Below are 57,432 nucleotides of genomic sequence, written 5' to 3' on the forward strand. Positions count from 1 at the left end.
ATGATTAAGGGCCACGGCGGCATGATGGACAGGGTTGATTCGATTTGTTTTGCCGCACCCATCTTCTTTCACATCGTGCGCTATTATTGGTCTTAAATCCATGTAAAAGCGGCCTGTAAACACTGAAAAAGGTTTACAGGCCGCTTATTGATGTCTGCTACCCCCTCCTACTCGGCTTTTTCTATTTTTTGCATCGAGGCAAGTTATCTATCCCACTGTAAATTATGGCCTAAATCCGTTTTCTCGGACTTTAATCCTTAAGTTACGCTTCCGTGCAACACAGTGTTGTAAATACACTCATATTTTCTGCATCTGAATTAAATGCATATTCCGATAAATATCTAATTTATTTATCTTATTTTTCTATAATTCACAATAGTCAATTGGCATGTACATTATGCGCAAAAGTCTTTTCCAATTTCCAGCCAGTCAATTTAGAATGTACATTCATTCACAATAAATGAAAGAGGAATACATCATGAATTACAATGAATCAGTGCAACAATTGTTGAAAACCGACGGTGCTTTGGCCGCGGCTGTTGTCGATTATTCCAGTGGTATGTTGTTGGCTGGTGGTGGCTCATCCAATATTGATTTGGAAATCGCGGCCGCAGGTAATACCGAGGTAGTACGTGCGAAAATGAAAACCATGGGTTTGTTGGGTTTGAACGACAGCATAGATGACATCTTGATTACTTTGGGTGAGCAATACCATTTGTTGCGTCCTGTCAGTCGCCAAGACGGTTTGTTCTTGTATTTTGTCTTGGACAAATCCAAATCTAACTTGGCTTTGGCACGTCGCAGCTTGGTGGATGTGGACAAACAAATTCGCTGATGGCCAATCAAAATCCATGTGTATTTTTGCAGTATTCATGGCTTTTACTTTGATAAAGCGAATGCAATCGTTTGAATAAGCAACAATAAAACGGCCTGTAATGATTTACAGGCCGCTTTTTTAAATGCTTGCGTTTAGCAACACATCAGCAATTACAATTTGCCAGAGTTTTCTGCCAAGTAAGAAGCCACGCCTTCTGGGCTGGCATTCATGCCTTTGTCGCCTTTGTTCCAGCCAGCTGGACACACTTCACCGTGTTCTTCGGTGAATTGCAAAGCGTCAACCATGCGCAACATTTCGTCTACGTTACGACCCAATGGCAAGTTGTTCACCACTTGGTGTTGTACCACACCGTCTTTGTCGATCAAGAAAGAACCACGGAAGGCAACGCCGCCTTCGCTTTCAACGTCGAATGCACGGATGATTTCGCCTTTAACGTCGGCAACCATGGTGTAACCCACTTGACCGATACCACCGTCGTTAACGGCAGTGTTGCGCCATGCATTGTGAGTGAATTGGCTGTCGATAGACACAGAGAACACTTCAACATTGCGTTGTTTGAATTCTTCCAAACGGTGATCGAAAGCGATCAATTCAGATGGACATACGAAAGTGAAGTCCAATGGGTAGAAGAAGACAACAGCGTATTTGCCTGCAGAAGCGGTTTTGAAGTTGAAATCATCAACAATCGAACCATTGCCTAAAACTGCGCTGAATTTTTTATCGGTGTCGTGAAAAAATGGGGCTGGTTTAGCTACCAATACTGCCATGTTAAATCTCCTAAACTAAAAATAGGTTATAGACCTGAACTGCCAACTGTTTACTGTAATGAATTTACCCCCATGCGGCAAATTGAATTTCCTCATGAGCAAATTACAATAAACTATGCGCACGCTTTATTGCAGTGCCAACACTTTTTGCACGGCTGCATTGGCAGCCACGCGTGCATGCAAGGCCTGTAAGTTTTTACAGGCCGATAAATCCACTTCTTTGTAGCCGGCCCAATTGAGCGCCACCAGCAAATACACGTCGGCGATGGTCAATTCATCGGCCAAATACTCACGGCCATGCAAATGTGCATCCACAGCCGCAAACAAGCTTTGCAATTGCTTTTTCGCCGCGGCCACCACCTCGGCTTGTGCAGCTTCGCTTTCGGCAAAACGCTGTGGGCCAAACAAAATCGAAAATTTGCTGTGGATGTCAGCATTGATCATGCCCAACCACTGATGGGCTTTGGCTTGTTGTTTAGCGTCGCCCTTACCAAACAAATGCGCTTGTGGGTATTTTTCGGCGATGTATTGCAAAATCGCGGTGTTTTGCGACAAGGCAAAATCGCCGTCTTCCAATAAGGGCACCGAACCTTGGGGATTTTTGGCCAAGAATTCCGGCGTTTTGGTACCAGCAAAATCCAATTTGACCAATTCAAACTCCGCCCCTGCCCACTCCAAGGCCACGTTGCCTACGATAGAACAGGCGCCTGGTAACATATAGAATTTCATTGAATGTCCTCTTAGGGTTATGCCACTTGATGTTGTAACAAGATTTTGCCGACAATTTCGGCGGTGTCTTTCGACACATTCGCTTGCGCTTGTATGCGTTCCAATTGTGCCAGCATCAACTGCTGACGGGCATCATCGATACGACTCAACACATTAAACGCCTGCACCAAACGGGCAGCCACTTGCGGATTGTAAGCATCCAAGGCGATGATTTTGTCTGCCACAAACTCATAACCACGACCGCTGACATGGTGGAATTGGCCGATATTGCGCGTAAACGTACCAATCAATGCCCGCACCTTATTCGGGTTTTCCATGCTAAAGCGCGGATGGGCTAAAGCGGCCTGTACGCGTTCAAACGTGTCACTGCGGGTGCTGCTGGCCACCAACATAAAGTATTTGTCCATCACCAACGCATCTTCATCGAATTTACGCGCAAATTGTTGCAGTAATTCGTCGCGTATTGGATTTTCGGCACAATTGATGGCTTGCAAAATACCCCATTCATGCGTCATATTAAACGCCAATTTGTCGTATTGTTGTTTGAAGTAAGTCAGGCTCTCAGGTTGGGCGCGCGGCAAATACGAGCGCACGGTATTGGTGAGGCCACGGAATTTTGCCAACAAGGGATGGTAGTCGGCAATATTGTCCAAACCACTGTTCAATTCGCGCTCTTGCGAAGTGTGGCGCAAGCCACTCAAATCGTTGACACAGGCTTTGGCGATGCTGCTCACCACCCACTCACGCGCTTGCCACAATAAGGTTGGATCGAGTTGGGCAAAGTCTTGGTCCCAAATCTCTTGTTCGCTTGGCACCGTCAACATCAGGGCCAACAAGGCCGCGTCGATGTCTTGCTGCATCAATTGTTGCAACGCTTGGGTCAAATGGCTGATCTCAGGCATGGCCGCACCATCGCGCAACGCACGCACCGCTTGCTTCATCACGCGACGGTACAAGATTTGTCCGGCTTCCCAGCGCGCAAATGCGTCTTTTTCATGCAGCATCAACACGCTCAGCTCGGCTTCGCTGTATGGGTAATCCAAATACACCGGCGCGCTGAAACCATGCAATAAAGACAATATTGGCGCATCGGCCACACCGTTGAAGACCCACTCTTGTTCGGCTTCACGCAATACCAACACCGTTTCTTGTGCACTGACACCGTCTAACTCAAAGTGTTGCGCCTCGCCTTGTGAATTCAACACACTCATTTTCAACGGTATCATCAACGGCAATTTGGCGGCCGTGGTATCCGGCGTGGCAGGCAAGTGTTGAGCGGCCTGTAAACGCAGAGTTTGACTGGCGGCATCGTAAGTACTGTGCAAACGCACTTGCGGTGTACCGGCTTGGCTATACCACAAGGCAAACTGGGTTAAATCATAACCATTGGCATCGGCCATGGCCAAACGAAAATCATCGCACGTCACCGCTTGCCCATCATGGCGCTGGAAATACAGCTTCATGCCTTTTTGGAAACCTTCTTCTCCCAATAAGGTATGCAACATGCGTACAATTTCGGCGCCTTTTTCGTACACGGTTAAGGTGTAGAAATTGTTCATCTCGGTATAAGACGCAGGGCGAATGGGATGGGCGGTAGGGCCTGCATCTTCAGGGAATTGGTTGGCACGCAACACCATCACGTTTTCAATGCGACGCACATCACGGTTGGCCATGTCGCCAGAGAACTCTTGGTCGCGGAATACGGTTAAGCCTTCTTTGAGCGACAGTTGGAACCAATCGCGACAGGTCACACGATTGCCGGTCCAGTTATGGAAATACTCGTGTCCGATGACACCTTCGATGTGTTCAAAGTCTTTGTCGGTAGCGGTTTTGGAGTCGGCGAACACGTATTTGGTATTGAAGATGTTCAAGCCTTTGTTTTCCATAGCCCCCATATTGAAGTCGCCAACGGCCACCACCATAAAGATGTCCAAGTCGTATTCCAAACCAAAACGCTCTTCATCCCAACGCATGGCGCGTTTTAAGGAAGCAATGGCATACGGTACTTTGTGTTTGTCTTGCTCGGAAGTGTAGAAATGGATGACCACTTTGCGGCCAGATTGGGTGATGAATTCGTCTTTGCTACAGGCCAAATCCCCTGCCACCAAGGCAAACAAATAGCTGGGCTTGCGAAATGGGTCTATCCATTTTACATAGTGGCGCTTCTTATCCACATCGCCTGCCGCCACTTGATTGCCATTGGATAACAATACTGGATAACGTTTTTTATCGGCCACAATGGTGGTCGAGAATTTGGTCATCACATCGGGACGGTCGAGATAATAGGTGATTTTGCGGAAGCCTTCTGGCTCGCATTGGGTGTACAAATTGCCATTGGAAGCATACAGACCCATCAAACTTTTGTTTCTGTTTGGATGCACATGGGTGGTGATTTCCAATACAAAACTCTCGGTGGGTACGCTATGGATGGTGAGGGTTTCGGTGGCATTGTCCACAACATACGCAGTGTCGGTCAGAACTTCACCATCCAATACCACTTCGATTAATTCTGCTGAACCGGTCAATTCCAATGGCGTGTGGCTGGTTTGCTTGGGCAATACCACCATGCGCGACTTCACTTGTGTGTATTCATCTTGAATATCAAAGTGCAAATCCAATTGGGTAATACTGAATTCAGGACGCTTATAGTCTTTTAAATAATGAACGGTTTGCATGCATTAGGCTCCTGTTATTCTTATGTCTTCATGGCAATGCGGGCTATTGTACTGCCATACTCTGGCTTTGTCTTAAGCCACATCATGCACCCTAGTCTTCTTGCAAAGTTTTACAAGTCCACCTAGCTGTTGGTGTCTGGCAGACAAATATGGGTACAATGCTTTTTTCTCAACCAGGGCTGCTTATGAAAATCACCTCTTGGAATGTGAATTCCCTCAATGTGCGTTTGCCCCATGTCTTACAATGGCTGGAGTCTCATCCTGTTGATGTGCTGGCCTTGCAAGAATTGAAATTGGATCAAGAAAAATTTCCCATCAACGATATTGAAGCTGCCGGTTATCAAGCAGTGTGGTTCGGACAGAAAACCTACAATGGTGTGGCTTTAATCTACAAGGGCGAAATCGCCGATATCATTCGCGGCATCCCCAATTATGCTGATGAACAAAGGCGCATGATTGCGGCCACCATCAATGGTGTGCGCGTCATCAATGTGTATTGCGTGAACGGTGAAAGCCTAGACAGCCCCAAATTCCTCTACAAACAAGAATGGTTTGACGCTTTACAGACTTTTGTTGCCAGCCAAATTCAGCAATATGAAAAAGTGGTGTTACTCGGGGACTTCAACATCGCTCCCGCCGATATAGACGTGTACGATGCCGAGAAATGGCGCAATCAAATTTTGTGCTCTGCAGATGAGCGACAATGGTTTGAACAATTATTGGCATTGGGTCTGACTGACAGCTTCCGTTACAAACGGCCTGTAGACGTGCAATACACATGGTGGGATTACCGCATGAACATGTTCAAACGCAAATTGGGTTTGCGTATAGACCATGTCTTAATCAGCGATGCACTTAAAGATGGCATCATTGAGGTGTCAGTAGATGAAAACGCCCGATCTTGGGAAAGACCGAGCGATCATGCGCCTATTACTTTAGAAGTAGCGTGACTCGTGTTAGGCAGCAATGCCTAACACAATCTGACAAAATATCTTACAAAATGTCGACGATATTTTTGGCTGCGCGCTTCGCATCCAAAAAGATCAAACCCAGTTTTGCACCTTCTTTTGCAATAACGGTTAAGACGGCATCGTGACCGGCATAACTCATCAAGATGTAACCATTGCTGCCTTTTACCATCACTTGATCAAGATCACCACGATTCAATTCACGTGCGGTACGTTCACCCAAAGCCAACATCGCTGCGGCCATGGCACCTACACGGTCTTCGTCAACGTCTTGTGGTAATAAAGCTGCCATGGTCAAACCATCTGCAGAGATAATTGCAGAGGCTTCGATGTCTGCTGATGAGCCATTTAAATCACTCAGAATTGACTTGAGCATTTGTTCACGCATTTAAATTCTCCAACTTCTAAAATAAAAATTAAAAACCGTAACGTTGATATAAGATCTCGACCATTTTGACAAATGCATCTGATTGTAACTGAGGAGTACCCGCAATCACCAATACAAATTTATATTCACCAAAGTATAGTGGATAAAATGCCAAATGACTTTGTCCAGTAGGATCACAAATACCCCACGCACTTTGGTTAATGTTCAAGTTATTACGAATCAACAAGGCATGTTGTTCAGATAAGCGAATTACCTCACCAGCCAATGCTGAAATCTCTTCAGCCGATTCATGGTGAAAACCCGCTTCAGCAATGTACAAGCCAGTATCGTTGGCCAACAAAGCACGGCCTGTATCTGACATTTGTTGTAATAAGCTGGGTAAAGAGCTTTCCATATTGGCAGTAACGGCCGACTCAGGCTCTTTAACACCTTGGATAAATTCAAGTTTTTGCAAACGGTACAGAATATTAACAGCAGACTCTAAGGTATCGGTTTGCGCCCACGACTGGACTTTTTCTGGTGTGGCCGCAACTGGGCTCTTCTCACCCAATACATTACACAAAAAAGTACGACTCGGGTTCTCTGAGTTACCAGAAACCGCGAAATAAGCCCCAGCCGGTGTCAGCTTTGGATACAGTTCTGATTGTAAGGAAAATTGTGCTTGCATACGATTAAGCCTCTAAGCCAGGGTCAATCGAAAATAGCAATGCCATCACCAAATTTTTGACATCGTTCTCTTCACGAGCATCAACTTCAAAAACAGGGGCATTGATATTGTTATTATTCAAATATTCACGGTAAACATCCAAATTTGGCTTGCTCTGCAAATCCATTTTGCTCACACCAATCACCATCGGTGCAACCGCAATCAAATCGGCAAATGCTTCCATGAAAAATTGCAAATCCTTCAGAGGATTAGAACGGGTATTATCCAACATTAAAATCAAGCCGATACTGCCTTGGCTCAAGATTTCCCACATAAAGTCAAAACGTTCCTGCCCTGGTGTGCCATACAAGTGTACTTTAGTAGACTCATCCAAACGAATCACACCATAATCCATTGCAACAGTGGTATTTGCTTTACGTGCCAGTGTCATGTCAGATGCACGTGCATCGGTCTGAATGGGCGGTTCATCACTGATTGCAGCAATGGCAGTCGTTTTACCAACACCAACCGGCCCTGTAAAAATTATTTTACTTTCAATCATCGAATCCTACCTTAGTTATTTACCTGTTAATTTTTTCAACAGCCGTTGCAACATAGAACTAGATTGTTTTGGACGAACAGGAACTGATGGTACCGCTTCAGCACTGTGAGTTCCGGATGCTGCAGCATGGTCTTGCACGCTGGTATTATGGTGACCAGCATATTGATTTCCTTGTCCAACAGTAGCCATTCCAGAATGCACTGGTTGCACTTTTAATAAATTGGTTACGTGCGATGCTGCAATGAAATTCAGCAAATCTGCAATGTCTACACGAATCATTTTATAAATCATCGGTAAATTGACAGGGGATTTGGTTAAAAAAGCAGACAATCTCATGGCATCAGGAATGTATGCCAATCGTGTAATATTAGGCCAACTGCTTAAAGCAATGGGTTGATTTACATCAATCTCATTGATAAGACGACCTTTTGCCGTCCAAACTGCAAACTGCCACAGGCAAGAATCCATCTGAGCCTTAGCATGTTGCTGCCACTCGGGATGTTCACCAATTTTTTTGATGGTAATGACCACATCAGCGTCTTGGCAAATTTCTTCCAGTCGTTCTGGTGCAACCGCTAATAACACCCTATCAACACTAGGGAAATACATCAACACTGGCTTGTTATCAACGATTAAAGCCACATTCTCTGTTTCTGTCGCAATTTGTCGAGTCGCACCCAACAAACCCGTAGTGGCATCGAATATCTTGATTTGGTCTGCAGGAAATGTCACATCGCGAGGCACCGCACTCACTTCTGGTTCGTCAGCCAAGGTGTTTTTGTAGTTTTTAGCCTGTTGCTTAAAAGACAAGCGTTCACGATTTTGAGGTTGAGCAGCTGCATCGGCGACTTTAAACGTCACCACACCTGATAAAGCGGCCCGCAACACCGGAAACAATGTTTCAACCTTGACCGGTTTAGGCAAGAACGCCACATCAAATTTGGGTTCTAAGATAGACGAATAAACCCGAGGAATATTTGGATACTCAGATTGGGCTTTTTCCCACAGTGCTTCCCCTTCAACACCATCGGTATCCACCACCAATACATCAGCTTGCTGTGCATCATCAACCAATTGAAATTGTGTTGCTGTATGCATCTTAAACGCCATACTGAAAATGGCAGACTTTCTTGCATCAACCCCTAATAACATGACTTTTACTAAGGGCATATTAGACAATGAATTCATCTTTAGGCCACCATCCCGATATTATTATTCTTTAATTTTTGTGTTAGCTGAGACATCGCCAGAATAACTTCCTCTGGCAAGTTACCAGCATCCGTACGCAATCGTTTTGAAAACTCCTCCAAGCGTTCCCAATCCTCTGCCCGTTCATATAACTCAAACAAATTAATGTACAACTGTGGTTCACTTTTGTGCGATTTAATGCCTTGCTCCAAGGTCTGCATCGCTTCATCCAATTGGCCATACATTAAGTAAGCATCAGCTTCTTGCAAAATACTGTTAACATCACGACCCAAGCTTTTACCCAAACCAATGCCTTCGTCATCACTGACCAAAGGGAAAAAATGGTTTTGCAGATTCTTAGTTGCAGCTCGGTATCCAAATTCTTTACCAATGTCCTTCACTTCTTGCTCATTGGTAACCATTGCCAAGCGATTAAACAATTCGTGATGACCCAAGCTATAACCCCAGCCCAACATTTTGTCTTTAATATTTTGCCCGTTTTTACCTAAAACACTGTACAACTCCCACAAATGTTTGGCGAATGCATCAATATTTTTATTTTGATAATCCAAGCCCAATGCATCAATTAATGCTGAAGCTGGGTTTTTCAATTTTGGTAAAACACGATTCAATTTATGACTGAATGTCGCATAATCGGCAAAACCACGCATCAATTTCATAGCATTGTCTGTTGGTAGCATGACTGACAATACCTGCAATTCTTCTTGAGTGATGTTTTGCACTATACCATGACCTGTAACCAATCTATCTGATTGATTAAGGCTAACAGTACGATGTGTTGTTTCTATAGCATGCAAATTAGATAAATGACCACTTTCCAGCGCAGTGGCTTGAGATACTAAATCTTTTTCAGAAGAACTGTTTTTTTGCTTAGACTCATCGTGCAATACTTGGGTATTGATGGTTTCCACATCCCAGTTCAATAATTCTTCCGCCAAAACTCGAATATCCAAGTTATTGGCATCCAATTCCAAGCCTGATTTCACCAAATGTTCAATCTGGGTGCGATCAAACATGGCTTTATTGTCCAAGACAAAATCCACCAATTTTTCATATTGCTCGGTTTGCAGATAAATTTCGGCCAAGTCAAAATACAAAGCGGAATCAGAACTTGAATGGGACTGCAAATAGTTCAACAATGCCTCTGCTGCTTTATCCAAATAGCCAAATTCACGATAAACCTTATACTCAGTCAATGGATCCACTTCCTGCACAGAAACTTTGACTGGTTGATTCAAGCCCATAGAAGACAATTCAGCTTCAGCTTCTTTAACTTCCGCATTGACTTCTTCAACTTTACTGGCAGTATTTTGCTCAGCTGCAAATGCGGCTACGGCAGTTTTTTTGTTAGGAGCGCCATCCTTATTCTTTTTCGCGCTGCTTGCTTTTTGCTGTACTGGTTTGCTGGCATTCTTTTTACCAGCAGCATCGCTTTGGCCCTTTTGTTTAACCTTCAGCAATACCACTATAAAAACCAACAAAACAACAGCCAAAACGATTTGCATTGTTTCCAAGGGATTCACCTTAACCAAATAAATATAATTATTCTCAAAAACTACCGTAACCACAGTTCAGCAAATGTCATGCCCATTTACTTATAATAACTATTATAAGCCTCGTATGCATAATAATTATTTGCAGATTTTTCAACACCATTCAAAATGGCACCTTTAACTACCACATTACTGTTGGCAAAACGCACAATACAGTTTTCAATATCATGTTCAGTGGTTAAACCATAACGTGCAACAATCAATGTGGTACCTGCCTGCTGCCCCAAAATAGCCGCATCGGTTACGGCCATAATAGGAGGTGCATCCAATATCACATAGTCATAGCGGCCTGAAACTTCAGCCAATAAACTTTCCAAATTGGCTTTCATCAGCAACTCTGCAGGATTTGCCGGCACATCACCTCGGGATACAAAATCCAAACCCTCAATTTCGGTAGTGCGTATGGCCTCATTAAATGAAACGACACCAGATAAAACATCACTCAATCCAGAGCCTATCGGTTGGTGTAACATTTCATGCACATAACCCTTACGCATATCACTGTCGACCAACAACACTTTTTTAGCCGATTGTGCCATGACCACTGCCAAGTTGGTACTGACAAAACTTTTACCCACCCCAGAGGTTGCGCCTGAAACCATCAAGATATTGTTCTTAGCTTCCATTAAAGTGAAGTACACACTGGTACGTAAAGCACGAATGGCCTCAACTGCGGGATCAGTAGGCAGATTTTGTGCCAATAAAAAATCTGTACGGGCATTTTTCTTTTTACTGGTTTTCACAAATAAGCCATCTTTATTTTTCTGTACCAACGACAGCGGAATGCTGGCCAACACATCCACACCCAAATAATCAAATGTTTCAGTGTTGCTAATTCCACGGTTGAATAAAGATTTAACCATAAAATACAAAGACGCCAACGCCGCAAAACCAGCAGTCAAAAGCAACAAGATTAAAGGCTTTTTGGGCTTAATTGGCTCTTCTAAAGTCACTGCAGCATCCACAATACGAACTCGCCCCGCATTACTGGCCTTCATAATCGAAAACTCTTGTTGCTTATTCAATAACTGCATATAAACTTGTTGTTCAATTTCCACATCACGGGTCAAACGAATCACGTCTTGTTGTATTTGTGGCATTGCAGCCACTCGTTTTACCAAATCACCCTTGGCTTGCTGTAATACTTTTTTCTTCTCAATCAAGGCTTGGTAATTAGGATGGTCTTTGGTAAACAACTCAGAAACTTCAGCTTCTTTAGTATCCAAACTGGTTAACTCAGATTCAATTTTGGTCAAATTCTCCATCACTGACTTGGCTTCTAAAGACAAATCCAATGTGGCATTTTTATGACGAAATTCGTTAAGTTTGTCTTCGGCCTCTTTCAAAGAATCTTTGGTCACAGGCAATTGTTTTTCAATAAATTCTAAGCTTCGTCCCGCAGACAACACCCCAAACTCTTTATCTTGATGCTCATAGTTCTTAATAATGCTGTTTAAAATGGCCTGTATTTTATTTTTATCCACTCCAACATAATTAAATGCCAAAATACCCGTATCCTTACCCACATCGCCTATGGATAAATTGGATTTGATTTGTTCAATGGCAGCCAATTTAGACTGTTTGGTTAAATTAAACTCTTGTCCACTCTCAGCTTGAATTTTCGTAATATTCAGCAAAACTCCATTAGCTGAGACCAATTTACCCAGCTCCCCATTTACCTGTATTTCCTGCCTGCTTCCTGCTTCAGGTATGGTTAAGGTATATTTTTTGTTGCCAAGATAAACCAAAGACAGTGTCTTATTTTCCAGTACAGATGGCACACTGAATACATTCAAGCTTAATGCATCTTCAGCTTTGATAGACTTACGATCAAACCAATCCCAAATAGGAATGGACTGATAAGCAATTACTTCATCGGTATTCAACTCCTCTACTGCTCGTCCTAATACCATACGAGACCTTGCCAAGTTAATTTCAGCGTCGGATTTTGTAGAAGCACCGCCCAATAAAGATTGTACATCACCCAAAATTTGATTTTGCTTATCTGCCTCAACTTGCACCAAAGCATTGGCTTCATACACAGGAGATGCAATGATTAAATATGCGATGGCCAATAACAGACCCACACCACCACTGGCAATAATTTTGTACTTATTAAAACTTAAAACATCCCACACTTGACGCAAATCGATTTCATCGTCTTTGGGAACTTGATTTTTATGTGTGTTTTCTGAAGTTGCCATTCAAAACAATCTTTCAACTAATGTAATTTTTCTGCCCACTTATTGGCAGCAGCTTCAATCTGTTGGTATACCAATGCAAACATCTCATCGCTTTTGTGATAAGGATCGGCAATCTCTTTATTCGGTAGCCACTGTCCAAACAACATGATTTTCCCCCTGACGGTGGGGCAAATTCTTTCCACAGCTCGAATATGGCTGGACTCCATCACCAGAATCAAATCAGCCTCGTGACACATAGCAGCATCTAACTGCCTCGCCAAATGACTTTCCATTTCGATGCCATGCTGACGAGCGATGCTTTTGGCTTGTTCATCTGCTGGTTTATTCACTAATGCCTGCACACCAGCAGATCTGACCTCACAATGCGGAGACAAATGTTTCAACAAGGCCTCTCCTGTTGGAGAACGACAAATGTTTCCGACACACACCACAAGAATTTTATTAAACATAACCACAATAATCTTAATTAAAACTGACCAGCAGTATTGGTAATAGACAACAAATTGGAAACCGATGGGAAGATGTTAGACATCACACGATTCCATCTCGCCACCGGTGCAGCAGTCACGTAAACCACATCATTGGGCTGCAATTGAAATTGCGTTCCCAATACATGTGCGCTGGCATCTGATAAATCCAATTGGTATATTTTACCCACTTTATTATTGGACATGCCTGCCTCAGCACGTATCACAAATACTCCTTTAGCGTTGGCAATATTATTGTTGATACCTGATGCCTCACCCAAAGCCTCAGTTAAATTCATACCGCCAGGATCCATGCGCAAAGTGGTTTGTTTGGTCACTTCACCCAAAATATGCACTTTCATCTGTTCGTTGGTTGGGATGTACACCACATCACCATCTTTCAAGATGAAGTTTTGTTGTAAATCACCATTTTGCATTAAATCATACAATGAGACAGACAAGTCCTGTCCATTGCGTGTCACCTTAATGCGCTGAATGTCGGCATTTTCATTGTAACCTCCTACCGAATTCACTGCATCCAGTAAGGTCAAAGGAACGTTGGTAATCGGCAATTGTGCCGACGCTTTCACCGCACCCGATATGTAGGCACGCTGGGAACGGTATTGCACCACAGAGACATCCAATTGTGGTTTATTGATGAATTTAGACAAACGTGCTGTTATGGTGCTACGGATTTCATTGGCCGTTTTACCCGCCACCTGCACATTACCAATATATGGATAGTAAATCGTACCATCCGCGTTTACCATCACCCCACCTCGCGGCGATTCTTTGGTCGCAGTAACTGAAGCACCCGCAGAATTCACCATCAATTCAGGATGATCCCATACCACTACACTTAATACGTCACCGGCCTGTACACGGTATTGATACTGACGCATGGACTGCATTAAACGCTGATTATCAGCTGAAACTGCATTCGGTTTTTGCATGCGCTGTATGAGCAAAGGCGTAATGGGATAAACATCCACCAACTCATCAATCGACACATTGGCATCGGCTTGTTGCACCACATGCTTGTCATTGACTTTTAACACCGATCCAGGAATGGTACATGCAGCCAAAATTTGCGCTGAAGCAATACCAATTACAATATTCTTGAATTTCACTGTAAGTGTATCCACTTTTAAAATTAGAGAGCTTGAGTGTGTTACGTTTCCAGCCAAAACCACCAACTGGAAATAATGCGTAGAAGTATAGCCGAAAGTTTGTGAATACTGATACTAAGTTTCAGCATTCCACTAAGTAAATGTCTCGCCTGTCGACTTTTTAGTTATTTTGATATAAATGCAAATCATTTATTGTCTTTTCATGCTTATGAACAAGATTATTACGGCTTAAGGCCTAACATTCTACCCAAAATTCATAAACGATAAACTGTTTCACATCAACATTAATCAAATAAGACGTTTCACTCTAACACTGTTACCACCAAATAAAAAGGCGTCCTGTAAAGGAGCGCCTTTTTATTAACAGTGCAATTACAAGGTCAAACCACCCGTCACCTCAATGGCAGCACCATTGATGTAGCTGGCTTCATCAGAAGCCAAGAACGCGTACACATTGGCAATCTCGCGCGGATCAGCCAAACGGCGCATCGGTACTTTTTCTTCCATGCCTTGCAATACTTTTTCAGGCATCGCTTTCAAGATAGGAGTAGCGACAAAGCCTGGGCACACGGCATTGGCGCGTATGCCTTTTTTACCCAATTCTTTGGCCCAAGTTTTCACCATACCGATTACACCAAATTTGGTCGCAGCATAGTTGGTTTGGCCAAAATTACCATACACACCCACCACTGAACTGGCGTTCAAAATCACACCGCCACCTTGCGCTACCATGGTATCGACCAATGCACGTGCCATGTTGTAAGTGCCTTTTAAGTTGATGTCTATGACTTTATCGAATTGGTCTTCAGTCATTTTAATCAACTGGGCATCCATCACGATACCGGCATTGTTGACCAACACATCAATGCGGCCTTTTGCCGCCAATAATGCTTCACGCATAGCCGAGATTTGATCTGGTTTGGTCACATCCACGACATAGCCCAAAGCCTGTCCGCCGACTGCTTCCACTTCTTTAATGGCAGCATCAATGCCTGCTTGGTTTAAGTCGCAAATAGCAACAAATGCACCTTCTTGTGCGAATTTAACGGCAGTTGCCAAACCAATACCACTTGCTGCACCTGTGATGACTGCGACTTTATTTTGTAAACGCATACTTCTGTTCCCTTCTACGGAATTCAATCAGTTATTGCTTTTATAGCCCCATCACCTTAGCTTAAATTATTGCAGCGCACAACTCATCCGCACATAATTTTGGACAGATATTCATTTGTAATATCAGCTCCTTAAAGTAACTGTTTTTAAAGTCTAAAATTAAGCACATATGAATCAAATACATAGAAAAGTCTGTTTTCAATAACATCTGCCTACTTGAGCAAACGCATTGCATTCAAGGTTACCAACAAACTGCTCACCGCCATCCCCAATGCCGCAATCCATGGATTGGCATATCCGAGCACCGCTATCGGTATCGCTACCGCATTGTAAATCGCTGCCCACCACAAATTTTCTTGGATGATGCGGCGGGTTTTCTTGCCTTGTACCAAGGCTGTCGCGACCAAGCCCATGTCAGGTTTAATCATCACCATATCGCTGCCAGCTTGAGCCACATCAGTGCCACCCTCAACCGCAATCGACACATCGGCCTGTACCAATACTGGTGCGTCATTAATGCCATCGCCCACCATCAACACAATCTTGCCTTGCTGTTGTAAATTGTGCACATAAGCCAATTTGGTTTCCGGCGTGGCTGCGGCGATAAAATGCGGAATGGACAAAGCCTCAGCCACTTTGGCCACAGCCCCCTCAGCATCGCCACTCAACACATGTACGCGTACTCGCAAGTCTTGCAATTGGCGCATCAACGCCGCAGCATCGCTTTTTAAGGTGTCTTCCAAACAAAAATACGCCACCATGTGCTGTTCATTGGCCAAGGCAATCCAGCTGCCAGATGCGGCCTGTAAACAATCCTGCGCAACATGTCCAAACACATCTGCCACCCATATAGGCCGCCCTATCGCCCATTGCACGCCATCAATCTGCGCCTGTAAGCCAAAACCGACCGTATTGTGCACATTTTCCACCAGCTTACTCGCATCCACCCCATATGCCTCAACCACAGCTTGCGCCAATGGATGCTCAGAAAACTGCTCTAACACTGCCGCATTAGTTTGCGCTTGCGTCAAATCATAGCCCGCACACACTTGCACATCGGCAATCTGAAACAGTCCTGTGGTTAAAGTACCAGTCTTGTCAAACACCACATCACTGACCTTGGCCAAAGTCTCTAAACTGTGGCCTCGGCTGATGAGCAAGCCATGTTTTGCCAAAAAGCCCGTGGCCGCGGCCAACGCCGTCGGCGTGGCCAAAGACAAGGCACAAGGACAGGTAATCACCAACAAAGATACCACCGTCCATACCGCCACTTTGGCGCCACTGTGAACATACCAATACGCAAACGTTGCCACAGCCAAACACAACAACACCGCCACAAATACCGATGCATAGCGGTCTGCCAATAAGGCCATACGGGGTTTTTGTGCCAATGCTCCATCCAATAAACGCACGATGCCAGACAAACGAGTGTATTGCCCCACACCGGTGGTTTGCACACACAAAGGGCTGCTCACATTCACGGTGCCGGCCTGTACGCTTTGTCCAACCTCTTTCAAGACTGGCAGCGATTCACCAGTTAACAAGGCTTGATTGACCTCACTGCTGCCTTCGAGCACCAGCCCATCGACAGGAAACACCTCACCCGCCCGCACCAATACCACATCGCCCGCATGCAAATGCGCTACCAAACCCTCTTGGCTTTGCTGCTCAGGATAATGTGGCAACAGATGGCAAAATGCCGGTATCAATTTATTGAGACGTTCAGTGGCATCGGCGGCTTTGCGTCTGGCGATTTGCTCCAAATAGCGCCCGCCCAATAATAAAAACACAAACATGGAAATCGAATCGAAATACACCCCTTCCGCGGTGCGGCTGAATAAGGCATACATGCTGGCGCCAAACGCCAACACCACCGCCAAACTGATGGGCGTATCCATGCCCACACGGCGATTGCGCCAATCGCGCCATGCCCCTTGATAAAACGGAATCGCCGAATACACCACCACCGGCAGCGTCAACACCATGCTTGCCCAATGCAATAGCCATAAAAAAACCGGCTCAATGTCACCATACAAATACGTCGGCACGGCATACATCATTACCTGCATCATCGACAAACCCGCTATCCACAGGCGCACCAATGCCTGCTTGCGCTGCTTGGTTTGCAACAGATGTTGCTGTTCTGTATCGTAAGGTTGCGCTTGATAACCGATTTTTTGTATGGCCAACAAGATGTCAGACAAAGCCACTTGTTCGGCCTGCCAGCTCACATGCAAACGGTGATTGCTGTAATTGATGCTGACACTGCTCACCCCCGCCAAACGCACTAAGGTCTGCTCTATCAGCCACACGCAAGCGGCGCAGGTAATGCCATCCAGTAACAGCGTTGCTTGTTTGCTGTCACCTTGCGCATACACAAAGCCTTGTTGCACTTCGGGCAAATCATACAAGCGCAATTGCGCCAAAATATCCGCCTCGGGCAAGGCCGCTTTATCGGCATCGGCAGTTCGCTGCTCGTAATAATAGTCTAGGCCAGCATCAATAATGCTTTGCGCCACGGCTTGGCAACCGGCGCAACAGGTAGCGTGTTCTATTTGACGGTACACAATAGGAAAGGCGGCGCCTTCAAGCACAGGCAAGCCGCAATGGAAGCAATTTGGGTTCATGCGCGCATTTTAGCGCAAGCGCACCGTGCCAATATTGATGCAAATGAAGAAATAAATGCAATAAAAAAGCCTGAAAAATTCAGGCTTGGTATTAACGTCGTTTTTTCTTGAGCAAGGCCAGCAGGGCCGTACCTATCACCACCAATAAACGGTTTTGCCAGGTATTCGGTGTAATCAGTGCCTTCCAAGTTTCAGGCTGCACTTGCCCCAGATACTGTCCCAAAGCCATGCGGCCAAACGATTTTTGTGGCGAATGTTCACGCTGCAAATGGCGTGCATATTGGTTATTGAGCAATTTCAAACGTATGATTTGCGCTTCCAATTCCAACAACTCTTTTTCCTCATCTGCCGTCATCATGCAACTCCTCAATGTCAATATCACTGTAACGCTTCTCGCCGCGGATGTAAGCCATATCGTCCTGTAAACCTTTGAGTGTGCTTTGCAAACAAGATTGCTGGCCTTTGAGTGTGTTCAACACCATCAGCACCAACACTGCAATCACCACCACACTCAAAACCACCAAACCAAAAAATACCCAGATTTTGGCCGCGGGGCTTAACGCCGCATTCAGACCGAATAACAAACACAGAAAGCCCAACAAAAATAAGATTAAAGCAGCGATGGCAGCAATCAATACCTTCAATAAGGCATTCTTCAAACCCAAGATGTCCACTCGAGCCATTTGTAGGCGGATCAACATGAGTTCTAGCACATTGCCAAACATTTCTTTTAACAGTGAAATTTGACTTTTTTCGTTTCCACTCATCACGCCTCCTTCCACATGCAAACTGCCTCAGATGCAGGACACACTGAGGCAGTTCATCCCAAAACGCTGTTTATTTGCGGCTTAGCAACACACCCAATAACACCCCAGCAGCAGCGGCAATGCCCAAGGCTTGATAAGGCTTTTCATGCACCAACGCATCGGTATGACGCGCAGCCTCTTTGGCTTTGTCTGTTACCGTCGCTTCCAAAGAAGCGTATTGTTGTTTGGCTTTGTCCAATTGAATTTTCAGTTTGGCTTTCAACTCTTTGGCTTCGGTCGAGCCGTCGTCAACCGCTGATTGGTAAAGGGTTTCGGCTTCTTTTAAGACACCACGCACATCGTCTAACAATTCGTTTTTACGCGCTTCAAATTCTTGAGTCATTACCTGCTCCTCTTACATAGTGGTTAATCGCATGTTTTTTGTGACTGAACCGAATTAACTAAGTTCCAAGCACATGTAGCATACACTAAAAAAGCGGCCTGTAACTTACAGGCCGCTTCAAATATGATGCAAATCACATTATTTATTTCACCAAACCTTTGGCTTTCAACACTTCCAACATGGTCGAACCCAATTCAGCTGGGCTGCGAGTATACGCCATGCCTGCACGTTCAAATGCGGCAAATTTTTCATCAGCAGTGCCTTTACCGCCAGAAATAATCGCACCAGCATGACCCATGCGTTTGCCTTTAGGCGCAGTCACACCAGCAATATAACCAACAACTGGTTTGGTCACATTAGACTGGATGAATTCTGCTGCTTCTTCCTCAGCCGTACCACCGATTTCACCAATCATGATGATGGCGTCGGTATCTGGATCGTCTTGGAACAATTGCAAAGCATCAATTTGGTTCATGCCTGGAATCGGATCGCCACCGATACCGATACACGTTGATTGGCCCAAGCCCAATTTGGTGGTTTGTGCCACAGCTTCGTAAGTCAAAGTACCAGAGCGAGAGATGATACCAATGCGGCCTGGAGTGTGAATGTGACCTGGCATAATGCCGATTTTACATTCACCTGGGGTAATCACGCCTGGGCAGTTAGGGCCGACCATGCGAGTACCGTTGCCATTGGTTTCCAAATAGCGTTTGGCTTTCAACATATCAATCGTCGGCACGCCTTCAGTAATCACGACAATCAAGCCCACGCCTGAATCAACCGCTTCAACAATAGAATCCAAAACGAATGGTGCTGGTACGTAAATCACAGAAGCATCCGCACCTGTTTCTTTAACCGCGTCTTTCATGGTGTTGAAAACTGGCAAGTCCAAGTGTTTTTGACCGCCTTTACCTGGAGTGACACCACCGACTACTTTGGTGCCATAAGCCAAGGCTTGTTCAGAGTGAAAAGTACCGTTTTTACCGGTGAAACCTTGTACCAATACTTTGGTATCTTTATTAATCAATACGCTCATTCATTCACTCCTTATGCTTTAACGGCATCAACAATTTTTTGAGCCGCATCAGCCAAACCTTCGGCTGGGATCAATTGCAAACCAGAATCACGCAAGATTTGCGCACCCAATTCCGCATTATTGCCTTCCAAACGCACCACCACAGGCACGGTCACATGCACTTCTTTCACTGCAGCGATAATCGCTTCAGCAATCATGTCGCAACGCACGATACCACCAAAGATGTTGACCAATACGCCTTGCACTGAAGGGTCGGCCAAAATCAATTTGAACGCTTCTACCACGCGCTCTTTGGTCGCGCCACCACCAACGTCCAAGAAGTTAGCTGGTTGACCACCGTACAATTTGATGATGTCCATGGTCGCCATCGCCAAACCAGCACCATTGACCATACAACCAATGTTGCCTTCCAAGGCCACATAGTTCAAATCGAATTCAGACGCTTTCAATTCACGTTCATTTTCTTGTGATTTATCGCGCTGGGCTGCGATTTCAGGCAAACGGTACAAAGCGTTTGAGTCTATGCCGATTTTGGCATCCACACAGGCCAATTCACCGTTTTCACGCACTGACAATGGGTTGATTTCAAACAAAGCGAAATCGTTTTCAACAAAGGCTTTGTAAGCACCGGTCATCAATTTCACGAATTGATTGATTTGTTTGTCTTCCAAACCCAAAGCAAACGCCACTTCACGCGCTTGGAAAGGCAACAAGCCTACCAATGGATCCACAGTCACTTTGATGATTTTTTCAGGCGTTTCTTCAGCCACTTTCTCAATTTCCACGCCACCTTCGGTAGAGGCCATGAAAGTGATGCGACGGCTAGAGCGGTCTACCACAGCACCCAAATACAACTCACGCGCCACTGGGTACATGTCTTCGCATATCAACACGCTGTTAACAGGCTGACCATTGGCATCGGTTTGATAAGTAACCAAATTGGTACCAATCAAGCTAGCGGCAACTTCCTTGGCTTCTTCGCGGGTTTTCACCACTTTCACGCCACCAGCCTTACCACGACCGCCAGCATGCACTTGGGCTTTAACCACCGCAAACTTACCACCTAATTCGTCAAACGCAGCCGCAGCTTCGTCACCGTTGGTGGCCAAGATACCACCTTGCACAGGCAAGCCATAGCTTGCTAACAAGGCTTTTGCTTGATATTCATGTAAATTCATCAGAGTTTCCTCTAGGTAAGTTAAACGGATTGCTTACGCAATCATTATGTTGATACACATCATTTCGCCATTCAGACGCGTGCTTATGGTTTCGCCTGAAATGGCAACACCCAATACGCCCAACCATATAGCCCTGCTCCCACCAACACAAGCAATAAAAAAATTATTCCCTTTTTGCGTGCGTTAGGACAAAAGCCATACACAGCCAAGCTGAATGTCATCATCATGGTAGTGACAACGGCAAACAGTTGGCGTCCTGAAAATCGATTTAAGGTGTAACTTTCTGTTAACACCACATTCAACTGCCATAAAGCCGCCAAACATAAGCAAATCACACCCAGCGGCAAAGCAATCAAACCCAGCACTTCAGTATTCATTTATATGTACATTATTTAGATATAAATAAAAAGCGCAGCCTCAGCTGCGCTTTTTAGTTAACCGTGCAATGCACGCTTATCGGTTGCCAATGCCGCTTCATGCAGCACTTCAGACAAGGTCGGGTGCGCATGCACGATGCGACCGATGTCTTCGGCAGAGGCTTTGAACTCCATCGCCATCACCGCTTCTGCAATCAATTCAGAAGCATTAGGTCCGATGATGTGCACGCCCAAGACGCGATCTGTTTCGGCATCTTTCAAGATTTTAACTGTACCTTGCGCTTGACCCAAGCCCAAAGCGCGACCATTGGCAGCAAAACCAGAAGTACCTTTGACATATTTCACGCCATCGGCTTTCAATTGCTCTTCAGTTTTACCTACCCAAGAGATTTCTGGGTGGGTGTAGACCACGAATGGAATGGTATTGAAATCCAAATGTGGTTTTTGACCAGCAATGCGCTCAGCCACAGCCACACCTTCATCACTGGCTTTGTGAGCCAACATCGGACCACGCACCACGTCACCAATGGCCCAAACATTAGGCAAATTGGTACGGCAATCCGCATCCACTGTGATGAAACCACGTTCGTCTTTGGCCAAGCCAACGGCTTCAGCATTCAAACCTTGGGTATTTGGCACGCGACCAATGGCAACGATCAATTTGTCGTAAGTATCAGACTTGGCTTCGCCACCCACTTCGTAATCAACGGTCACAGACTCACCATTGTTGCTTACTTTGTTGATTTTAACGCCCAACAAGATGTTCATACCTTGTTCTTTGGTCAATACTTTGAACGCTTCTTTGGCAATTTGTTGGTCAGTATTGGCCAAGAATGTTGGCATCGCTTCCAATACAGTCACTTCTGCACCCAAACGATTCCATACTGAGCCCATTTCCAAACCGATGACACCAGAACCAATCAAACCCAATTTGGCAGGTACTTTGGTTAAGTTCAACGCGCCTTCATTGTCCAAAATGGTTTGGTTATCCACATCGGCACCAGGCAATGGACGAGGTACAGAACCGGTTGCAATGATGACGTGTTTGGCCTCAACCACAGATTTTTCACCTTGGTTGTCCACTTCCACTTGCCATACATCGCCGTTTTGGCCTTTTAAAGAACCCAAACCGTGAATCGATTCTACTTTGTTCTTTTTGAACAAGAAGCCAATGCCGCCAGTCAATTTGGTCACGATGCCATCTTTGCGCTCAATCATTTTGTTAGCGTCAAAGCTGTTTACAGTGACATCAATACCGTGTTCTGCAAATTCAGAATGGGCTTGATGGAAGTTTTCAGAAGATTGCAACAAGGCTTTAGAAGGGATACAACCCACATTCAAGCAAGTACCACCCAAAGCAGGTGCATCACCCGCTTTGTTGCGACCGGCATCAATACATGCGGTTTTAAAACCCAATTGAGCAGCACGAATGGCCGCAATATAGCCGCCAGGGCCTGCACCAATGACTACTACATCAAACTGATTAGACATAAAAATCCTTTAATTACAGGCCGCTTATTGGGCGACCTGTGTAATGATGGTATTAACGACAGCGGAAAGGACTGCCTTCAATGGGTTTACCAGATCGTGTTTCAACAATCACCTGTCTGGCACTGCGGTTGGCCTTACACAAAGTATCGACTGCCAAGTCCACCCCCTCTTTATTGGTGGTGATGTTGGTTTTACTGCTCAAGACTTGACCTGAGCTGTTCACCGCTTTAGCAGAATAATGTACTGGTCCGCCACCTGATTTACAGGCCGCTAATAAGAAACCCACTGCTATCAATGAAATGACCTGTTTCATAATCGTTCCTTTCACAGGCAGTCCTGCAACAACTTGCGTTGTTGCAGTTCCTGATTAGATGTCCAACAACAAACGAGCTGGATCTTCCAATGCGTCTTTAATGGCAACCAAAGTCAATACCGCTTCACGACCATCAATCAAACGGTGGTCATAAGACAATGCCAAGTACATCATAGGCAATACCACCACTTGACCATCTTCAACCATAGCGCGCTCTTTGGTAGCATGCATGCCCAAAATTGCCGCTTGTGGTGGGTTGATGATCGGAGTTGACATCATAGAACCGAAAGTTCCACCATTGGTAATGCTGAAAGTACCACCAGTTAAGTCTTCTAAAGCGATTTTACCGTCTTTGGCTTTCACTGCAAACTCTGCAATTTGTTTTTCAATGTCAGCCAATGACATTTGGTCGGCATTGCGCAAGATAGGCACAACCAAACCACGTGGGCTACCAATGGCCACACCGATGTCAAAGTAACCATGGTAAACCACGTCTTTGCCATCAATCGATGCATTCACCACTGGGAATTTTTTCAATGCAGCAACCGCAGCTTTAACAACGAAAGACATAAAGCCCAATTTCACATCATGTTCTTTTTGGAATTTGTCTTTGTATTTGTTACGCAAATCCATCACTGGTTTCATGTTCACTTCATTGAACGTGGTCAGGATGGCATTTTCAGATTGTGATTGCAACAAACGCTCAGCAACACGTTGACGCAAACGTGACATAGGCACACGTTGTTCAGGACGGTCACCCGCAATTTGTACAGTAGGGGTTGGGCTAACTGTTACAGTAGAGAAAGTGCTGTTAGCAGGTGCAGCAGCAGGAGCAGCACTTGCTTTGGCAACATCTTCTTTCAATACACGACCATCGCGGCCTGAACCTTGAATCGAAGCCACATCCACGCCTTTTTCTGCAGCCAATTTGGCAGCAGCAGGCATGGCCACGCCAGCTTGAGCATTGCTTTGTGGTGCAGCTTCAACCGCAGCAGCGGCTGCAGGAGCAGCTTCAGCAGCAGGAGCGGCATCGCCCGCTTTGGCAGCGGTGTCAATTTTGGCAATCAATTGGCCAGAAACCACAGTCGCACCATCTTGTTCTACGATTTCAACAATCACACCGGCTTGTGGTGCAGGCAATTCCAACACCACTTTGTCTGTTTCCAAATCAATGATGTTTTCGTCACGGGCAACGGCTTCGCCCACTTTTTTATGCCAAGTCATCAAGGTTGCTTCTGATACGCTCTCAGGCAATACCGGCACGGTAACTTCAATAATAGACATACTACATTCTCCTAATCAGGTGTGGCCACCAAGTGGCCTTAAACTTGGTGACTAAATCTTATGCTTCCAAATTAAACGCATCTTCAATCAATGCTTTTAACTGTGCCGCATGTTTGCTCATGTAACCCACTGCTGGGGACGCACTTGCTGGGCGGCCTGCAAAGAGTACTTTTTGTTTGTCAGTCGAAACCGCTTCAATGCGATGGCGAATTTGATACCACGCGCCTTGGTTTTTCGGTTCTTCCTGTGCCCACATGATTTCAGTGGCATTGCTGTAACGGCTTAATTCTGCGGCCAATACTTCGTATGGGAATGGGTACAATTGTTCTACGCGCACAATTGCCACTTCTTCTTCCATGCCACGTTCTTTGCGACCGGCAGCCAAATCGTAATACACTTGGCCAGCACACAACACAATGCGTTTGACTTTGGCATCATCACGCTCAACCGCATCCCCAATCACGGTACGGAAGCCCGAACCTTCGGTGAATTGGCTCAAATCACTCATAGAGTCTTTGAAGCGCAACAAGCGTTTAGACATGAAGATGACCAAAGGTTTGCGATATGGACGCAATACTTGACGGCGCAACACATGGAACATTTGTGAGGCTTCAGACATCATCACCACTTGCATATTGTGTTCTGAACACAATTGCAACCAGCGCTCTAAACGAGCCGATGAGTGCTCTGGGCCTTGACCATCATAGCCGTGAGGCAAAATCATGGTCAAACCACACAAACGACCCCATTTGGTTTCACCCGAAGCGATGAACTGGTCAATCGCCACTTGTGCACCATTGGCGAAGTCGCCGAACTGGCCTTCCCAAATCACCAATTGATCAGGAGCGGAACACGCAAAACCGTATTCATACGCCAAAACCGCTTCTTCATTCAAGATGGAATCGATGACCATGAAGTTGGCTTGGTTGTCAGACATATTGCGCAGTGGCACATAAGCACCCGCATCCCATTTTTCACGGTTTTGATCGTGCAATACCGCATGGCGATGTGAGAACGTACCACGGCCAGAGTCTTCACCGGAAATGCGCACACCATTGCCATTGGTCACCAAGCTGGCGTAAGCCAAGGTCTCAGCCATACCCCAATCAATCGGCATTTCACCCACGCCCATTTTCTTGCGGTTTTCCAACAATTTTTTCACGGTATTGTGCAATTGGAAGTCCGCAGGCACGGCGGTGAATTTTTCGGTTAAGCGTTGGATGTCGGCAGCTGGCAAAGCCGTTTCGGTTGGGTGAGCCCAATGGGTACCCATGTAAATTGACCAATCCAATGCGTGTTTGCGTTTGTAATCGGTTAATTTGGTTTGCTCTACATGCTCACCTTTGTCCAAGGCATCGCGGTAAGCCTTAATCAAATCTTCGCTCAACTCAGCTGGTACCACACCTTCTTTGGCCAATTTTTCGGCGTAAATGGCGCGTGAACCTGGGTGTTGCGAGATTTTTTTGTACATCATCGGTTGGGTCAAATAAGGATCGTCGCCCTCGTTATGGCCCAATTTACGGTAACATACCAAATCAATCACGATGTCTTTTTTGAACTGCATGCGGTAGTCCAAAGCGGCCTGCATCACATAGCACACTGCTTCTGGATCATCACCGTTGACATGGAAAATCGGTGCATCAATCATTTTCGCGATGTCAGTACAGTACAAGGTCGAACGGGTATCGCGGGTATCAGAGGTGGTGAAACCAATTTGGTTATTGATGACAATGTGTACAGTACCACCAGTGGTGTAACCACGGGTTTGTGACAAGTTGAACGTCCCTTGATTCACACCCAAGCCAATAAAGGCTGAGTCACCATGAATCAATACTGGCATCACTTGTTTTTGACCATCTTCACCACGACGGCGTTGACGGGCACGCACAGAACCTTCTACCACTGGATTCACAATTTCCAAGTGCGATGGGTTAAATGCCAAAGAGATGTGGATAGGACCATTTTCAGTTGGAATGTCCGAACTGAAACCATTGTGGTATTTCACGTCGCCACTAGGCAATTGTACGGTGTATTTGCCTTCAAATTCGCTGAACAAGTCTTTAGGCGATTTGCCCAAGATGTTCACCAACACATTCAAACGGCCACGGTGAGCCATGCCGATAACCACTTCTTCGACACCTTGGGTGCTGGAATTTTGAATCAAGTAATCCAAGGCCGGAATGGTGGATTCGCCACCTTCCAAAGAGAAGCGTTTTTGACCCACATATTTGGTATGCAAGTAGCGCTCTAAGGTTTCGGCAGCGGTGATTTTGCCCAAAATGCGTTTTTTGGTTTCCACATTGAAATGTGGGGTAGACAAGTCTTTTTCAAAACGGTCTTGCACCCAGTGTTTTTCTTCTGAGCGCGTAATGTGCATGTATTCGACACCGATGGTGCCGCAATATGTTTGTTGCAATTTGTTGATGATCTCAGACAACGGCAAACGGTCGTTGCTTGAGAAAGTGTTGGACACACTGAATTGCACTGCCATGTCTTCGGCAGTTAAACCATAAGTCGCAGGATCCAATTCTGAATAGTATTGTGAACCCATGCGTTGCAATGGATCGATGTTGGCGTGACGGGCACCCAAAACACGGTATGCAGAAACCAAGCGCAATACGGCCACTTGCTTTTTCATCGCATTCGCATCAAGTGCGACGCTGGCTGCATGTTGAGTTACAGGACGCTTAGCCATATCGACAAATGATTGTTGAATCGGCGCATGCGCTACATCTCGTGCAGCCGCTCCCGGTAAGGTTACGATTTCATCAAAGTATTGTTTCCAATGACTGTCGACCGAGCTAGGATCTTTCAAATACATTTCATACAGCTCTTCAATATATGGCGCATTGGAGCCATATAAGTAAGACAAGCCGATTTCTTCATTCATCATGGCAAAAGACCTTTATTGCTGTCTGTTGTTCAGACTATAAATTCATAAGACAGCACCGGCCTGTAAAGCCAGTGCTGTCACCACGCTATTAGCGTTGCGCTTCTGGTACGTAATCGCGACGTACTGAGCCTGTGTACAATTGGCGTGGACGGCCAATTTTGTACAATGGGTCAGCAATCATTTCATGCCAGTGGCTGATCCAACCTACGGTACGGGCCAAAGCAAAGATCACAGTGAACATAGACACTGGGATACCCAATGCAGACAATACGATACCAGAGTAGAAGTCTACGTTAGGGTACAATTTGCGTTCTACGAAGTATGGATCTTCCAAAGCGATTTTTTCTAATGCCATCGCCAATTTGAATTTAGGATCGTCATGCAAGCCCAACTCGTTCAATACTTCGTCACAAGTTTGTTTCATGATTTTCGCACGTGGGTCCATGTTTTTGTACACGCGGTGACCGAAGCCCATCAAGCGGTATTTGCGTTCTTTCACGCCTTCCATGAATTCAGCCACGTGTTCTACTGAACCGATTTCGTCCAACATTTTCAACACAGCTTCGTTGGCACCACCGTGAGCAGGGCCCCACAAGCAAGCGATACCAGCAGCAATGGCTGCAAATGGGTTGGTACCAGATGAACCAGCCAAACGTACGGTAGAAGTAGAAGCGTTTTGTTCGTGGTCTGCATGCAAGATGAAGATGCGATCCAAAGCTTTAACCAATACTGGGTTTGGTTTGTATTCTTCGCAAGGCGTAGAGAACATCATGTTCATGAAGTTCGCAGTGTAAGACAAGTCATTGCGTGGGAACACAAATGGTGCACCGATAGAATAACGGTAACACATGGCTGCGATGGTAGGGATTTTAGAAATCATGCGGTATTCAGCCACACGACGGTGGTCTGGATTGTTGATGTCCAAGCTGTCTTGGTAGAATGCAGCCAAAGCACCAACCACACCAGTCATCATCGCCATAGGGTGAGCATCGCGACGGAAACCACGGAAGAACCAAGTCAATTGTTCGTGTACCATGGTGTGTTTGGTGATGGTTTCAACAAACTCTTTGTGTTGTGCTTCTGTTGGCAATTCGCCGTAGATCAACAAATAGCAAGTTTCCAAGTAATCGCTGTTTTCAGCCAATTGCTCGATAGGGTAACCACGATAGTACAACTGACCTTTATCGCCATCGATAAAGGTGATTTTTGACTCGCAGCTTGCAGTAGAAGTGAATCCTGGGTCGAAAGTGAAGGTACCGGTTTCTTTCAACAAAGTACGGATATCAATTACATCAGGTCCCAAAGTACCTTCCATAACTGGAAAGGTTACTTCTTTGTCTTCTACTTTCAATGATGCTTGCTTGGTCATTTTATCTCCTTAGTGTTTCGGTTTCAGGCCGCTTACAAGCGGCCTGTAAGGGATTAAGCCGAACGAATCAGCGTAATGAGTGCTTGATATTTTTCATCAGGCACATCTTGGTAGCCATTGACGATGGCCCAAAAATCTTGATCTTGCCAATCCAGAATGTCACGGAAGATTTCCAGTTCACTCTCAGACAAAGTTTCAAAGCGACTTTGCATAAAGCGGGTCAGAACGATGTCCAGTTCTAATAAACCTCGTCTGGTCAAATAGCGTAAACGCCTTTTCTCGGCTTCGGTCATGTTATACCGCCCGTTTCAACATCATTTCTTTGATCTTACCGATGGCACGGGTCGGATTCAGATGTTTCGGACACACATCCACACAGTTCATGATGGTGTGACAACGGAACAAACGGTATGGGTCATTTAAGTTGTCCAAACGTTCATTGGTACGGGTGTCGCGGGTATCGGCAATAAAGCGATACGCATTGAGCAAACCAGATGGGCCCACGAATTTATCAGGATTCCACCAGAATGAAGGACAAGCAGTAGAACAACATGCGCACAAAATACATTCGTACAAGCCATCCAACTCTTTGCGTTCTTCTTGCGTTTGCAAGCGTTCACGTTCAGGTGCTGGTGTGTCATTCACCACGTATGGTTTGACAGAATGGTATTGGTTGAAGAATTGCGTCATGTCCACAATCAAATCGCGGATAATCGGCAAGCCTGGCAATGGGCGCAATTGAATCGGTTGTTTCAAATCACGAATGTTGGTCAAACATGCCAAGCCATTTTTACCATTGATGTTCATGCCATCAGAACCACAAATGCCTTCGCGGCAAGAACGACGGAAAGACAGGCTGTCGTCTTTGGCTTTCAATTTCACCAAAGCATCCAACAATTTCACGTCGGTTGGCTCAAGTTCCAACTCGTAGTCTTGCATGTACCACTTTTCATCCCGATCTGGGTTGAAGCGCATTACTTGAAATTTAAACAGTTCCATGAGGTATTCCTAAACTTTTATTAGTAAACGCGCTTGGCTGGTTCGATGTAATCGACCGTCAACGGTTTAGTATGTACAGGTTTGTAAGTCAACTGATTGCCGGCTGAATACCACAAGGTGTGTTTCATCCAATTCACATCATCGCGATCAGGATGGTCATCAGAAGCGTGGGCACCACGTGATTCTTTACGTGCTTCAGCAGAAACCAATGTTGCTTGCGCCACTTCAATCAAGTTTTCCAATTCCAAGGCTTCAGAACGGGCTGTGTTCCATACTTTGGATTTGTCTTTGATTTCGGTTTTGTGTACGCGCGCTACCAAAGCTTTGATTTTTTCCACGCCGTCTTTCAAGATGACATCGGTACGGAATACACCAGCGTGGCTTTGTACCAAGGCTTGCAACTCATTGCGCAAAGCATCAACGTCTTCACCACCAGTTTGGTTTTCCAAACGTTCCAAACGTTTGCGCGTGAATTCACCGGCATCGGCTGGCAAATCTTTCCACGTTTTTTGGGTTTGGATGTATTCAATCATGTGATCGCCAGCAGCTTTACCGAACACCACCAAGTCGAGCAATGAGTTGGTACCCAAGCGGTTAGCACCGTGCACAGAAGCACAAGCACACTCACCGGCTGCGTAAAAACCATTGACTGGAGTTTCAGGATTATCACCTTGAGGCACCACCACTTGACCGTGGTAGTTGGTAGGAATACCGCCCATCATGTAGTGGGTCGTTGGTACGACTGGGATAGGATCTTTAATTGGGTCTACGCCGGCAAAGTTAATCGCGATTTCGCGGATGCCTGGCAATTTTTCCATGATTTTGTCGGCGCCCAAGTGGTCTACTTTGAGCAATACGTGGTCTTTTTTCTTACCACAACCGCGACCTTCATGAATTTCCATCGCCATGGCGCGAGACACCACGTCACGAGAAGCCAAGTCTTTTACGGTAGGCGCATAACGTTCCATGAAACGTTCGCCATTGCAGTTAAGCAAAATACCGCCCTCACCGCGCACACCTTCAGTAATCAACACACCCGCACCGGCCACGCCAGTTGGGTGGAATTGCCAGAATTCCATGTCTTCCAAAGGAATGCCTGCACGCGCAGCCATGCCCAAGCCATCGCCTGTGTTCATGAAGGCATTGGTAGAAGAAGCATAAATACGACCGCCACCACCGGTGGCGAACAATACCGCTTTGGCATGCAAGATGAACACTTCACCTGTTTCCATTTCCAAAGCAGTCACACCAATCACATCACCGTGTTCGTCACGGATCAAGTCCAATGCCATCCATTCCACGAAGAATTGGGTATGGGCACGAACGTTTTGTTGGTACAAAGTGTGCAACATTGCGTGACCAGTACGGTCGGCCACGGCACAAGCGCGCTCTACCGCGCGTTTACCATGTTCTGCAGTATGTCCACCGAATGGACGTTGGTAGATTTTGCCGCTTTCAACGCGGTCAAAAGGCATACCCATGTGTTCCAATTCGATGACAGCATCAGGTGCTGCACGGGTCATGAATTCGATGGCGTCTTGGTCGCCCAACCAGTCCGAACCTTTAACGGTATCGTACATGTGCCAATCCCAACGGTCTTCTTGCACATTGCCCAAAGAAGCAGAAATACCACCTTGTGCCGCAACAGTGTGTGAACGGGTTGGGAATACTTTAGACAATACCGCTGTGTTCAGGCCGGCTTTAGAAGTTTGCAAGGCTGCACGTAAACCTGCACCACCGCCACCAACAATAACGGCATCAAAACGACGAACAGGATAACTCATGCTAACCCCCAAATAACTTTAAATGAATAAATAACACAACCAACCAACCAAAGAATGGTTGCCACATGCAAGGTCAAACGCAAACCGACAGATTTACTGATGTAATCCATCCACAAGTCGCGAATACCAACCCAAGCATGCAATGCCACCGCGATAAAGGTAATTTGCGTGAACAAACGTACCCAACCTTGGGTAAAGAATGCACGCCAAGCTTCATATTCGTGTGGCAATGTAAATAAGATAACGAGCATGGCAATGGTGTAAATCACCATGATGACCGCGGTGATGCGTTGCATTGCCCAATCGCGCAAACCGTAATGGGCACCTGTTAATTTGCGTTCTACCATAACAAGGCTCCTAAAATCACAGTCAAAATCAAAGCAGCGCCAAACACCACTTTAGCAGTCGTACGCGCAGTATTCAGTTCCAAACCTTTGTGCATATCCAAGAACAAAAAGCGGATACCAGCCAAGAAGTGGTGCAAATATGCCCACAACAAACCCAACAATAACAATTTAATGATTGGATTGCTTACCAAGCTTTGGTATTGATTAAACGCTTCTTCAGTACTCAGAGTTCCTGCGAATAAACACAATAACAATGGCAAGCAAATGAATAAGCCCACACCACTGACCCTGTGTAGAATGGACACAATCCCAGGAATCGGTAGACGTGTCTTCACAACGTCTATATAGACAGGTCTTTGTTTATGCATTGAGGGGTTCCTTAAAAAAACTGCGTAAGTTTATTAAATAAAACAAGTTTTTAAATTTAATGCCAATGAATACATTAATTTACGCCAGCGCAATTTACTCTTTTTTAAACACCATGAAAAGGTTTCATTGCAGAATTCAGACAATGGAGTTAGCAGATAAATTCAATTGATAATGACGTGTAAGTATGTACCTGCGCTTTAACATCATCATCTCGCCATTGGCATCGGTCTTTTTTATCTGCATGTACAACACCGGTTCTTCCGCAGACACCTTCAACACACTTGCCAATTCAGCATTCAAACCACCCACACTGGCCATACAACTTAAGTGGTTCAATCTGACTTCATACTCTTTCAGCAACAAACTCTCGATGCTGAGTCGGGTAATCAATTGCCGTCGATTCAAATCTTGTAGGCGTTCATAAGGCAAAAACACCTCATCTAAGGCAACGGTATTGATTTGGTGTCGCCACAAAACCAGCACCTTCCACACCAGTGGGTTTGCTGCACGCAAATGCAATAAATCACTGATTTCATTACCCGCATGTACTGCCACCACACTGAGCACCTCACTTTTTGGGAACACACTGTGAGACTCTTTTTCAAACATGCCCACCAAACCGAAGAGTCCCCAGTCACCATATTGATCGGCGACAAAAGTACCTACTCCTTGTTGGCGATACAGAATCTGTTTGAACACCAATTCATCCAAGCCTTTACGTACCGTGCCTTGGCTCACTTCAAGCTTTTTCGCCAATTGCCATTCGGTTGGAATGGCTTGATGCGGCCTGTAATTGCCTGCAGCAATTTGTTGCATGACGTAATCAGCAACTTGAGCATACAAAGGATTTCGAGTCGGTGGTTTTGGCATGGCAGTATTGTAACGCCTGAAATTAAAAAGTAAATTATGTCTTATATAAGATATAAGTCATTTAACTAAATCTAACTAAATATATTAATAAAATCTTTTACGCGAGCGGCCAAGTTTTGCTATGATTCAGGTCGGCTCGAACCGCCATGCCATGTAAACTTATGTGACTGAAAAAGACGGTATCGATACTAAATTGTCGTAACTCGTTATTCATACGTGGAGATAGAAATGAAAGCACCTGTACGTGTTGCTGTAACCGGCGCAGCTGGTCAAATTGGTTATGCCTTATTGTTCCGCATCGCAAGCGGCGAAATGTTAGGCAAAGACCAACCTGTTATTTTGCAATTATTGGATTTGCCACAAGCGCAAAATGCCGTTAAAGGCGTGATGATGGAATTGCAAGACTGTGCATTCCCATTGTTGGCAGGCATGGTTGCGACTGACGACCCAGAAGTGGCCTTCAAAGATGCACAAGTTGCCATCTTGGTAGGTGCTCGCCCACGTTCAAAAGGCATGGAACGTGCCGATTTGTTGGCAGCCAATGCTGAAATCTTTACCGTTCAAGGCGCAGCTTTGAACAAAGTGGCTGACCGCGGCGTGAAAGTATTGGTAGTAGGCAACCCTGCTAACACCAATGCTTACATCGCGATGAAATCTGCTCCAGATTTAAATCCTAAAAACTTCACTGCCATGTTGCGCTTAGACCACAACCGTGCCTTGAGCCAAATTGCCGAAAAAACCGGCAAAGCCGTTGGCGACATCCAAAAATTGTGTGTTTGGGGTAACCACAGCCCTTCTATGTACGCTGACTACCGTTTTGCTACCATCAATGGCGAAAACGTTAAAGACTTGATCAATGATCAAGACTGGAACGCCAACGTATTCTTGCCTACAGTAGGCAAACGTGGCGCCGCCATCATCGAAGCCCGTGGCTTGTCTTCTGCTGCTTCTGCTGCCAATGCTGCCATCGACCACATCCACGACTGGTGGTTGGGTACTGACGGTGCTTGGGTGACCATGGGCATTCCTTCAGATGGCTCTTACGGCATCCCAGAAGGCACCATGTTCGGCTTCCCAGTGACTTGTGCTAACGGTGAATACCAAATCGTTGAAGGCTTGGAAATCGACGCATTCAGCCAAGAACGCATCAATATCACTTTGGCCGAATTGGAAGAAGAAAAAGCTGGCGTGGCTCATTTGTTGAAATAAGTTCGCAAGTTTGAAAAAAGCCGCTCATTGAGCGGCTTTTTTATTATGCTAAATTACTCACAGTTGATATAGTCACGTGGCATGCCATTATCCTTGGCAGCAATCTCGCCAGGTTTTTGACAGACCATCACGTATGAAAAACGTTCACCTATCAATTTATTGGTATCGTAGTCTGTGGATATTTTGATTGTTTTCAAGGTTTCACTCTGCACTCCGAATGAAAATCTAAAACAACCTTTACTGTGATGTTTAAATACAAATTCTTTCCACCCCACCGTCTTATTCTCTGGACAGCTGATGGAAGGATACTGACTCAAATTAATTTGTACACCCTCCACATCACCAATCATCTTTCTGACACCTGGTTTACCTTTAATTTCTTCTAAAACCGCATTTCTTAATTGTAAATATTGATAGCCACAATATGCTGCATAAACAAATGCGGCCAGTAACACAAAATTGATTATCCCCCGTAAACTCATCATTCCCCCCTATTTGATCCCTGTACCATCTTAAATATAAACAAACGACAATCCAATTTGCCGTTAAACAATGGAACTTTGCGGGCTGGTTTTAAACGCAAACCACCAGGCAAACCCATGTCGGCACTGATTAAAGCCACTTGCCAGCCATGAAACTGTTGTTTCAGGACGCCTCCCAATTGTGGATAAAATCCGCGCAAAAAATGCTCATCTTCTAAGCGTATTCCATACGGTGGATTGGACACCACCACCCCTGTTGCCGCCGCTGCAGTCGCCTTGGTCACATCTTGTACTTTAAATGCCAACACATCATCCACACCGGCTTGATGTGCATTCCCTAAGGCAGCCTTGATGACCTGTCTGTCCACATCAGCGGCCTGTAAACTGGCCACTGGGGCAATGACTTCGGCCAAAGCTTGTTGTTTGATTTTTGACCACACCTCGGCTTGAAACCCTTGTAACTTTTCAAAGCCAAAACGACGATACAAACCCGGTGCTTGGTGTTTGGCAATTAAAGCTGCCTCAATGGCAATGGTGCCACTGCCGCACATCGGGTCAATAAATGCTTGGCTGCCATCGTAACCTGCCAACATCAACAAACCTGCAGCCAAATTTTCGCGCAACGGCGCTTCACCGGTTTCATCGCGGTAGCCACGCTTGAACAAGGCTTCGCCACTGGTGTCTAGCATGATGCGTGCCTGTGTGCCTTCTACAAAGGCGTGGATGCGCACATCGGGAAACATTTTATCGACGCTAGGGCGTTTGCCGCAGGCTTCACGGAACACATCACACACCGCATCTTTGATTTTCAAACCCAAGATATCGATGCGTTTAAACGGTGTGCGTTTGCCGGTAACATTCATTTTAATGCTGTCATTCACCTCAAACCAATCGCTCCACACCACTTTTCTCGCCAATTGGTACATCTGGTCTTCACGCGCGCACACGCCACGTATCAACTCAATCAATACCCGCGAAGCGACGCGAGAACGCAAGTTGATTTGGTACACTTGCTCCCAACTTCCCACGCAATCCACGCCGCCATCGACAGCGCGTATCTGTTGCAATGCCAAGGCATTCAACTCACCAACCAAAACCTCTTCCAAACCACGTGGACACGTAATAAAAATTTTAAGTGCAGCCATAACCAAACTTTGTGACAAAATAGCGCTTTATTGTAACTGAATCACACCATGTCATTGGAATCATTTGCGCCAAATTTGCCACTTTCGCACTTTTCTCACACATTAATCACTTGGCAGCAACAATGTGGCCGCCACAACCTGCCTTGGCAACAAACCGATGCGTATTTGGTATGGGTGTCAGAAATCATGTTGCAGCAAACCCAAGTCAGCACGGTTTTGGACTATTACCTCAGATTCATTGCCCGCTTTCCGAATGTGCAAGCCTTGGCCGATGCGCCCATAGACGATGTCACCGCCTTGTGGGCCGGCTTGGGCTATTACAGCCGCGCGCGCAATTTGCACCATGCAGCGCAACAAGTGCGCGATGATTTTGGCGGCGTGTTTCCCAGCCAACGTCAGCAATTAGAGACCTTAAAAGGTGTGGGACGCAGCACCGCCGCCGCCATTGCCGCGTTTGCGTTTCAAGAACGTGAGACCATACTCGATGGCAATGTCAAACGGGTGTTGTGCCGCTTGTTTGCGCTGTATGGCAATCCGCAAGACAAGGCGTTTGAAAACAGTTTGTGGAACTTGGCCGAGCAATTATTGCCTGCAGCGCCTGCAGACATGCCCAGTTATACCCAAGGCTTGATGGATTTGGGCGCCACTGTGTGCACACGCAGCAAACCCAAATGTGAGGTTTGCCCAATGCAAACATTGTGTTTGGCACATGAGCGTGGTTTAACTGCCGAATTACCCGTCAAAAAGACCAGTGTTAAAGTCAAACAAATGCCAGTTTATTGGTTGTGCGTCATCGACCATCAGCAACGCATCTTATTGGAAAAGCGGCCTGTAAGCGGCATTTGGAGCCAATTGTATTGCCCTCCAATGGTAGAGGTAGAAACATGGTCCACATGGCTGGCCGAACGCGGCATAGGCGCGGCAGCCCTAAACTACCTAGACCCCATCACCCACAAACTCACCCACCGCGCCATGAGCATCACCATCGCTATCGCTCGCAGCAACAGCGATATTGCAGTCACGGAAACCGGCCAGTTTTATGCCTTACAGGCCGCATTAAGCCTTGGTTTACCCAAACCTTTACAGAATATTTTGCCACAATTATTAACCTAATTTAACCGATTCCAACTATTAGTTCTTTTAGATGCAATACTTAAGCAATAACGAAACTCAGTTATGCCAAAATCATATAAAGTTTGCGGTATAATGCTGTTCGAGCTTTCCGAATACAGTATTTTCCAGAACATGGAGCAGAGATGGTATCCCTCACCCGAGTCAATTCACCAGAACAAACGCTGACTCCGCAACAGTGGCTGGGGCATTTCAGTAACAAGTTCTCTGGTGAGGATTTGGACTTACTGAAAGGCGCTTTGGAATTGGCGCAAGAGTATTATCCTGCCGATGCCAAAACCCAAATGGGCGAACCCATGCTGTCGCATGTCTTGAGTGCGACGTACTTCGTCGATGAAATGCACATATTCGCCGATGCCTTGGCCGCCACCGTCTTATCCGCTTTACCGGTTTACTGCAAAAACTGGCAAGAGCTTACCATCCAAAAATGCAATGCCAACATCGCGCGCTTGGTCGAAGGCATAGACCAAGTACAAAAGCTGACCAAATTCGCCAACATCGAAAAAATCAATACACCTGAAGAACATCAGCAACAAGCCGAATCCATGCGCAAAATGCTGATTGCGATGGTGTCGGACATTCGCGTGGTGTTAATCAAATTGGCCATGCGCACGCGCACCATGCACTTCATGGCCAGCATCCCCGACAGCGATTTGAAACGCGAAATCGCCAAAGAAACCTTGGACATTTTCGCACCCTTGGCCAACCGTTTGGGCGTGTGGCAATTGAAATGGTTGCTGGAAGACTTGGGCTTTCGCTACCAAAACCCCGAAGCCTATAGCCGCATCGCCAAGCTGTTGGATGAAAAGCGCACCGAGCGCATGGAATACATCAACAATGTGGTTGGCATCATCGAGCGCGAATTAGAGCGCCTGAACATCCACTGCGAGGTGGCTGGTCGCCCCAAACACATTTACTCCATCTACAAAAAAATGACCAAGAAAAAGCTCGATTTTTCTGGTCTGTACGACATACGCGCGGTGCGGGTCTTGGTCGACACCGTCCCGCAATGCTATACCACCCTCGGCATCATCCACAGCATGTGGCAACCGATACCGGGCGAGTTTGACGACTACATCGCTCACCCCAAATCCAATGATTACCAAAGTCTGCATACCGTCGTTGTCGGTCCCAAAGACAAAGGGGTGGAAATCCAAATCCGCACCTTCGACATGCATCAATTTGCTGAGTTTGGCGTGGCGGCGCACTGGCGTTACAAAGAAGGCGGCGAAGGCGACAAGGCTTACGAGCAAAAAATCTCGTGGCTCAGACAATTATTGGAATGGCGCGAAAACGTTGCCGACAATGACAAGGCCGACAATTTGGCCGAAGCCTTCCAAACCGAATTGTTCAACGACACCATTTATGTGCTTACCCCGCACGGCAAAGTCTTGTCTTTGCCCGTGGGCGCGACGCCAATAGATTTTGCCTACGCCGTGCACACCGATTTGGGTCACCGCTGCCGTGGCGCCAAAGTTAACGGTCAAATCGTGCCTTTGTCGACGCCACTGGAAAACGGCCAACGTGTGGAAATCATCACCGTCAAAGAAGGCCATCCATCGGTCAACTGGTTGCTGGATGGTTGGGTAAAATCATCCAAAGCCACCAGCAAAATCCGCGCTTACATCCGCGCACAAAACTCGGAAGCGGTGCGGGAAAATGGCCGCACGATTTTGGACAAGCAATTGAACAAATTGTCGATGCGTCCGAATTTGCAGCATTTGTGTGAGGCCTTGGGCTATACCAAGCTGGATGATTTGTATCTGGCCTTGGGTCATGGCGAAGTCACGCCGCGCACCATCAGCAATGCCGCCACCCAATTGATGCGGCCTGAAGAAACCACCACCGAGTTTACCGAAGCCAATATCGTGCGCAAAAGCCGCGCCCAAACCGATAAAAGCGGTGTATTGGTCGATGGCGAAGGCGGCTTGCTCACCTTCTTGGCCAAATGCTGTAAACCCGCGCCACCAGACGCGATTGCCGGCTTTGTTACCAAAGGCCGCGGCATTTCCGTGCACCGACAAAACTGCGCCGCCTACCAAAACTTGGCGCAAATGAACCCAGACAAAATCGTGTCCACACAATGGAGCGAACTCAAATCTGGGCAAGTGTTCCCCATCGACATCGAAATCACCGCCCGCGACCGCAATGGCTTGCTGCGCGATGTTTCCGAAGCGTTCTCGCGTAACAAACTTAACGTCATCGGTGTGAACACCATCACCAAAGACGCGTTGGCGACCATGCGCTTTACCGTGGAAATCAAGCAAGTAGAAGAATTGCCACGGGTGATGAGCAACCTCAGCGATGTCAAAGGTGTGTACACCGTCAACCGTTTGTAAGTTTGCGCTGGTAGATAAAAAAGCGGCCTGTAAATCCATTACAGGCCGCTTTCATCTTTATATAAAACCGATTAAGACTTATTCGTCGTCTTCCACATCTTCATCGGTGCCGCGAATGATGAGTAAAGGCAAAGTGGTTTGGCGCATCACGGTTTCGGCGAAACTGCCCATTAACAAGTGCATCAAGCCGGTGCGGCCGTGGGTGCCCAATACCAACAAGTCGGCATTGTTCGTACCCGCGTAGTCCACCAATTGTTGCGCCATGTCACGTGCGCCTTTCACCGATACGGTGATGTGGCGTTGGATGTCGGTCGCGCCCAAAGACTTGGCCAAGGCTTCGGCTTTGTTCAACACATTTTCGGCATTGGCCAAAGCGGTGGCTTCATAACTGTCTTCTTGCAAAAATTCTGGAGCCAAAGCCATGTATTCGGTTGGGTTGGCAATGTTCACCAAAGTGATTTTGCTGGCAGACTTGTCGGCAATTTCAACTGCATGGCGCAAAGCTTTCAGGGAAGTATTGCTGCCGTCGATGGCAACCACCAAGTGTTTGTACATAATCGACTCCTTTTTGACGCGTGTGACTTGATTAAGAAATGGGTTGTGCGTTTCAACTACAGTATAATCACAACTTAATGCACTACCTAGTTACATTGCATGAAATTTACCGTTTATTTGACTTGGCTTAACTGATTGATGGATACAGAACAAAACTCCAATCGCCGCTTCGGTGGCATAGAACGCTTATACGGCACACCGGCTTGGCACAAGCTCCAACAAGCACATGTAAGCGTCGTTGGCGTCGGCGGCGTTGGCTCTTGGGTGGTGGAAGCATTGGCGCGTTCTGGCGTTGGTCGCATTACCTTAATCGACTTGGACAATGTGGCCGAATCTAATGTCAATCGCCAATTGCCCGCCATCACACCTTTGTTTGGCATGCCCAAAGTCGATGCCTTAAAACAGCGCGTCTACGACATCAATCCGGCCTGTAAAGTCGAAACCATTGAAGATTTTGTCGACGAAGACAATATCGCCACTTTGTTTGCCGAGCGCGTGGACTTTGTCGTCGATGCCATAGACCAAGTGCGGGTCAAAGCGGCGATGGCGGCGTGGTTTGTGCGTCATAAACAGCCGTTTGTGGTGTCTGGAGCGGCCGGTGGTCAACGCCATCCCGAGCACATCCGCGTGGCCGATTTAAGCCAAGTGAAAAACGACAAATTGTTGTCTAACCTGCGCTATACCTTGCGCAAACGCCACGGCTTTAGCCGCGATACCGATAAAAAAATGAAAGTTGCCTGCGTGTATTCGCTGGAAACCGTAATGCCGCCACAAAACGGCGATGCCTGCGAGGTCAGCGGTTTACAAGGCCTGTCTTGCGCCGGCTATGGCGCCAGCATGTTGGTTACCGCCACCGTCGGCCTGCACTGCGCTCATGCCGCCATCGAACACATTGTGAATGCCCAGCATGACTGAGGGCACAGATTTGGAATTGGCCTTACAACCTGAGCCAGCCGTGGCATGGGTGTTTGGTCAGCCGGTGGCCGACATCCCCAAAGACTTGTTCATTCCGCCCGAGGCCTTGCAAGTCATCTTGCAGAATTTTGAAGGGCCGCTGGATTTGCTGCTGTATTTGATCCGCAAGCAAAATTTGGACATCTTAGACATCCCGATTGCCAAGATTACCGAGCAGTATTTGAGCTATATTGCCCAATTGGACAGCGCCCATTTTGATTTGGCGGCCGAGTATTTGCTGATGGCGGCGGTGCTGATTGAAATCAAATCGCGCTTATTACTGCCACAAGTCAAAGCCGTGGACGAGGAAGAGGAAATCGACCCACGCCAAGAATTGGCGCAACGATTACTTGCGTATGAACAAATGCGTTTGGCGGCGATGCGCTTGGACGAATTGCCGCAAGCGGGACGCGATTTTGCTTGGGCGGTATTGCATGTGGAAATGGACATTCCGAAAGCCTTGCCCCATGTCGATATCAGTGATTTGAAGCAAGCATGGTTGGCGATTTTATCGCGCGCCAAAAACCATGCCCAACACCAAGTGGTGCAAGATGCCATCTCCGTGCGTGCGCAAATGTCGCATGTGTTGCGCAGTTTGAAGCTGTCAGGCTCATGCCGTTTCAGCGCCTTGTTTAACGAGCAACAATCGGTGCCGCTGTTAGTCGTGAATTTCATCGCCATGCTAGAATTAATCAAAGAAGGTCTGATTTACGTACAACAACAGGCCGCTTTTGCCGATATCGACATCCACCTTGCCCAACACCACAGCGAAGAAAGCTTGCCATGACCGATGCTGTCAATGCCAAAGTCTACTCGACTTTAAGCCACCATTATTTGCAATTGCCCCACTGCTTGGCCTTAGGTCTGCGTTTTGAACACGCCGACAACCGCAGCCAAACCTTAAGCGTAGACTGGCGCGACGATGTGCTTGGCAACCACGACACCCAAGTCTTGCACGGCGGCGTGATCACCACTTTGGTCGATGTGTCGTCTGCCACCGCCGTGGCCGCGCACCTGCCCGATTTTGAAACCTTGGCCACGCTCGACATGCGCATAGACTATTTGCATGCCGCCACACCGCATCAGCGCGTCTACGCCACCTCCGATTGCTATCGCTTAAGCGGCCAAGTCGCGTTTGTGCGCACCGTGTGTTACCACGAAAACGACAGCGACAATCCCATTGCCTTGGGCACCGCCACTTTTATGCGCAGCCCCATTCCTGCTCACTTAAAGGAGTTGATCAAATGAGTGCTTACCAACTCCACCCCGTGCTCACCCAAAAAGCCCATACCGCCATGCCTTATACCCAGTTCATCGGCTTGGAAGTGTGGCTGAACAACCAAGGCACACCACTGTTTCACGTACCTTACAAAGCTGACAACATCGGCAATACGTTTTTGCCCGCCTTACACGGTGGCATGATAGGCGGCTTTATCGAAAGCGCGGCCACGCTGTTTTTGAAACAACACAGTGGCCTCGACCAATTCGCCAAAATCATCGACTTCTCGATAGAATACCTGCGCTCAGGCCATCCCGAATCGATGTTCGCCGCCTGCACCCTTACCCGCCAAGGCAGCCGCATCGCCCATTTGTCGGTAGAAGTGTGGCAAAAAGACCGCGAGCGCCCGATTGCTGTGGGCCGTGTGCACTGTTTGATGCCAGCGGCTTAGTATTGCCGTTTTGAGTTATTCCTTGTTTTACAGGCCGCTTGTATGGCATAAGCGGCCTGTAAACTTATTTGGAAAGAGTTCGCGATGATAAAACACCTGATGGCACTGCTTAGCTTGGTATTGTTGTTGTGCGGCTTAAGCGCTTGCTCCAAACCTGAATCCGCCTTGCCCGCGCAAACCACCGTGTTGATTTTGGGCGATTCGCTCACCCAAGGCGTGGGCGCCAGCGCACCCGAACATGCTTATCCCGCCTTGTTGCGCCAACAAACCGGCTGGAACATCGTCAATGGCGGCGTCTCTGGCAATACCTCCGCCCAAGCTTTAGCGCGCTTGCCCGCCTTATTGCAGCAACACCAACCCAAACTCGTCATCATCAGCATCGGTGGCAACGACTTTTTGCAACGCCGCTCCAACAGCGACACCCGCGCCAACATCCAACAAAGCATACGCTTAAGCCAACAAAGCGGTGCCCAAGTCTTGCTGGTGGCCGTACCTGAACTCACGTTGGCCGCTGCCGTTGGCCACCCCAACGACCACGCCATGTACGCCGCTTTGGCCAAGGAAGAGCAAGTGTACCTATTAGAAGATGCATGGAGCGATGTCCTTGCCGACGACGCCTTGCGCGCCGATGCCGTACATGCCAACGATGCCGGCTACCAAGTCTTCACCAAGCAGTTGCGACAACGCTTAGAGCAAATTGGTTGGTTGGATTAATGGTGGTGAAACAATGATATAAGCGGCCTGTAAACCTTACAGGCCGCTTATATCTATTATCCATATTGATTACCGCTGCTCGGTCACTGGTTTAAATGACAGGGCCACGGCTTGGGTTTTTTGCAGCAATTGCAGCAAATCTTCTTGCCCGTAACGGGTGCGTTCATACGGTAAGGCCAAACACACTGCTTGCCCTTGCTCATCGGTCACATCAGAATGCACTTGCACCAATGGTGGCGGCTGTTTGGGCGAATCTTCTTTGCTGCGAGCCGAAAAAATGGCGGTCACATCGCGCCAAGCCAAACCATCTTGATGCTGTTGGCAGCGCAGCTCTGCTCCTGGCAAATAACGGCTTTTCGTCCACATCATCTGTGTCCACTGCCACGCCAAACCTTCTTGCTGTAGGGTTAAATAAGCACGCCCTTGTGTGCGTGCTGCTGCCAGCATGCGCAACCAACGCCACCGCCCCAACACCGTGTGCAGCAGCCCCAACAAACCCACTACCACCAAGGCGACGCTGCGCCATTGCGGTTGCCATGGATTGAGAAAATACACGCCCATGATGGCCACATTCAGCCACAGCAAAATCCACAACGTCGATTCGGCAACTTTGTAAGCATAATCATCGTAAATCTCCACGGTGCGAGCAGGAAAATCCGTTTGGCGCGATGGACGCTGCGCCAACAATGCCATCTCCAGCATGTACATGCCATTAGTGAGCCCATATCTGAGAACAAACCACAACAGGATTAAGCCCAAACCCAGCAACTTCCTGAACTCCCTGTCCTCCACATAGCCTTTTTGCACATAAAACCCTATCAACACCACCGCCAAAATCTGCCCCAGCTTTTGGTATTTGCGCACATCTTGCAACAATGCCAACACCACCAGCGCCCACACCACACACACTGCCGCCACCCATTGCCACGGCTCGAAACGGTATTGCCACCCCAGCCAATACTGCCCCAACACTGGAATATGCTGGCTTAAAGCACTCACATACCACACCACGGCACTGCCAAGAAACAATACCCAAACTGGAATATTCCAACTCACTGTGGTCGGTACACGCATATTCGATTTCCCCTGTTGTGTGTTCTTATTACAAGATGCTCACATAAATTACGCAATCCATCATCAGTTTGCAGTCGTACCAAATCCCTACCTGTCGGCCTGTAAGTTTACAGGCCGCTTGTTTTTGAGTGCTTCCCTACGGTGTGAAACGGCTTCATGCCCAGATTGTGGTATTGCAGCAAGAGGTGGCGCAATTGCTTGGAAGTGTAATCGGTATGGGTTTGATTGATGCGCACATACAATACTGCGCCCGTATGGGTTTCAATAGCGGTCAGCCACAAATAGGTAATGGGGTTGTCGTTGCTGCCATCTGCCAATACCTGTACGTTTTTAAGCTGTGGCCAAGTGATGCTGTGCTGGTCTAGGCGAAATTGTGGACGCAGCTCTTGTTGCCATTTCGGTGCATGGTTGTTCAAAACCCGCCATGCCAAACCTTGGGGTTTGATGTCCAAATACTCGCCATCGGTTTCTGACAGCAAACGCAAGGCTTTGAAATCATTGTTGCGCTCCAGCCATTTGAATCCCACCAACAATAAGATGGCCACGCTGATGAAGGCGACAATGAGTTTGTCCGCAGTGGTTTCCAAGTCTTCTGCTTGCAGACCGGTCAACCAAAAGCCCAGCACACATAAAAATGCGCACAAAAGCACGGTTTGCAGTTTCAAATGTTGTTCACTGCGGCTGTGAATGTGTATGCGCACGGGCTCGAAATCCGCGTGCTGCATGGCGTAAATCAAGTGGTCGCGCCCATCGTTAGGCGGGTAAAAATACTTACGGATGGCATAAGCCAGCGCCCAATTGCTGCCTATATAGATGAGCAAACCCCAATACGCACCCTCGTCGCGAGAATGACTGCTGCCCACAGCCAGTATCACGATGAGCGCACTGACAAGGGCAAAGCCACAGCGGATGAGCTGTGCGGGTTCCCATACCCACTTGCCTTGTGGGTTGCGCTGCATGGCCAAATACACGGTCAACAGCGCCAGACACACCATCCACACATCAAAACGCGCAAACAGCGTCTCTTCGCGCGCATTATCCAGCCAAAATGCGCCGATGAGCACGGCAAACACCCAATTGGGCAAGGTTTTGATGCTGAACGATTTGGACATGGTCTGGGTTAAAACGAAAAATGATGATGGCCCAGATTAGCACAGCTTGTGCGTATAAATCTTGCGCTGAAACCATAACAAAGCGGCCTGTAAACCCTTTACAGGCCGCATTTAAGTAACTGGTGATAATTTAGGATAGCTTTAACAACACACACCGACAAGCATCGCCATACAACACATCCGCAGCTTTTTACTTTGATACCCTCATGCTCATCTAATCGAGGGGGCATTAAAAGTATTTTTGTTTCTGACGCTGGTCTTGTATCTGCTGGCAAATGGCATCAATTGGTGTCTTTGATAATTTAACTTGGTTCACAAACATCAGCTCAGCATTGTTCAGGTTAAACATCAATGACATATCTGCACTCATTGATTGCTGCGCTTGTATCTGTGCAGGCGTATAAAATTCGACGGTAACATAATATGGCAAACTACCTGTTTCATGGTACCAAGAACCGCGGATGCGCACGTCTTGTGCCTTTTCACTGCGTATCAAATTCACCAAGCAAGCAGGCACTTGGGTTTGTTGTTCATTCACACTGAAGACAACAGACTTTTTCGATTTCCCCAGGCCTTTAAGCTTCAGTTTCACCGTACCAAACTCCGCCGGCACAGACAATATACCTTGTTTGTCCATATCAATTTTGGTATCACGGTGCGCCCAACTGCTGTGCATCAGCAATAATAAGACGATGCCTATCATCCATTTAGGGTACATATGCTCTCCTGATTTATGCCATCAACAGAGACTGTACATGAAAAAGCGGCCTGTAAACTTTACAGGCCGCTTTTAAACTGTTTTAAACGTTGAGATTAACGTTTTTTACCAGTGATGGCAGCAATTGCCAAGTTTTCGTCACGTTTCAATGACACGCTTTGTACGCCTTCTGGGAACGCGATGTCAGAGATGTGAACGATTTGACCAGCAGTGGCAGTTTTCAAATCCACTACCAATTCAGCAGGCACGTTACCAGCAGTTACCAATACTTCGATTGATTGGATCAATTGAGATACGCGACCGCCTTGCAATTTAACTGCAGGAGACACTTCAGCATTGATGAAGTGTACAGGTACTTTGATTTTGATTTCTTTAGCAGCGTCAACGGCTTGGAAATCCACGTGCAATACCATTTGTTTGAATGGGTGCATTTGGAAATCACGTACGATGACTTGAGTTTCTTTACCGTCCAAAGCGATGTTCAACAATGAAGTGTGGAAAGATTCTTTTTGCAAAGCGTAGAACAAAGCGTTGCCGTCTACAGCAATTGCTGTAGGCTCTTGGTTTTCACCGTAGATAACGGCAGGAACTTGGCCAGCGCGACGCAGGCGGCGGCTCGCACCTGTGCCCTGTGCTTCGCGGATGGTAGCTTGAATAGATTGAGACATAATAACTCCAGTTAAATAAATAATGCCGCCATCGGTCGCGACCAACTTAAGACGGCTTATTGGGGTTTATGGGAGGAAACGCGCTCCCGGCGCGGTAACTTCCTCATTGAAGAGGTAAGATACAGATTCTTCGTTGCTGATGCGGCGTACGGTTTCAGCCAACAAGCCCGAAATGGTCACTTGGTGGATGCGTTCAGACGCCTCAGCTTGTTCGTTCAATGGAATGGTGTCAGTCACCACGACCAAGTCTATGTCAGATGATTCGATGCGCTCTACTGCGCCGCCTGAGAACACGGCATGTGAAGCGTAAGCCACCACGCGGCTGGCGCCACGCTCTTTCAATGCGGTCGCGGCTTTGCACAAGGTGTTGGCAGTGTCGATCATGTCGTCGATGATCAAGCAGGTTTTGCCAGACACGTCACCGATGATGTTCATCACTTCAGCCACGTTGGCTTTAGGACGGCGTTTGTCGATGATGGCCAAATCTACATGCAACATTTTGGCTGCGGCGCGCGCACGCACCACACCACCGATGTCAGGGCTGACCACGATCAAGTCTTCAAAACGACGTTGTACAATGTCGTGTATCAAAATCGGGGTAGCGTAAATATTGTCTACCGGAATATCAAAGAAACCTTGAATTTGGTCGGCATGCAAGTCTACGGTCAACACACGGTCGATACCGGCTGAGTACAACATGTTTGCCACCAATTTGGCCGAAATCGGTACACGCGCTGAGCGTGGACGACGGTCTTGACGCGCATAACCGAAATACGGAATGGCTGCGGTAATGCGGCCTGCAGAAGCACGTTTCAACGCGTCTGCCATGGTCAAGATTTCCATCAAATTGTCGTTGGTCGGTGCACAAGTCGGTTGCACGATGAACACATCGCGACCACGCACGTTTTCCAATAATTCAATCGCCACTTCACCATCTGAAAATTTGGTAACTGAAGCGCGACCCAACGAAATGTCTAAGTGTTTCACTACGTTTTCTGCCAATTTTGGGTTGGCGTTACCCGTAAATACCATCAAGCTGTCGTATGCTGCCATGTCGTCTTCAGTGCCTTGTTTTGAATGAAAGTGTGGATTCATAATGCTGCGTTCCCATCATGCGGTGACCGCCGCACGGTCAAGCGCGTAATCATACACCTTTTCCCTGCCAGTCTCCACCCAGATGGTGAAATTTACGATAATAATCAATTGTTAACGTGGTAAAAAAGCAAAAAGCGCATCAGATGTCTGATGCGCTTTTATTTGGCTGGGGTGGGAGGGATCGAACCTACGAATGCTGGAATCAAAATCCAGTGCCTTACCACTTGGCGACACCCCAATAAACTGGTTATCTCAAGAGTTGAAGTGTGTGGCTGGGGTGGGAGGGATCGAACCTACGAATGCTGGAATCAAAATCCAGTGCCTTACCACTTGGCGACACCCCAATTATCACTTCAATGTACTCAGAGGATGCTGGTCTAAACCTGCCACACAATAGGCTTCATATTCTGTCGCCACTTGTGCATAAACCTCGCGAGCTGCTGATTCTGTTTCACATGCTAAAAATACACAAGCACCTGAGCCGGTCATCATTGCCGCACCAAATTGTTTCAATCTGGATAAGGCTGCTGCTACCTCTGGGTATTCCTCACACACAACTGCTTGCATGTCATTGCGAAGCGGCTGCACCCTTGGAAAGACCCGTATTATGCTAGGGGCAGAATCACGTGTCAAGCGTTCGTGCCCAAAAATTTTTGCCGTCGCCACGTGCACATTGGGCTTCACCACCACATACCATTGATTTGGCACAGAAACCTCGGTCAACACCTCACCTATGCCAGATGCAAAAGAATTTTGACCAAAGATAAAAACCGGCACATCCGCGCCTAATTTCAAACCCAAATCCATCAATTGCTGCCGTGTCAGCTGGGTGTGCCACAGCTGATTCAAAGCCAACAATACCGTCGCCGCATCGGATGAGCCGCCGCCCAAGCCGCCGCCCATGGGAATGTTTTTCTCTACCCACAAGTCGGCTCCCAGTGTGCTGCCACTGGCTTGCTGTAAGGCGCGCGCCGCACGCACGCTCAAATCTTGTTCAGCATCGACGCCGTCTATCAAGGTGTGCAACACGATTTGGCCATCGTTGCGGCTGCGTATGTGCACGGTATCGTACAGGCCGATAAACGTGAACACAGTTTCGAGCAAATGGTAGCCGTCATCACGACGGCCGGTAATGTGCAACATCAAATTCAATTTGGCCGGTGCCAAAAAAGCCTGCGCATCGGCAGGCAGGTTTTGAAGCGTCATGTAAAGTCTTTCTTGGTTAACGCTGGCAGGTGCTACTCTCTAAAGCGGAAGCACCTGCTTGATAATCATTAAACGCCAAACGTATGCTCAATTGCTGGTTGTCCAATACCAAGATGCGCGGCTGCCCTTGGGCATCGACTTGGCGTTCTATCTTCCAACCGGCCTGTAACAAACGCCCTTGCTCATCCACGGTGTGTGGCTGATTGTCGGCATAATAACCGTGCGCCCACAAATCCAACGATTCTACTGGAATGGCAAAACCCATCAAACGCTCAGACAACTCGCTCGCCGTGGCCGCTTGGTAGACCTCACCGTTGCTGGCCGTCGCCACCACGCCGTTGCCATCTTGGCACAATTCGCCGACGGTATTGCCCAGCGGCGTGTTCACGCTCAATTGCTGCATTTTGCCATTGCTGTCCCAATCGAAATTGGCGTATGAACCTTTGTCGTTTTGCTTCACCGCCAAACGGCCAGCGGCGCTGAAATTCAAATCATCTCGCGAACCCGCTTGCCAAGCCGTTGGTGCTTGAGGTGTGGTTTGACACGCCGCCAACACACTCAATACTGCCGTTGTCGCGACCGCGCGCGCCAACAGCCTCATGGTTGCACTCCGGCGGCATCAGGCTGCGCTTTTACCGCAGCAGCACTGTGTTTCGGTTGCAGATTGTGGCGGGTCAAGGTTTCCAACAACACCGCATGGCTGCTGTCCAATTCCAAACCTTTTTTGGCAAACTCACGCGCCTTGCGCTCTTGTCCCAAAGCCATATAGGTATCGACCAAATGCGCCGCCACTTCTGGGTCTGGCATTTTGTCGTAGGCAAATTTCAAATACGCCAACGCTTTTTCAGGCTGGCCTTTTAAGTAATACGCCCAGCCCAAGCTGTCGTTGATGTGCGGTGCGTCTGGTGCCAATTTGTATGCTTGTTCCAGCAAGGCAAAGCCTTGTTCGCGCGACGACTCTTGTGCCAACAAGGTATAGCCCAAGGAATTCATGGCATTGGCGTCGTTCGGACGCAAAATCAATTGCTTTTGCAAGTCTTTCAGCGCATCTTCAGGCCGCTTTAATTTGTCTGCCAACAACAAGCCGCGCTGCGCATACAATTCTGCCAACAATTTCACATCGGGCGTACCGCTGGCCATTTGCTCGTCAATTTTCTTGCTGTACTCGCGGTACACCACCATCGGATCTTGCTGATTGTAAATCCACAACAATTCCAAACGCTGCGCCTGTGCTTGATCGTACAGGCTGTTGCCATTGGGCTTGCTGGTTTGTAACACATCCAAATGCTTGCGCATCTCGACCCAATCTTTGCGCTCGGCCGCGGCGGTGGCCAAAATCACACTCTTATCAAACAAGAAATCGGCATCGTTAATCTTCGCCGCCCACTGTGCGCCTTTTTCCGCTTGGTCTTGTCCAAACGCCACCACGGCCAATAAGGTCGCCGCACGATTGCGTTGTGGCGTGTCACCGCCTTGATACACTTTGCTTAAAAACACCTCAGCATCGCGATAGTCTTTCTTTTTCATCGCCAAGATGCCGGCCTGTAACTGCAATTCCGGGGTGGGATTCTTGCTGAGTTCGTTTTGTATCAATTGGAACGCTTTATCGTATTGCTCGGTGCGCACCAAGGTATCGATTTGCAATTCGCGCCACATGTCCGACAATTTGTTGGCATCGGCTTGGCTGAAAAATTGGTTAATCACTTGCGGTGATTTTTGCGCCAACAAGCCTATGGCCAATTGGGTGGTCGGGCGGATATCGGCATCCAAGCTGGCCAAACGATTCAAGGCTTTGACCGCTTGTTTGTCGTGACCAGACAAGGCCGCATACATCGCTTCTACCACCGCCGCTTCCGACATGTTCGGGTATTGTTTGGTGGCATCCATCACATGCTCATAGCCTTGTTGCGCCACTTGTGGACCAGCCAAACTCAATTGCGACAACAATAAGAACACACGGCGCGCCTGCGCTTCGTTCGCCAGCGTCAGCACCGCAGGGAAATCATTCAAAGCGGTGCCAATATTGCCACGCGAAGCGTCCAATTCCCACGCCATTTGTTTTTGCAATTGTGTCGGCACCGGCTCAACTTTGCGCCAGCGCTCCAACACCAATTGCGCCTCGTTATAAGCTCCGGCATTGATGGCTATTTGCATCGCCCGCTCAGCCAATTCAGGCCGGCCTGAACGCTCAAACATCACCACATACGCGCCCAAAGAACCGGCAGTATTGCCTTGTAATAAAGCCAATTCACTCGCCAACATGCCAGCGAAGGCATTGGCGTCTTGGGTGACTTTTTGCAAGCGGATTTTTTCGTCGGCAGCATCGCGCGCGCGTTGCGCCGTTGGCTTTTGCAATTTGTCCAAGCTGGTATTGATGTCTTTGGAGAGCGGCGACACCGCTGGCGCCGCAGGTTTGGTTTCAGCTTGCGCCATTGCAGGGGTCGCAGTGATCACGGCGATACAGGCCGCTATAGGTAACAGCCGTTGGTGCCAACTTGCCATAAAACGTCCATCCTTGAGTCATTTCAGGTTGAGGCCAATACTTTAACACAGCAATATGTTAGTTTGGGTATCCCTATGTCACACTTGAATCACCGATTTTTAGCCTCATTTTCACCCGCTCAGCATCAGCAGAAAGACATTCCATGCCAGAACTACCCGAAGTCGAAACCACCCGCCGCGGCATCGCCCCGTTTATAGAAGGTCAAACCATAGACCGTGTGGTGGTGCGCCAAAGCAAATTGCGCTGGCCAATACCCGAGGATTTAAACCAACAAATCGCGGCCTGTAAAATCATTGCGGTGGCACGCCGCGCCAAGTATTTGTTGATACATTTGGAACATGGTGTGGTGATGGTGCATTTGGGCATGTCGGGCAGTTTGCGCGTGTTTGAAGCCGATGCTGTCCCCGAGGCTGGCAAACACGACCATGTGGACTTGCTGTTGCAAAACGGCACAGTGTTGCGCTATCACGACCCGCGCCGCTTTGGTGCGTGGCTGTGGTTCAGCGGTGCCATCGAAACCCACAGCTTAATCAGCAAGCTCGGCCCCGAGCCTTTGGAAGACGATTTCAACGCCGAGTATTTACAGGCCGCATTGAGCACACAAAAGCGCGCTTTAAAACTGGCCTTAATGGACAACCATGTGGTGGTCGGTGTGGGCAACATCTACGCCAACGAGGCTTTATTCCAATGCAAGCTCCTGCCGACAACAGTGGCCAAAGACGTGACTTTGGCACAGTGCCACACATTGGTGAATGAAATCAAAGAGGTGTTGACCCGTGCCATTGCCGCCGGTGGCAGCACTTTGCGCGACTTTGTGAACAGCGATGGCAAAAGTGGCTATTTTCAGCAACAATACTTCGTGTACGGGCGCGACGGCCAAGCCTGCCATGAGTGTGGCGAGCTGATTACAAAAATGATTATCGGTCAGCGCTCGAGTTTTTATTGCCCACATTGTCAACATTGAGTATTTATGACTGTTAACTCACCCGCTCGCCCCATCTCTTACCCGCGCCGCCTCAAACGCTTGTGGCTGTCGTGGTTGTGGTTGGTGCATCTGGTGCGTGCCGCTCGCCGCAGCGCCAAGAACAACGACAATTCCAACACCACCGAATTGATGCAACAAGCCTCACAACAATTGCTCGATGCCTTGAATGTGCGCGTGGAATTGCATGGCAAAATCCCTGCCGATTTAAATGGTTTATTGGTGGTGGCCAACCACACCTCATGGCTGGACATTTTGGCCATGGCTTCGGTGCATCCGATGCAATTCATCGCCAAACAAGAAATCAAATCGTGGCCGGTGTTGGGCAATATTGTGGTGGCGATGGGCACTTTGTTCATCAACCGCGCCCAACGCAAAGACACTGCCAAAATCAATGCCATGATTACCGAAGAATTGCATCACGGCGGTACGGTGGCTTTTTTCCCCGAAGCGCGCACCTCCGATGGCAAAGGCTTGCGTGCGTTCAAAGGTGCGCTGTTTCAAGCGGCGATAGACAGCAACAGCGCCGTTTTACCCATAGCTTTGCGCTACTTCAACGCCGATGGCAAACGCTCTAGCCACGCAGCATTTACCGATGAAGTGAGTCTGCCCAAGTCTTTTCTGACCATATTGGCCGAAGAAGAAACGGTGGTGCGCGTCGATTTCACCGACGTGTTGCGGCCTGAAACCCGTACCGAAGACACCTCACGCTTTACTTTAAAGCAACAAGCACAGCAGCAAGTGGCCAGTTTGGTGCTCGATGATCGTGATTTAAAAAAACTTTCGGAATGGGATTATTTATAAATTTAATCAATTAATAGATATTGATAAATTCACTTTATAAGCCTTCCCGTTCATAATGCATTTCATCGAATCGCAACACAGTTTGTTTAACACAAGCAGTTACTTATTATTCAATGGAGATAAAAATGGCATTAGCAAGCAAAGAAGGTCAACGCATCCCTAACGTATCATTCCCAGTGCGCGAAGGCGACGCTTGGAAAACCATCACCACCGATGAAATTTTCTCTGGCAAAACCGTGGTCGTGTTCTCATTGCCAGGCGCATTCACCCCAACGTGTTCCTCTACCCACTTGCCACGTTACAACGAATTGGCGTCTAAATTCAAAGAACGCGGCGTAGACGAAATCGTGTGTGTGTCTGTGAACGACACCTTCGTGATGAACGAATGGAAAAAACAACAAGAAGCCGAAAACATCACCGTGATTCCGGATGGCAACACCGAATTCACCAAAGGCATGGGCATGTTGGTGCACAAAAACGACTTGGGCTTTGGTGACCGTTCATGGCGCTACTCTATGTTGGTCAAAGATGGCGTGGTGGAAAAAATGTTCATCGAACCTGAAAAAGACGGCGATCCATTTGAAGTGTCTGATGCCGATACCATGATTCATTACATCGACAAAGATTTTAAAGACCAACCTTCTGTGAGCATCTTCACCAAACCAGGTTGCCAATACTGCGCCAAAGCCAAAGAATTGTTGCAAGAACACGGCTTGGCTTACGAAGAAATCGTCTTGGGCACTGATGCCTCTACCGTGTCTGTTCGCGCCATCACTGGCAAAGCCACTGCACCACAAGTGTTTATCGGCGGCGAATACATCGGTGGTTCTGAAGACTTGGCCGCTTACTTTGCCAAACAAGTGGCTTAAGTCTCACCTCTCAAAATCTTCCTGAACTTTGGTCGCGCACTTAGCGACCAAGCTGAATGGCCTAGGCCGTTCAGCTTACAGGCTGCCTCTGTGTGGCAAGCGGCCTGTAAGCTCAATGGCTTAAAGCACTGACAAAATACAAAACAAGGATGCTCAAATGAACAAAATACAAGCAGATGTGGTGGTTATTGGTGGTGGTTCCGCAGGCATGGGCGCGTTTCGCGCCGCCCGCAAAGCAACAGACAATGTCTATATCGTAGAAGACTACAAATTTGGCACCACTTGCGCCCGCGTCGGCTGCATGCCATCTAAATTGCTGATTGCCGCGGCCGAAGCCGCCCACCAACCCAAACACACTGCCCAATTTGGCGTGCATATCGATTGTGAAGTGCGAGTGGATGGCAAAGCGGTGATGGACCGTGTGCGCGCAGAGCGCGACCGTTTTGTTGGCTTTGTGGTCGAAGACGTGGAAGCATGGCCGGAAGACAAACGCTTATTGGGCCGCGCCACATTCAAAGACGCGCACACCATTGTGGTAACCAACCAAGCAGGCGAACAAACCCAAGTCACCGCCAAACGGGTGGTGATTGCCACCGGCTCTCGCCCCATTGTTTTACCAGCATGGGAAGCCTTGGGCGAACGCCTCATCATCAATGACGACGTGTTTTCATGGGAAACCTTGCCCAAATCTGTGGCCGTGTTTGGTTCAGGCGTCATCGGTTTGGAATTGGGCCAAGCCTTGGCACGCTTGGGTGTGAAAGTGCATGTATTTGGTCGCGGCAACACCATAGGCGGCATTTCCGACCCCACCGTCAGCGCCAAAGCCTTGGAAATTTTCCAGCAAGAACTCGACATGCACTTGGATGCCAACACCAGCGTTAGCCTCAATGCCGCCGGCAATGTCGAAGTCGCTTACGACCAACACGGTGAACAAGGCGTGTTTGAAGCCGAGTACCTGCTTGCCGCCATCGGTCGCAAACCGAATACCGATAACATCGGCTTGGAAAACCTGCCAGAATTGAAATTGGACAAACACGGCGTGCCCGTGGCCGACCGCCACACCATGCAAACCAGCATCCCGCACCTGTTTATCGCTGGCGACGCCTCCAACCAATTGCCGCTGTTGCACGAAGCCTCAGATCAAGGCGTGATTGCCGGTAAAAACGCCGGCACTTATCCGGAAATCGACCGCGGTTTGCGCCGCAGCGCCATCGGCGTGATTTTCTCAGACCCACAAATCATGAGCGTGGGCTACCGCTGGCGCGACTTGGCCGATTTGTATCCTGATTGTGGCTGTTTTGCCGAAGGCGAAGTGTCATTCCACAACCAAGGTCGCTCGCGGGTAATGGGTGTGAACCGCGGCATGTTGCGCGTGTATGCCGAACAAGGCAGCGGCCGCTTCTTGGGCGCGGAAATGATAGGCCCAGCCGCCGAACACATCGCCCACTTATTGGCTTGGGCACACCAACAAAAAATGACCGTGGCCGAAATGCTCGACATGCCGTTCTACCACCCCGTCATCGAAGAAGGCGTGCGCACCGCCCTGCGCGATGTGAATGCCAAACTGCAATTGAGCGCCGACTTGGAAGCCGAGTGCGCAGCCTGCCCAGGTTTGTAAACCAATTTGCATCGAGACAAAAGCGGCCTGTAAATCGTTTACAGGCCACTTTTATTCATGTCTGTTACCTTCCAAACGAGGTATCTCGAATATGAATCGCAAATTTTTCCCATAACGTAATGGTAATTAACAATGGTTTTTGTGAGCCAAATTCCAAGGTTAAAGTATGGTTTTTTTCATCCATGAGAAATCTGCCCAAGTCTTCAAAAAAGAAATGGTTAATCACCACATCATTTTCATTTGAGAGAATAATCGTGACACTGTGGTCTGCACGTGAGACCGAAATTTGCAGTTTGTTTTTATCTGCATCCTGAAACTGCATGGTTTGTACCTGATAATCATCATCCATACTGCATTCACAGCCAAATACAGACACAAAATCAAGACAGTAAGGTATCGACAGTTCAGACATTTATTTCTCCCAGTTTCGTTTCACAATACAGGTATTGAAACCAATGCTTCAAAAGTGTCAAAAGCGGCCTGTAAAGGTTTACAGGCCGCTTTTTAATATTCAATGCATCAATGATAAGTGTGGGCATTAACCCAACACATATTTGGCCAAAGACTGCTGCACCTTGGTGATGTTAGAACCCTTGCTAAACGTCTTTTGCAGCGGTGCACTCTGCCCCGAAATCCAAATTTTCAATTCCGAATCCATGTCAAACGTGCCCGCCGTTTCTACCGAGAACGACACCATGCTGCGATACGGCACGCTCAAATACTCGACTTTCTTGCCGGTCAAACCCTGTCTGTCGATTAAAATCATGCGCTTATTGGTGAACACAAACGTGTCGCGCAACACCTTATACGCACTGTCCACGATTTCACCCGCCACCAAAACTTGCGCCAATTCCTTTTGCAATTTGTCGCCATCGGCCTCACTGGCATTGCCCATCAAACCACCCAATAAACCCATGACTTTCCCTTTGTGTGTTGGTTTTCATACCGATGCAAGACTGTAGGATATTTATGCGCAAAAGACCAGTATCCTGTTTTAAGAAGCCTCGCTTAAATCAAACAAAAGACAAAGAGGATTCCTTCGCTTAAATATGCCATCAAAATTCCAGTTATGATGCACACTCACTTTATACATGACCAAATATCTGAGGCTCCTATCCATGAAGGTTTATAAGTATCGAGGCGTTTTTGAAAGAGATTTAAACAGTTTAGAACTAGACCAATTTTGGGCTTCAACAACAAACCAATTGAATGACCCATGTGAAGGTTTACTTATCTCTGACAATCTTGA

59 protein-coding genes and 2 tRNA genes (2 of these 61 only partly in view) are annotated in these 57,432 nt (G+C 47.4%); 16 read left to right on the forward strand and 45 right to left on the reverse strand.

Annotated elements, in window-relative coordinates; all coding sequences use genetic code 11:
• Positions 1 to 96: the 3' portion of a phosphatidate cytidylyltransferase gene (locus BN3003_RS09850; RefSeq protein WP_058356484.1), read on the forward strand. Its footprint begins 837 nt before the window's first position; 96 of the gene's 933 nt are visible here — the last part of the coding sequence; its start codon lies off the left edge, out of view; its stop codon occupies positions 94 to 96.
• Positions 97 to 478: 382 nt separating this feature from the next.
• Positions 479 to 835: a hypothetical protein gene (locus BN3003_RS09855; protein WP_058356485.1), complete on the forward strand. Its 357-nt coding sequence runs from the start codon at positions 479 to 481 to the stop codon at positions 833 to 835.
• Positions 836 to 987: 152 nt separating this feature from the next.
• Here the strand turns inward: BN3003_RS09855 and BN3003_RS09860 are convergent, their stop codons facing one another.
• The 3 genes from BN3003_RS09860 to pepN form a co-directional block, all read right to left on the reverse strand.
• Positions 988 to 1,605, reverse strand: coding sequence for a peroxiredoxin (locus BN3003_RS09860; protein ID WP_058356486.1), 618 nt, complete (start codon positions 1,603 to 1,605; stop codon positions 988 to 990).
• 126 nt (positions 1,606 to 1,731) lie between these two features.
• Positions 1,732 to 2,334 carry a glutathione S-transferase family protein gene (locus tag BN3003_RS09865; protein WP_058356487.1) on the reverse strand — a complete coding sequence of 201 codons (603 nt, stop codon included), beginning with the start codon at positions 2,332 to 2,334 and terminating at the stop codon, positions 1,732 to 1,734.
• A gap of 17 nt (positions 2,335 to 2,351) precedes the next feature.
• Positions 2,352 to 5,009 (reverse strand): aminopeptidase N, encoded by a 2,658-nt coding sequence (gene pepN / locus BN3003_RS09870; protein ID WP_058356488.1) that lies wholly within the window; start codon positions 5,007 to 5,009, stop codon positions 2,352 to 2,354.
• Between the two features lie 185 nt (positions 5,010 to 5,194).
• Between pepN and xth the strand changes: the two genes are divergently transcribed.
• A complete protein-coding gene (xth, locus tag BN3003_RS09875) occupies positions 5,195 to 5,959 on the forward strand; it encodes an exodeoxyribonuclease III (RefSeq protein ID WP_058356489.1) in 765 nt (254 codons plus the stop codon).
• Positions 5,960 to 6,002: 43 nt separating this feature from the next.
• Here the strand turns inward: xth and BN3003_RS09880 are convergent, their stop codons facing one another.
• From BN3003_RS09880 to BN3003_RS10010, 27 genes are all read right to left on the reverse strand, one after another.
• Complete coding sequence (locus BN3003_RS09880) at positions 6,003 to 6,365, reverse strand: roadblock/LC7 domain-containing protein (protein ID WP_019957059.1); 363 nt, start codon at positions 6,363 to 6,365, stop codon at positions 6,003 to 6,005.
• Positions 6,366 to 6,393: 28 nt separating this feature from the next.
• Positions 6,394 to 7,032, reverse strand: coding sequence for a hypothetical protein (locus tag BN3003_RS09885; protein WP_058356490.1), 639 nt, complete (start codon positions 7,030 to 7,032; stop codon positions 6,394 to 6,396).
• Positions 7,033 to 7,036: 4 nt separating this feature from the next.
• Positions 7,037 to 7,573 (reverse strand): GTP-binding protein, encoded by a 537-nt coding sequence (locus tag BN3003_RS09890; protein ID WP_058356491.1) that lies wholly within the window; start codon positions 7,571 to 7,573, stop codon positions 7,037 to 7,039.
• A gap of 15 nt (positions 7,574 to 7,588) precedes the next feature.
• Positions 7,589 to 8,761 (reverse strand): hypothetical protein, encoded by a 1,173-nt coding sequence (locus tag BN3003_RS09895; protein WP_147645401.1) that lies wholly within the window; start codon positions 8,759 to 8,761, stop codon positions 7,589 to 7,591.
• Positions 8,762 to 8,763: 2 nt separating this feature from the next.
• Positions 8,764 to 10,287: a tetratricopeptide repeat protein gene (locus BN3003_RS09900; protein WP_058356493.1), complete on the reverse strand. Its 1,524-nt coding sequence runs from the start codon at positions 10,285 to 10,287 to the stop codon at positions 8,764 to 8,766.
• Between the two features lie 86 nt (positions 10,288 to 10,373).
• Positions 10,374 to 12,539, reverse strand: coding sequence for a polysaccharide biosynthesis tyrosine autokinase (locus tag BN3003_RS09905; protein ID WP_058356494.1), 2,166 nt, complete (start codon positions 12,537 to 12,539; stop codon positions 10,374 to 10,376).
• 17 nt (positions 12,540 to 12,556) lie between these two features.
• Complete coding sequence (locus tag BN3003_RS09910; RefSeq protein WP_058356495.1) at positions 12,557 to 12,988, reverse strand: low molecular weight protein-tyrosine-phosphatase; 432 nt, start codon at positions 12,986 to 12,988, stop codon at positions 12,557 to 12,559.
• A gap of 17 nt (positions 12,989 to 13,005) precedes the next feature.
• Positions 13,006 to 14,136: a polysaccharide export protein gene (locus BN3003_RS09915; RefSeq protein WP_058356496.1), complete on the reverse strand. Its 1,131-nt coding sequence runs from the start codon at positions 14,134 to 14,136 to the stop codon at positions 13,006 to 13,008.
• 372 nt (positions 14,137 to 14,508) lie between these two features.
• A complete protein-coding gene (gene fabG / locus BN3003_RS09920; protein WP_058356497.1) occupies positions 14,509 to 15,249 on the reverse strand; it encodes a 3-oxoacyl-ACP reductase FabG in 741 nt (246 codons plus the stop codon).
• Between the two features lie 212 nt (positions 15,250 to 15,461).
• Positions 15,462 to 17,876, reverse strand: coding sequence for a heavy metal translocating P-type ATPase (locus BN3003_RS09925; RefSeq protein ID WP_058356498.1), 2,415 nt, complete (start codon positions 17,874 to 17,876; stop codon positions 15,462 to 15,464).
• Positions 17,877 to 17,967: 91 nt separating this feature from the next.
• On the reverse strand, positions 17,968 to 18,234 hold the full coding sequence (locus BN3003_RS09930; protein WP_147645405.1) for a hypothetical protein: 267 nt from the start codon (positions 18,232 to 18,234) through the stop codon (positions 17,968 to 17,970).
• Complete coding sequence (locus BN3003_RS09935; RefSeq protein WP_058356500.1) at positions 18,218 to 18,643, reverse strand: phage holin family protein; 426 nt, start codon at positions 18,641 to 18,643, stop codon at positions 18,218 to 18,220. The genes BN3003_RS09930 and BN3003_RS09935 overlap by 17 nt, the downstream gene beginning before the upstream one ends.
• Before the next feature lie 70 nt (positions 18,644 to 18,713).
• Positions 18,714 to 19,025, reverse strand: coding sequence for an ElaB/YgaM/YqjD family protein (locus BN3003_RS09940; protein WP_058356501.1), 312 nt, complete (start codon positions 19,023 to 19,025; stop codon positions 18,714 to 18,716).
• A gap of 142 nt (positions 19,026 to 19,167) precedes the next feature.
• Positions 19,168 to 20,061, reverse strand: coding sequence for a succinate--CoA ligase subunit alpha (gene sucD, locus BN3003_RS09945; protein WP_058356502.1), 894 nt, complete (start codon positions 20,059 to 20,061; stop codon positions 19,168 to 19,170).
• Between the two features lie 11 nt (positions 20,062 to 20,072).
• Complete coding sequence (gene sucC / locus BN3003_RS09950; protein ID WP_058356503.1) at positions 20,073 to 21,239, reverse strand: ADP-forming succinate--CoA ligase subunit beta; 1,167 nt, start codon at positions 21,237 to 21,239, stop codon at positions 20,073 to 20,075.
• Between the two features lie 83 nt (positions 21,240 to 21,322).
• Positions 21,323 to 21,616, reverse strand: coding sequence for a hypothetical protein (locus BN3003_RS09955; RefSeq protein WP_058356504.1), 294 nt, complete (start codon positions 21,614 to 21,616; stop codon positions 21,323 to 21,325).
• 57 nt (positions 21,617 to 21,673) lie between these two features.
• A complete protein-coding gene (gene lpdA / locus BN3003_RS09960) occupies positions 21,674 to 23,107 on the reverse strand; it encodes a dihydrolipoyl dehydrogenase (RefSeq protein WP_058356505.1) in 1,434 nt (477 codons plus the stop codon).
• A gap of 52 nt (positions 23,108 to 23,159) precedes the next feature.
• Positions 23,160 to 23,420: a hypothetical protein gene (locus tag BN3003_RS09965; RefSeq protein ID WP_058356506.1), complete on the reverse strand. Its 261-nt coding sequence runs from the start codon at positions 23,418 to 23,420 to the stop codon at positions 23,160 to 23,162.
• A gap of 54 nt (positions 23,421 to 23,474) precedes the next feature.
• Positions 23,475 to 24,704, reverse strand: a complete 1,230-nt coding sequence (odhB, locus tag BN3003_RS09970) for a 2-oxoglutarate dehydrogenase complex dihydrolipoyllysine-residue succinyltransferase (protein WP_058356507.1) — start codon at positions 24,702 to 24,704, stop codon at positions 23,475 to 23,477.
• 58 nt (positions 24,705 to 24,762) lie between these two features.
• Positions 24,763 to 27,597, reverse strand: a complete 2,835-nt coding sequence (locus tag BN3003_RS09975) for a 2-oxoglutarate dehydrogenase E1 component (RefSeq protein ID WP_058356508.1) — start codon at positions 27,595 to 27,597, stop codon at positions 24,763 to 24,765.
• Between the two features lie 88 nt (positions 27,598 to 27,685).
• Positions 27,686 to 28,966 (reverse strand): citrate synthase, encoded by a 1,281-nt coding sequence (gene gltA / locus BN3003_RS09980; protein WP_058356509.1) that lies wholly within the window; start codon positions 28,964 to 28,966, stop codon positions 27,686 to 27,688.
• A 53-nt stretch (positions 28,967 to 29,019) separates the two neighbouring features.
• Positions 29,020 to 29,259 carry an FAD assembly factor SdhE gene (locus BN3003_RS09985; protein ID WP_058356510.1) on the reverse strand — a complete coding sequence of 80 codons (240 nt, stop codon included), beginning with the start codon at positions 29,257 to 29,259 and terminating at the stop codon, positions 29,020 to 29,022.
• Position 29,260: 1 nt separating this feature from the next.
• Positions 29,261 to 29,965 (reverse strand): succinate dehydrogenase iron-sulfur subunit, encoded by a 705-nt coding sequence (locus tag BN3003_RS09990; protein WP_058356511.1) that lies wholly within the window; start codon positions 29,963 to 29,965, stop codon positions 29,261 to 29,263.
• A gap of 20 nt (positions 29,966 to 29,985) precedes the next feature.
• Positions 29,986 to 31,749, reverse strand: coding sequence for a succinate dehydrogenase flavoprotein subunit (gene sdhA, locus BN3003_RS09995; RefSeq protein WP_058356512.1), 1,764 nt, complete (start codon positions 31,747 to 31,749; stop codon positions 29,986 to 29,988).
• On the reverse strand, positions 31,746 to 32,096 hold the full coding sequence (gene sdhD / locus BN3003_RS10000; protein WP_058356513.1) for a succinate dehydrogenase, hydrophobic membrane anchor protein: 351 nt from the start codon (positions 32,094 to 32,096) through the stop codon (positions 31,746 to 31,748). The genes sdhA and sdhD overlap by 4 nt, the downstream gene beginning before the upstream one ends.
• Positions 32,090 to 32,464, reverse strand: a complete 375-nt coding sequence (gene sdhC, locus BN3003_RS10005; protein WP_058356514.1) for a succinate dehydrogenase, cytochrome b556 subunit — start codon at positions 32,462 to 32,464, stop codon at positions 32,090 to 32,092. The genes sdhD and sdhC overlap by 7 nt, the downstream gene beginning before the upstream one ends.
• Positions 32,465 to 32,600: 136 nt before the next feature.
• Positions 32,601 to 33,335, reverse strand: coding sequence for a GntR family transcriptional regulator (locus BN3003_RS10010; protein ID WP_082625630.1), 735 nt, complete (start codon positions 33,333 to 33,335; stop codon positions 32,601 to 32,603).
• A 228-nt stretch (positions 33,336 to 33,563) separates the two neighbouring features.
• On the opposite strand from BN3003_RS10010, the gene BN3003_RS10015 reads away from it, so the two are divergent.
• The gene (locus tag BN3003_RS10015; protein WP_058356516.1) at positions 33,564 to 34,544 is read left to right on the forward strand and encodes a malate dehydrogenase; all 981 of its coding nucleotides are present in this window, start codon (positions 33,564 to 33,566) and stop codon (positions 34,542 to 34,544) included.
• Between the two features lie 53 nt (positions 34,545 to 34,597).
• Here BN3003_RS10015 and BN3003_RS10020 read toward each other — a convergent pair whose 3' ends face one another.
• A complete protein-coding gene (locus BN3003_RS10020; protein ID WP_147645406.1) occupies positions 34,598 to 35,029 on the reverse strand; it encodes a hypothetical protein in 432 nt (143 codons plus the stop codon).
• A complete protein-coding gene (locus tag BN3003_RS10025) occupies positions 35,026 to 36,171 on the reverse strand; it encodes a THUMP domain-containing class I SAM-dependent RNA methyltransferase (protein WP_058356518.1) in 1,146 nt (381 codons plus the stop codon). The genes BN3003_RS10020 and BN3003_RS10025 overlap by 4 nt, the downstream gene beginning before the upstream one ends.
• A gap of 48 nt (positions 36,172 to 36,219) precedes the next feature.
• Here BN3003_RS10025 and mutY point away from each other — a divergent pair, with 48 nt between their 5' ends.
• Both mutY and BN3003_RS10035 read left to right on the forward strand, forming a co-directional pair.
• Positions 36,220 to 37,284: an A/G-specific adenine glycosylase gene (gene mutY, locus BN3003_RS10030; protein ID WP_058356519.1), complete on the forward strand. Its 1,065-nt coding sequence runs from the start codon at positions 36,220 to 36,222 to the stop codon at positions 37,282 to 37,284.
• A 143-nt stretch (positions 37,285 to 37,427) separates the two neighbouring features.
• Positions 37,428 to 39,641 carry a RelA/SpoT family protein gene (locus BN3003_RS10035; RefSeq protein ID WP_058356520.1) on the forward strand — a complete coding sequence of 738 codons (2,214 nt, stop codon included), beginning with the start codon at positions 37,428 to 37,430 and terminating at the stop codon, positions 39,639 to 39,641.
• Between the two features lie 78 nt (positions 39,642 to 39,719).
• On the opposite strand, the gene BN3003_RS10040 is transcribed toward BN3003_RS10035, so the two are convergent.
• On the reverse strand, positions 39,720 to 40,196 hold the full coding sequence (locus tag BN3003_RS10040) for a universal stress protein (protein WP_058356521.1): 477 nt from the start codon (positions 40,194 to 40,196) through the stop codon (positions 39,720 to 39,722).
• 138 nt (positions 40,197 to 40,334) lie between these two features.
• Between BN3003_RS10040 and BN3003_RS10045 the strand changes: the two genes are divergently transcribed.
• The 5 genes from BN3003_RS10045 to BN3003_RS10065 all read left to right on the forward strand — a co-directional run bounded on the left by BN3003_RS10045 (position 40,335) and on the right by BN3003_RS10065 (position 43,534).
• Positions 40,335 to 41,111 carry a tRNA threonylcarbamoyladenosine dehydratase gene (locus BN3003_RS10045; RefSeq protein WP_058356522.1) on the forward strand — a complete coding sequence of 259 codons (777 nt, stop codon included), beginning with the start codon at positions 40,335 to 40,337 and terminating at the stop codon, positions 41,109 to 41,111.
• A complete protein-coding gene (locus BN3003_RS10050; protein ID WP_058356523.1) occupies positions 41,104 to 41,937 on the forward strand; it encodes a segregation and condensation protein A in 834 nt (277 codons plus the stop codon). The genes BN3003_RS10045 and BN3003_RS10050 overlap by 8 nt, the downstream gene beginning before the upstream one ends.
• Complete coding sequence (locus tag BN3003_RS10055) at positions 41,934 to 42,398, forward strand: PaaI family thioesterase (RefSeq protein WP_058356524.1); 465 nt, start codon at positions 41,934 to 41,936, stop codon at positions 42,396 to 42,398. Before BN3003_RS10050 ends, BN3003_RS10055 begins: the two co-directional genes overlap by 4 nt.
• A complete protein-coding gene (locus BN3003_RS10060) occupies positions 42,395 to 42,820 on the forward strand; it encodes a PaaI family thioesterase (RefSeq protein ID WP_058356525.1) in 426 nt (141 codons plus the stop codon). The genes BN3003_RS10055 and BN3003_RS10060 overlap by 4 nt, the downstream gene beginning before the upstream one ends.
• 84 nt (positions 42,821 to 42,904) lie before the next feature.
• The gene (locus tag BN3003_RS10065) at positions 42,905 to 43,534 is read left to right on the forward strand and encodes a GDSL-type esterase/lipase family protein (RefSeq protein WP_058356526.1); all 630 of its coding nucleotides are present in this window, start codon (positions 42,905 to 42,907) and stop codon (positions 43,532 to 43,534) included.
• A gap of 69 nt (positions 43,535 to 43,603) precedes the next feature.
• Here the strand turns inward: BN3003_RS10065 and BN3003_RS10070 are convergent, their stop codons facing one another.
• The 10 genes from BN3003_RS10070 to BN3003_RS10115 all read right to left on the reverse strand — a co-directional run bounded on the left by BN3003_RS10070 (position 43,604) and on the right by BN3003_RS10115 (position 51,909).
• The gene (locus BN3003_RS10070) at positions 43,604 to 44,608 is read right to left on the reverse strand and encodes a hypothetical protein (RefSeq protein WP_058356527.1); all 1,005 of its coding nucleotides are present in this window, start codon (positions 44,606 to 44,608) and stop codon (positions 43,604 to 43,606) included.
• A gap of 107 nt (positions 44,609 to 44,715) precedes the next feature.
• Positions 44,716 to 45,720 (reverse strand): hypothetical protein, encoded by a 1,005-nt coding sequence (locus BN3003_RS10075; RefSeq protein ID WP_058356528.1) that lies wholly within the window; start codon positions 45,718 to 45,720, stop codon positions 44,716 to 44,718.
• 229 nt (positions 45,721 to 45,949) lie between these two features.
• Positions 45,950 to 46,438, reverse strand: coding sequence for a hypothetical protein (locus BN3003_RS10080; RefSeq protein ID WP_058356529.1), 489 nt, complete (start codon positions 46,436 to 46,438; stop codon positions 45,950 to 45,952).
• 95 nt (positions 46,439 to 46,533) lie between these two features.
• Positions 46,534 to 47,106, reverse strand: coding sequence for a 50S ribosomal protein L25/general stress protein Ctc (locus BN3003_RS10085; protein WP_058356530.1), 573 nt, complete (start codon positions 47,104 to 47,106; stop codon positions 46,534 to 46,536).
• Between the two features lie 66 nt (positions 47,107 to 47,172).
• A complete protein-coding gene (locus BN3003_RS10090; RefSeq protein ID WP_058356794.1) occupies positions 47,173 to 48,159 on the reverse strand; it encodes a ribose-phosphate pyrophosphokinase in 987 nt (328 codons plus the stop codon).
• A gap of 205 nt (positions 48,160 to 48,364) precedes the next feature.
• A tRNA-Gln gene (locus BN3003_RS10095) sits at positions 48,365 to 48,439 on the reverse strand.
• Positions 48,440 to 48,470: 31 nt separating this feature from the next.
• Positions 48,471 to 48,545 (reverse strand) — tRNA-Gln (locus tag BN3003_RS10100).
• Positions 48,546 to 48,549: 4 nt separating this feature from the next.
• A complete protein-coding gene (gene ispE, locus BN3003_RS10105; RefSeq protein WP_058356531.1) occupies positions 48,550 to 49,407 on the reverse strand; it encodes a 4-(cytidine 5'-diphospho)-2-C-methyl-D-erythritol kinase in 858 nt (285 codons plus the stop codon).
• A 16-nt stretch (positions 49,408 to 49,423) separates the two neighbouring features.
• Positions 49,424 to 50,008 carry an outer membrane lipoprotein LolB gene (locus tag BN3003_RS10110; protein WP_058356532.1) on the reverse strand — a complete coding sequence of 195 codons (585 nt, stop codon included), beginning with the start codon at positions 50,006 to 50,008 and terminating at the stop codon, positions 49,424 to 49,426.
• A complete protein-coding gene (locus tag BN3003_RS10115; RefSeq protein ID WP_058356533.1) occupies positions 50,005 to 51,909 on the reverse strand; it encodes a UDP-N-acetylglucosamine--peptide N-acetylglucosaminyltransferase SPINDLY family protein in 1,905 nt (634 codons plus the stop codon). The genes BN3003_RS10110 and BN3003_RS10115 overlap by 4 nt, the downstream gene beginning before the upstream one ends.
• A 143-nt stretch (positions 51,910 to 52,052) precedes the next feature.
• On the opposite strand from BN3003_RS10115, the gene mutM reads away from it, so the two are divergent.
• From mutM to BN3003_RS10135, 4 genes are all read left to right on the forward strand, one after another.
• Positions 52,053 to 52,874 (forward strand): bifunctional DNA-formamidopyrimidine glycosylase/DNA-(apurinic or apyrimidinic site) lyase, encoded by an 822-nt coding sequence (gene mutM / locus BN3003_RS10120; RefSeq protein WP_058356534.1) that lies wholly within the window; start codon positions 52,053 to 52,055, stop codon positions 52,872 to 52,874.
• A gap of 6 nt (positions 52,875 to 52,880) precedes the next feature.
• Entirely contained in the window at positions 52,881 to 53,696 is an 816-nt protein-coding gene (locus BN3003_RS10125; protein ID WP_058356535.1) for a lysophospholipid acyltransferase family protein, read from the forward strand.
• A gap of 125 nt (positions 53,697 to 53,821) precedes the next feature.
• Positions 53,822 to 54,565, forward strand: coding sequence for a glutathione peroxidase (locus BN3003_RS10130; protein WP_058356536.1), 744 nt, complete (start codon positions 53,822 to 53,824; stop codon positions 54,563 to 54,565).
• A 157-nt stretch (positions 54,566 to 54,722) separates the two neighbouring features.
• Positions 54,723 to 56,183, forward strand: coding sequence for a dihydrolipoyl dehydrogenase (locus BN3003_RS10135; RefSeq protein WP_058356537.1), 1,461 nt, complete (start codon positions 54,723 to 54,725; stop codon positions 56,181 to 56,183).
• 64 nt (positions 56,184 to 56,247) lie between these two features.
• On the opposite strand, the gene BN3003_RS10140 is transcribed toward BN3003_RS10135, so the two are convergent.
• Together BN3003_RS10140 and BN3003_RS10145 are read right to left on the reverse strand one after the other, a co-directional pair.
• On the reverse strand, positions 56,248 to 56,595 hold the full coding sequence (locus BN3003_RS10140; RefSeq protein WP_147645407.1) for a hypothetical protein: 348 nt from the start codon (positions 56,593 to 56,595) through the stop codon (positions 56,248 to 56,250).
• 126 nt (positions 56,596 to 56,721) lie between these two features.
• Positions 56,722 to 57,099 (reverse strand): PH domain-containing protein, encoded by a 378-nt coding sequence (locus BN3003_RS10145; protein WP_058356539.1) that lies wholly within the window; start codon positions 57,097 to 57,099, stop codon positions 56,722 to 56,724.
• Between the two features lie 202 nt (positions 57,100 to 57,301).
• On the opposite strand from BN3003_RS10145, the gene BN3003_RS10150 reads away from it, so the two are divergent.
• A protein-coding gene (locus BN3003_RS10150; RefSeq protein ID WP_058356540.1) for a DUF2971 domain-containing protein crosses the window boundary here: on the forward strand, positions 57,302 to 57,432 show its 5' end (the start). The gene runs 904 nt beyond the window's last position; 131 of the gene's 1,035 nt are visible here — the first part of the coding sequence; its start codon is at positions 57,302 to 57,304; its stop codon lies beyond the right edge, outside the window.

The organism is Vitreoscilla massiliensis (assembly GCF_001457815.1).
GTDB classification, from domain to species: Bacteria; Pseudomonadota; Gammaproteobacteria; order Burkholderiales; family Neisseriaceae; genus Vitreoscilla; species Vitreoscilla massiliensis.

Excerpts from the sequence above, each read along its gene's own strand:
- BN3003_RS10130 (WP_058356536.1), top strand. The coding sequence starts at position 53,822 with ATGGCATTAGCAAGCAAAGAAGGTCAACGCATCCCTAACGTATCATTC.
- BN3003_RS09935 (WP_058356500.1), bottom strand. The coding sequence starts at position 18,643 with ATGAGTGGAAACGAAAAAAGTCAAATTTCACTGTTAAAAGAAATGTTT.
- BN3003_RS09885 (WP_058356490.1), bottom strand. The coding sequence starts at position 7,032 with ATGCAAGCACAATTTTCCTTACAATCAGAACTGTATCCAAAGCTGACA.
- BN3003_RS10060 (WP_058356525.1), top strand. The coding sequence starts at position 42,395 with ATGAGTGCTTACCAACTCCACCCCGTGCTCACCCAAAAAGCCCATACC.
- BN3003_RS10055 (WP_058356524.1), top strand. The coding sequence starts at position 41,934 with ATGACCGATGCTGTCAATGCCAAAGTCTACTCGACTTTAAGCCACCAT.
- BN3003_RS10015 (WP_058356516.1), top strand. The coding sequence starts at position 33,564 with ATGAAAGCACCTGTACGTGTTGCTGTAACCGGCGCAGCTGGTCAAATT.
- BN3003_RS10075 (WP_058356528.1), bottom strand. The coding sequence starts at position 45,720 with ATGTCCAAATCGTTCAGCATCAAAACCTTGCCCAATTGGGTGTTTGCC.
- BN3003_RS10070 (WP_058356527.1), bottom strand. The coding sequence starts at position 44,608 with ATGCGTGTACCGACCACAGTGAGTTGGAATATTCCAGTTTGGGTATTG.
- BN3003_RS10135 (WP_058356537.1), top strand. The coding sequence starts at position 54,723 with ATGAACAAAATACAAGCAGATGTGGTGGTTATTGGTGGTGGTTCCGCA.
- BN3003_RS09910 (WP_058356495.1), bottom strand. The coding sequence starts at position 12,988 with ATGTTTAATAAAATTCTTGTGGTGTGTGTCGGAAACATTTGTCGTTCT.
- BN3003_RS10050 (WP_058356523.1), top strand. The coding sequence starts at position 41,104 with ATGACTGAGGGCACAGATTTGGAATTGGCCTTACAACCTGAGCCAGCC.
- BN3003_RS09865 (WP_058356487.1), bottom strand. The coding sequence starts at position 2,334 with ATGAAATTCTATATGTTACCAGGCGCCTGTTCTATCGTAGGCAACGTG.
- pepN (WP_058356488.1), bottom strand. The coding sequence starts at position 5,009 with ATGCAAACCGTTCATTATTTAAAAGACTATAAGCGTCCTGAATTCAGT.
- BN3003_RS10140 (WP_147645407.1), bottom strand. The coding sequence starts at position 56,595 with ATGTCTGAACTGTCGATACCTTACTGTCTTGATTTTGTGTCTGTATTT.
- BN3003_RS10020 (WP_147645406.1), bottom strand. The coding sequence starts at position 35,029 with ATGATGAGTTTACGGGGGATAATCAATTTTGTGTTACTGGCCGCATTT.
- BN3003_RS10010 (WP_082625630.1), bottom strand. The coding sequence starts at position 33,335 with ATGCCAAAACCACCGACTCGAAATCCTTTGTATGCTCAAGTTGCTGAT.
- BN3003_RS09940 (WP_058356501.1), bottom strand. The coding sequence starts at position 19,025 with ATGACTCAAGAATTTGAAGCGCGTAAAAACGAATTGTTAGACGATGTG.
- BN3003_RS10045 (WP_058356522.1), top strand. The coding sequence starts at position 40,335 with ATGGATACAGAACAAAACTCCAATCGCCGCTTCGGTGGCATAGAACGC.
- lpdA (WP_058356505.1), bottom strand. The coding sequence starts at position 23,107 with ATGTCTAATCAGTTTGATGTAGTAGTCATTGGTGCAGGCCCTGGCGGC.
- sucC (WP_058356503.1), bottom strand. The coding sequence starts at position 21,239 with ATGAATTTACATGAATATCAAGCAAAAGCCTTGTTAGCAAGCTATGGC.
- BN3003_RS09905 (WP_058356494.1), bottom strand. The coding sequence starts at position 12,539 with ATGGCAACTTCAGAAAACACACATAAAAATCAAGTTCCCAAAGACGAT.
- xth (WP_058356489.1), top strand. The coding sequence starts at position 5,195 with ATGAAAATCACCTCTTGGAATGTGAATTCCCTCAATGTGCGTTTGCCC.
- BN3003_RS09990 (WP_058356511.1), bottom strand. The coding sequence starts at position 29,965 with ATGGAACTGTTTAAATTTCAAGTAATGCGCTTCAACCCAGATCGGGAT.
- BN3003_RS09855 (WP_058356485.1), top strand. The coding sequence starts at position 479 with ATGAATTACAATGAATCAGTGCAACAATTGTTGAAAACCGACGGTGCT.
- sdhD (WP_058356513.1), bottom strand. The coding sequence starts at position 32,096 with ATGGTAGAACGCAAATTAACAGGTGCCCATTACGGTTTGCGCGATTGG.
- BN3003_RS10025 (WP_058356518.1), bottom strand. The coding sequence starts at position 36,171 with ATGGCTGCACTTAAAATTTTTATTACGTGTCCACGTGGTTTGGAAGAG.
- BN3003_RS09890 (WP_058356491.1), bottom strand. The coding sequence starts at position 7,573 with ATGATTGAAAGTAAAATAATTTTTACAGGGCCGGTTGGTGTTGGTAAA.
- BN3003_RS09860 (WP_058356486.1), bottom strand. The coding sequence starts at position 1,605 with ATGGCAGTATTGGTAGCTAAACCAGCCCCATTTTTTCACGACACCGAT.
- odhB (WP_058356507.1), bottom strand. The coding sequence starts at position 24,704 with ATGTCTATTATTGAAGTTACCGTGCCGGTATTGCCTGAGAGCGTATCA.
- BN3003_RS09965 (WP_058356506.1), bottom strand. The coding sequence starts at position 23,420 with ATGAAACAGGTCATTTCATTGATAGCAGTGGGTTTCTTATTAGCGGCC.
- fabG (WP_058356497.1), bottom strand. The coding sequence starts at position 15,249 with ATGCGTTTACAAAATAAAGTCGCAGTCATCACAGGTGCAGCAAGTGGT.
- sdhA (WP_058356512.1), bottom strand. The coding sequence starts at position 31,749 with ATGAGTTATCCTGTTCGTCGTTTTGATGCCGTTATTGTTGGTGGCGGT.
- BN3003_RS09895 (WP_147645401.1), bottom strand. The coding sequence starts at position 8,761 with ATGAATTCATTGTCTAATATGCCCTTAGTAAAAGTCATGTTATTAGGG.
- sucD (WP_058356502.1), bottom strand. The coding sequence starts at position 20,061 with ATGAGCGTATTGATTAATAAAGATACCAAAGTATTGGTACAAGGTTTC.
- BN3003_RS10035 (WP_058356520.1), top strand. The coding sequence starts at position 37,428 with ATGGTATCCCTCACCCGAGTCAATTCACCAGAACAAACGCTGACTCCG.
- mutY (WP_058356519.1), top strand. The coding sequence starts at position 36,220 with ATGTCATTGGAATCATTTGCGCCAAATTTGCCACTTTCGCACTTTTCT.
- BN3003_RS09955 (WP_058356504.1), bottom strand. The coding sequence starts at position 21,616 with ATGAATACTGAAGTGCTGGGTTTGATTGCTTTGCCGCTGGGTGTGATT.
- BN3003_RS10040 (WP_058356521.1), bottom strand. The coding sequence starts at position 40,196 with ATGTACAAACACTTGGTGGTTGCCATCGACGGCAGCAATACTTCCCTG.
- gltA (WP_058356509.1), bottom strand. The coding sequence starts at position 28,966 with ATGACCAAGCAAGCATCATTGAAAGTAGAAGACAAAGAAGTAACCTTT.
- BN3003_RS09930 (WP_147645405.1), bottom strand. The coding sequence starts at position 18,234 with ATGATGACGGCAGATGAGGAAAAAGAGTTGTTGGAATTGGAAGCGCAA.
- BN3003_RS10110 (WP_058356532.1), bottom strand. The coding sequence starts at position 50,008 with ATGAGGCTGTTGGCGCGCGCGGTCGCGACAACGGCAGTATTGAGTGTG.
- BN3003_RS10080 (WP_058356529.1), bottom strand. The coding sequence starts at position 46,438 with ATGTACCCTAAATGGATGATAGGCATCGTCTTATTATTGCTGATGCAC.
- mutM (WP_058356534.1), top strand. The coding sequence starts at position 52,053 with ATGCCAGAACTACCCGAAGTCGAAACCACCCGCCGCGGCATCGCCCCG.
- BN3003_RS10125 (WP_058356535.1), top strand. The coding sequence starts at position 52,881 with ATGACTGTTAACTCACCCGCTCGCCCCATCTCTTACCCGCGCCGCCTC.
- BN3003_RS10065 (WP_058356526.1), top strand. The coding sequence starts at position 42,905 with ATGATAAAACACCTGATGGCACTGCTTAGCTTGGTATTGTTGTTGTGC.
- BN3003_RS09985 (WP_058356510.1), bottom strand. The coding sequence starts at position 29,259 with ATGACCGAAGCCGAGAAAAGGCGTTTACGCTATTTGACCAGACGAGGT.
- BN3003_RS10090 (WP_058356794.1), bottom strand. The coding sequence starts at position 48,159 with ATGGCAGCATACGACAGCTTGATGGTATTTACGGGTAACGCCAACCCA.
- BN3003_RS09880 (WP_019957059.1), bottom strand. The coding sequence starts at position 6,365 with ATGCGTGAACAAATGCTCAAGTCAATTCTGAGTGATTTAAATGGCTCA.
- BN3003_RS10145 (WP_058356539.1), bottom strand. The coding sequence starts at position 57,099 with ATGGGTTTATTGGGTGGTTTGATGGGCAATGCCAGTGAGGCCGATGGC.
- sdhC (WP_058356514.1), bottom strand. The coding sequence starts at position 32,464 with ATGCATAAACAAAGACCTGTCTATATAGACGTTGTGAAGACACGTCTA.
- BN3003_RS09975 (WP_058356508.1), bottom strand. The coding sequence starts at position 27,597 with ATGATGAATGAAGAAATCGGCTTGTCTTACTTATATGGCTCCAATGCG.
- BN3003_RS09900 (WP_058356493.1), bottom strand. The coding sequence starts at position 10,287 with ATGCAAATCGTTTTGGCTGTTGTTTTGTTGGTTTTTATAGTGGTATTG.
- ispE (WP_058356531.1), bottom strand. The coding sequence starts at position 49,407 with ATGACGCTTCAAAACCTGCCTGCCGATGCGCAGGCTTTTTTGGCACCG.
- BN3003_RS10085 (WP_058356530.1), bottom strand. The coding sequence starts at position 47,106 with ATGTCTCAATCTATTCAAGCTACCATCCGCGAAGCACAGGGCACAGGT.
- BN3003_RS10115 (WP_058356533.1), bottom strand. The coding sequence starts at position 51,909 with ATGGCAAGTTGGCACCAACGGCTGTTACCTATAGCGGCCTGTATCGCC.
- BN3003_RS09925 (WP_058356498.1), bottom strand. The coding sequence starts at position 17,876 with ATGAACCCAAATTGCTTCCATTGCGGCTTGCCTGTGCTTGAAGGCGCC.